We start from the raw sequence: 57,516 nt of genomic DNA on the forward strand, positions 1-57,516 counted from the left end.
CGTATTTTAGGACGAGACATAGGCTTTTATTTTAGTAAAGGCTTAACGACAGAAAGTAATACCAATCACAGTAAGTAAGTGATCAGAAATAGCGTAGGAAAAAGGCTTGAGAACAAGGCAGCATTTTTCGATAAGTAGTTACTCTACAATCAAAAATTCTAACGCAGTTATCGAGCATTTTAACAAGCTAGAGTGAGCAGTTATTTACTACGATTGGTATATGTTACACCCCTACAAAAATAACAATATAGAAGTAAGCGCACATGAAACCAACTCAAGCTATTTTGGCCGAGATCTTAGACGAAGTTCGTCCTTTAATTGGACAGGGAAAGGTCGCTGATTATATCCCTGCACTGGCTCGCGTATCGAACCAGAAACTGGCGATCGCGGTATACACCAATGAAGGTGAGGTGATTAAAGCAGGCGATGCTGAAGAAGCATTTTCTGTGCAATCTATTTCTAAAGCCTTGAGCCTGACGCTAGCTATGGTGCTATATAAGCCTGAAGAGATTTGGCAAAGAGTAGGCAAAGAGCCTTCTGGTCAAGCCTTTAACTCGATGATTCAGCTTGAGATGGAGTATGGTATTCCCCGCAACCCGTTCATCAATGCGGGGGCAATTGTCGTTGCAGACCTACTACAAAGCCGCTTGTCTGCGCCTAGGCACCGCTTGTTAGAGTTTGTGCGTCAGTTATCGGGTGATACTCATATTGTGTATGACAAGGTGGTAGCGGCTTCAGAAATGATGCACAGCGATCGTAATGCTGCCATTGCTTATTTGATGCGTTCATTTGGTAATTTTGAGAATGATGTTATCCCAGTTCTGAATAACTACTTCCACGCTTGTGCGCTTAAAATGACGTGTGTGGATTTGGCAAAAACCTTTAGCTATTTAGCAAACAAAGGCGTGTCGGTTCAAACCAAGAAAGAGATCATCACGCCAGTTCAAACCAAGCAGTTGAATGCTTTGCTTGCGACGTGTGGCTTGTACGATGGGGCTGGTGAGTTTGCCTACCGTGTTGGTATGCCAGGAAAATCGGGCGTTGGTGGCGGTATTATTGCTATCGTTCCTGGCGAAATGACGATTGCGGTGTGGTCTCCAGAGCTTGATCCTTCTGGCAACTCGCTCGCAGGTACTAAGGCTCTAGAGTTGCTTTCAGAGCGAATTGGTCGTTCTATTTTCTAAGAGAAAGATTCGAGCTCGGACGTTGTCCTATAGAACGCTTCGCTCCGAGAGAGGGCTATAAAACAAAAAGGGTTGACCCTAAAGCCAACCCTTACGCAATGCTTCTCGAATCTCGAATCTCGAACTACTCGTCTTCTTCTGCCATAAAGGCTTCTAACAGATCATTGAGAAACAGCTTTCCTTTTTCAGTGATCTGCCAGTGAGTGTCGGTTTCCTTCAAGTAGCCTAGCTCTTTTGCCCATTCAATCGTTTTTTGAATCGAGTCAAAACCAAGCCCTGTCGTATCAATGAAATCCTGCTTTGGACATGCTTCCATTAACCTAAAGCGGTTCATGAAAAATTCAAAAGGGCGGTCTTCATTCGGCACTTCAAATTCATCTGATAGATAAGGTTTTACCATGTTTTGGTACGCAGCTAGATAGCCTCTAGGGTGCTTAACCTTAGTGGTACGAACAATGCGTCCATCTGTAAAGCTCAGCTTGCCATGAGAGCCACAGCCAATACCTAGATAGTCACCAAAGCGCCAGTAGTTGAGGTTATGTTGGCACTGATATCCCGGCTTGCTGTAGCCTGAAATTTCGTACTGCACATACCCTGCGTCTGCGAGCTTCTTATGGCCTAGGTCGAAGATATCCCAAAGGTCATCATCATCAGGCAGCGTTGGTGTTTTGTAATAGAACATGGTGTTAGGTTCTATTGTTAGCTGATACCAAGATAAGTGCGGAGGGTCGAGTTCTATCGCTTTATCCAAATCAGCCAACGCTTGTTCAATACTCTGTTCGGGTAAGCCGTGCATTAAGTCTAAATTGAAACTATTCAATCCAATCTTATGCGCTAAATGAGCAGCATTTACCGCTTCATCTTGACCATGAATACGCCCAAGTCTTTCCAGTTTCTCTTGCTCAAAACTTTGCACACCCACCGAGATTCGAGTAATGCCTGCCTTTTGGTAACCTGCAAAACGCTCAGCTTCGATAGTTCCCGGGTTGGCTTCCATGGTGATTTCTATTTCAGGTTTGAACGGGATGCGCTGTTCAATGCCTTGTAACAATCGGCCAATTCCTTCAGGAGAAAACAGGCTTGGGGTACCGCCACCAATAAAGATCGAATGCAGTGGGCGAGGCATACCATTGAGCTGATATTTTTCGATATCAGTATCGAGATCTTCAAGCAGTGCATCGATGTACTCTTTTTCAGGGATCTCGGCTTTCAGAGCGTGAGAGTTAAAATCACAATACGGACACTTTTGTACACACCATGGGATGTGTACATAGAGGCTAAGTGCGGGTGGTATTAGCGCTGCATTGTGCATTACAGAGCTTGCTCCTTGAGAGTCTTGAATAGTGACGCAAGCGCTTTACCACGGTGTGATAGTTGTTTCTTACGCGAAGATTCAAGCTCTGCTGAGGCGCAGTTATCTTCTGGTACAAAGAACACAGGATCGTAGCCAAAGCCATTCTCACCGTGTTCTTCAGTAAGAATACGACCTTCCCATTTACCGTGACACACTAGAGGTGTTGGATCATTCTCGTGACGCATTAGCACCAACACACAGTGGAAACGCGCAGTACGCTTTTCAGTTTCGACACCTTGCATCGCATCTAATAGTTTTTTGATGTTCTGCTTATCGGTTGCCCCTTCACCTGAGTAACGCGCTGAATAGATACCTGGCGCACCATTTAAGTAATCAACCTCTAAACCTGAGTCGTCAGCAATGGCTGGCAGCCCTGTTTCTTTCGCTGCGTGGCGAGCTTTGATGATGGCATTTTCAATGAAAGTCGTTCCTGTTTCAGCGACTTCTGAAACGTTAAATTCACTTTGCGCGACAACGTCAAAACCAAACTCAGACAGAATATCTGCCATCTCGCGAACTTTACCTTGGTTGCCTGTTGCTAAAACAATCTTACTCATGGGAATGTAGCTCTAAATAAGTTAATAAATGAAAAGTAAGGTTTGAGCTTACTCTTCTATATAGAATTTCTGTGTGAAACGCAGTGGACCAGTGCCTTTTAGGCCTGCGTTCACATCGATGTCGAAGGTGATGTTTTCTTCGTGAGTTACGGGGAACTCAGCAAGGTAATAAATCGCATCGCCTTCTTTGATTTCTCGAAACTTCAAAGTACGGGTGTTTCCAACGAGGTTCTTCGCTGTTCCCGTAATTTTAGCCGTTGTCGCAGGCCTGCCTAGAGAAGCCTTGTCTAACACGCTGATGTTGAGGATTGCTGAGTATCCATTTCGCTTAAGTTTGTATTGCTTAGCGACTTGCGAAGTTAAGAACGTGGAATTAAAAGCCGAGTAATGAACCTCGACATCCTTAATGTTCTTAAATTGCCCTGCTGAGCTTGGTAAGGCAACAAGAGCGGTGAGTAGTGCTGTTATCCATAAACGCATAATGACTCCAATAAATAGCAAAAAGCCATCATAGGATGGCTTTGACTTCAGTTGGGATTTGGCTTGGCGAGCATATTCGAACTTGCTTGTGCCTACCGAGATCTCCCTTTTCTATCTTAATTTGCCCTTTTGCGACCTTAAACTGTTTCGCAAGGTATTTCGCTAAATGGGCATTGGCTTTGCCATCAACCGGTGGTGCAGTAATGGCAATTTTCAGTTCCTGACCGTGCAAGCCGACAATTTTGTCTCGGCTTGCTTTGGGTTGGATATAGAGCCTAAGAAGAATATCGTCTTCCTCGGCCCAAACCGCTTTTGGCATCGTCAAAGTACCTGATGTTTGTACTTGAATTATAGCTGATACCAAATAGGGCCAATCATGTCGCCCATTAGGAAGTTCGCAAATTGCAGAACAATGAACAGAACCAGTACGCTTAGGTCGAAACCACCCATGTCCGGAAGGATACGGCGGATAGGCACTAGCATTGGTTCAGTCAGTTGATGGAATACGTACTCGATTGGACTACGACCTTGGCTTACCCAGCTTAGGATTGCACGGATAAGTAGAACCCAGAAGATCAAACCACCAGCCGCTTTGAGCAGAGACAGTGCACCAAAGATAAGGAAGCTAATATCGAAAACGGCAGCGCCGCCAGAGATAATCAGGTTTAGAGCAACGAACTTAAGTACACACAGCACATAAGCGAAAACAACGGTCGCTAGATCAAGGCTGCCGATTGATGGAATAACTCGGCGTAGTGGGGCAACAACCGGTTGTGTCGCTTTTACGATGAATTGTGAGAATGGGTTGTAGAAATCTGCACGTGATGCTTGTAGCCAGATACGCAAGATCACAACCATGATGTAAAGATCAAAAACGGTCGAGATCAGAAAGCTCATCGAGTTCATATTGTTTCCTTTTTCGGATTTACTTGTCGCTTAGATATAACCAGAGCGGCAAAATGCTTGTTTACCTTGATTGGTACTAAAACAGTTTTTCCATCTCTTCAGCTCGAGCAACCGCCGCTTGCATGGCTTTTGCTACGATGTCTGATAGTTGATGTTCGTTAAACGTGCGTAGTGCTTCTGCGGTCGTGCCGCCTTTGGATGTCACTTGTTCACGCAGTGTTGATAATTCAGTATCTTGGTTTGCTACCACCATCTCTGCCGCGCCTAATGCAGACTGCTGCACTAGCTTACGAGCGGTTTCTTGGTCAAAACCTTGCTTGATTGCTTCAGCTTGCATCGCTTCCATAAACAGGAAGAAGTAAGCCGGAGCGCTACCCGCCGCCGCAATGATGTTGTTGATTCCAGACTCTTGTTCAACCCAACTTACTTCACCAACAGCTTGCATCAGCTGAGAAGCAAAGTCTTTATCATCTTGGCTGACAGTTGCATCGGCATAAAGACCACTCATCCCTTTACCAAGCAGTGATGGCGTGTTTGGCATCACACGAACAAGGTTCAGTTGGCAGTTTAACATCTCATTAAGTCGATTCGCATTAATACCCGCGGCAATTGAGATAACCAGTTTGTTGCTGAAGTCGATATCTTGTAAGGGTTTACATACATCAGCCATCATTTGTGGCTTCACGGATAACACAACAACGTCTGCTTGCTCTGCTGCTGCAATATTATCGCTGGTGGTATTGATGCCGTATTCTTGTTCTAACGGCAGCCTTCTTGTTTCTGAAGGTGCTGTCGCAGTAATCTTTTGCGCTGGGTAACCACTAGCAACTAAGCCAGCTACAATTGAGCGAACCATGTTTCCCGCCCCAATAAAGGCGATGTTCTTATGTACCATATATAAAATCCTGAGCGTGTCGCTGCGCGGATAAGGCGAAGCGGTATCAATACTTGTACTTGTCGTTACTTACTACGGCTATTTCGCGTAATCACGAGCGCCGAAAATAGCTGTTCCAATACGAACCATTGTGCTGCCAGCCTCAACTGCTGCATCCATATCACCACTCATCCCCATCGAAAGGGTATCAATGTCTGAATACTTCGCGGCTAGCTTGTCTTTAAGCTCTGCCAGTTGAGAAAATGCATTAAGCTGAGATTGATAGTCAGATACGTTTGCAGGAATCGACATCAATCCTCTTAAGGTGAGGTTGGGGAGCGATGAAATCAACTCCGCGAGTGCAAAAACTGTCTCTTCTGAGGTTCCAGATTTGGACTCTTCACCACTGGTGTTTACCTGAATCAACACTTGCAAAGGTGGAAGTTCGCTTGGTCGTTGATCATTAAGCCTTTGTGCGATCTTATCGCGATCGACGGAATGCACCCATTGAAAGCTTTCCGCGATTGGGCGGGTTTTATTGGATTGAATTGGACCAATAAAATGCCACTCTAAATTTAGGTTAGAATGTTGTTCTGAAAAGTGTTTTACTTTATCTACACCTTCTTGAACATAGTTTTCACCAAAGGCAACTTGGCCTCCGAGTGCGGCTTCTAGAATCGCATCAATAGGTTTAGTTTTGCTGACGGCTAAAAGTTGCACGGACTCTGGAGCTCGTCCGCACTTTTGCTCAGCACTACGAATCTGTGAGGTGATTTGTTCGATATTTTGTTGAATACTACTCATAGCTGACTTTACTTAAGGGAAAATAAATGGATATCACTGAGTTACTAGATTTTAGTGTAAAGCATAACGCGTCAGATCTACATCTTTCTGCGGGTGTATCTCCAATGGTACGTATAGATGGTGAAGTAAGGAAGCTTGGAATCCCAGCTTTGAGTCATGCTGATGTGCATCGTTTGGTTTTTGAGATCATGAGCGATTCACAACGCGGCGAGTTTGAAGAAAAACTGGAAGTAGACTTCTCTTTTGAATTACCCAATGTTGGTCGCTTTCGTGTTAATGCGTTTAACCAAGCCCGTGGCTGCTCAGCTGTCTTTCGAACTATCCCTGTCGAAATCCCGACTTTAGATCAGTTAGGTGCACCTGAGATCTTCGAAAGGATTGCTAACTACGAAAAAGGGTTAGTGCTCGTCACTGGTCCAACTGGCTCTGGTAAATCAACGACTCTTGCGGCGATGGTTGATTACGTAAATCGCAACCACAATAAGCATATTCTGACGATTGAAGACCCGATTGAATTCGTTCACACCAATAATAAATGCCTAGTCAACCAGCGTGAAGTTCACCGTGATACTCACAGTTTTAAAGCGGCACTGCGCAGTGCCTTACGTGAAGACCCAGACGTGATTCTGGTTGGTGAACTTCGTGACCAAGAGACGATTAGCTTAGCGTTAACCGCAGCAGAAACGGGTCACTTGGTCTTTGGTACTCTGCACACCAGTTCTGCGGCTAAAACGATCGACCGTATTATCGATGTGTTCCCAGGTAGCGATAAAGATATGGTTCGTTCGATGTTGTCTGAATCACTGCGCTCGGTGATAGCCCAGAAGCTGCTAAAGCGTGTTGGTGGTGGTCGTGTGGCGTGTCATGAAATCATGATGGCAACACCGGCGATCAGAAACTTGATTCGTGAAGATAAGGTCGCTCAGATGTACTCGATCATTCAAACGGGCGCAGCGCACGGCATGCAGACCATGGAACAAAATGCGAAGCAGCTGATGGCGCAGGGCTTGGTTGATTCGGAAGAGGTCGAGAAAAAGATCGAAATTGAAACCTCAATGTTTTAATCAAGGTGGACACAATGGAATTGAATCAAATCCTTGAGGGAATGCTTTCTCAAAAGGCATCGGATCTTTATATCACGGTTGATGCGCCAATCCTTTTTCGTGTGGATGGTGAATTACGCCCTCAAGGAGAGAAGCTGAATGCGGCTCAAGTTGCTCAATTACTTGATGCGATGATGGAACAAGACCGACGTGATGAATATCAGCAAACGCGTGAGGCTAATTTTGCGATTGTGCGTGACTTTGGTCGTTTTCGTGTCAGTGCATTCTTTCAGCGAGAGCTACCTGGAGCGGTCATTCGACGTATCGAGACTAACATCCCAACCTTTGAGCAACTAAAGCTTCCTGATGTACTACAGGACCTATCAATAGCTAAGCGCGGACTTGTGCTGGTGGTTGGTGCGACAGGCTCTGGTAAGTCGACCTCAATGGCTGCAATGACAGGCTATCGCAACACCAATCGCTCGGGACATATCTTGACGGTTGAAGACCCGATTGAATTTGTGCATGAACATAAAAAGTGCATCGTGACACAGCGTGAAGTTGGACTCGACACCGAGAGCTATGAAGTCGCGCTTAAGAACTCGCTACGCCAAGCACCAGACATGATCTTGATTGGCGAAATCCGTAGCCGTGAGACCATGGAATACGCGATGACCTTTGCTGAAACGGGTCACTTGTGTATGGCAACCTTGCACGCCAATAACGCTAACCAAGCGCTAGAGCGTATTCTTCATTTGGTGCCGAAAGAGCAGAAAGAACAGTTCTTGTTTGACCTATCGATGAACCTGCGTGGTGTCGTCGCTCAGCAACTCATTCGCGACAAGAATGGCAGCGGGCGTCATGGTGTATTCGAGATTCTGCTGAATAGCCCTCGTGTTTCTGACTTGATTCGTCGTGGTGAACTACACGAACTGAAAGCAACCATGGCTAAATCGAAAGAGATAGGTATGCAGACCTTTGACCAAGCTTTGTATGATTTAGTGATAGCAGGCAAGATCAGCGAAGAGGATGCGTTCCACAGTGCCGATTCTGCTAATGACTTGCGCTTAATGCTCAAAACTAGACGTGGTGATGACGACTACGGAACTGGGGCGTTGGCTGGTGTGAAGATAGATATGGGGTGATAAAAAATGCCTGATTTGATTCTAGGTTAAAATCAGGCGTTCATCATATTCATCGTTCGACTGCGTCTGTATTATCAACGCTTCTTGTTCTTAGGCTCGCTGATTACGTCTGCGTCAGTCGAAGTATGATTCATATAACCTGCATTATTGGAGCTTGTCGAACTGCATGCTGATATTGCTAGAGCTACGAAGATTGCTAGAAAAATTTTCATGTGAACTCCCACTTACCTAATAATGAATTGCTTCGACATTACGTCGTAATATCATTATAGGATCACAAAGGAGTTTAATCTTTGAGCTCTTAATTTTAGTTATGAATATTGTGCTTCAAACCAGCTCTCTAAAATGACGACTGCAGACTGGTTATCGACATTGCCTTTGCTTAGCGCTTTATAGCCGCCCATTTCAAAAAGGTCGGCCCTTGCTTCTGTCGTAGAAAGTCTTTCATCATGCAGTTCAACATCGACACCAAAGCGCCCTTTTAGGCGATTGGCAAACTTCTTCGCCCTTGGTGTAATCGCGGCTAGATCTTTACCATGAAGATCGGTAGGAAGACCAACCACGATAAGATTCGGCTGCCACTCCTTAATTTGCTTTTCGATATCGTCCCAATTTGGGATGCCATCTTTGGCTTTAAAAGCTTTTAGAGGGCTTGCGGTGCCCGTGATTTCTTGTCCTATCGCACTGCCGATACTTTTTGTACCGTAGTCAAATGCCATAATTGTTCGTGACATGGGGTTTCCAAATTTATCTGTGTTTGAGAGTGTCTGTTTATTTTATTTAGCTGATTTGAACTAGGCGTGGCCAGCGTCTGCTGAAAGCTGAGCCGCATTTATTCCTAACATCTGCACGGCGACTTTCCAGCGGTCAGAAATCGGTGTATCGAAGATGACCTTCGGATCGGCTTCAACGGTTAACCATGAGTTCTCGGTCAGTTCGGTTTCCAGTTGTCCCGGTTCCCATCCTGCATACCCAAGTGCGACTAAATAATTCATCGGCTCATCTTCTGTGCCCAACACCATCAAGATATCTTTTGAAGTCGTCACCGAGATTTGATCTGTCATGTTGATGCTGGATTGATAGCTGCCTTTAGGTTTGTGCAAAATAAATCCACGGTCTTCTGCGACCGGCCCACCGTTCAATACTGGCTTATCAAGACTTGCTTGGTTGGATTTCGGCTGCTCAGAATCAACCTTAACTTGTTTAAGCATGCTGCCGACAGTGACATCGATAGGGGCGTTGATCATCAAACCCATCGCGCCTTCGTCATTGTGCTCACAAAGGTAAATCACCGAATTTTGAAAGTATGGGTCTTTCATTCCGGGCATAGCAACCAGAAAGTGGTTCGTTAAATTCATAGAGCCTCCTGCCAGTGTGTTCCCAGTAAAGGAAAAAGAGCGGCGTAAAGCCGCTCATTGTTCTTTGCCTAGATATTTCTGTGTTTTCGAATAGCTAAGGCTTTCTTTAGTTTAGGCTATTTAGCGTTAACGCGACGCTCAATTGCATCCATTAATTTACCTGTAACTGAAATATCAAAAGCGGCTTCAATTTCACGGATACAAGTAGGGCTAGTCACGTTAATTTCAGTCAGCTTGTCGCCGATAACATCAAGCCCAACAAAGATTAAGCCTTTCTCTTTCAGTGCTGGAGCAACTGCTCTTGCGATAGCCCAGTCTGTTTCACTTAGAGGACGAGCTTCACCTGTACCGCCAGCAGCAAGGTTACCTCGAGTTTCCCCTTTTGCAGGAATACGCGCTAGACAGTAAGGCATTGGCTCACCGTCAACCACAAGAATACGCTTATCACCATTGCTGATGTCTGGAACAAAAGTTTGTGCCATTGCGTAGTTCTGACCGTGGTTGGTCAAGGTTTCAATAATAACTGATACGTTTGGATCGCCTTCTTTCACACGGAAGATAGACGCGCCGCCCATGCCATCAAGTGGTTTTAGAATCACGTCGCCGTGTTCTTCTCGGAACGCTTTAATTTTTTCAGCTTTACGAGTCACGATGGTGGTCGGTGTCAGTTCAGGGAACCATGCCGTGAACAACTTCTCGTTACAGTCACGTAGGCTTTGTGGTTTGTTGACGATCAGTGCGCCGTTCTCTTCAGCACGCTCAAGAATGTAAGTTGCGTAGATGTACTCAGTATCAAACGGAGGATCTTTACGCATTAGTACCGCATCTAAATCGGATAGCGCGATAGTCTGTTCTGATTTGAACTCGTACCAACCGTTTGGATCTTCTTTTAGTTCAACAACCTTAGTGTCAGCAATGGCTACGCCTTGATCTAAATGTAGATCATCCATTTCCATGTAATGGATTTCGTAACCACGACGCTGAGCTTCAAGCATCATGGCAAAGCTAGAGTCTTTTTTGATGTTAATGGATGAAATTGGATCCATTACGATGCCAAGTTTGATCATTTTTTTCTCCTAGCCTAGATCGCCAAAACGGACTTGTAAGGCAGTAATTGCGGTTAGAGCTGCTGTTTCGGTACGAAGTACACGTGGGCCGAGTAGCGTCTCTTCAAATTTGTATTGTTCTGTCATGCCGATTTCTTCAGCCGACAAGCCACCTTCAGGGCCGATCAATAGGCGTACCTTACTGATAGGTTCTGGAAGGGTATTAATTGAGTATTTTGCACGAGGATGTAAGTTCAGCTTTAATGCTTCACTCGGTTCGCTACACCACTCTTCAAGTTGCATGATAGGGCGAATGACTGGAACCGTATTGCGGCCACACTGTTCACACGCCGCGATAGCAATCTTTTGCCACTGTGCGAGTTTTTTCTCGAAGCGTTTTGTATCAAGCTTAACGCCACAGCGCTCTGAAATTAAAGGGGTAATGGTGTTCACACCAAGCTCAACCGATTTCTGAATCGTGAACTCCATTTTGTCGCCACGTGAAATCACTTGGCCTAAATGTAAGTCTAACGGAGATTCGCTGCTGCGTTCGATGCGTTCAGAAACATTAACGGTGACATTTTTCTTTGATACTTCGGCTATCGTCGCAGGGAATTCAGCGCCACTGCCATCAAATAGAAGGACTTCTTGGCCTTCTTTCATGCGAAGGACACGACCAACATGACCCGCGGCATCTTCGCCTAAAGCGAGTGAACCTAACTGATGAATGCGTTCTGGGTGATGAATACGAGGGATTCTCATGCTGGTAAACCTATAAATATGTTCATTTGGGTATTTTGTCTCTGCTTAACATGGATGCTTTTAGTTGAAAAAACAAGGGTAGAGCAAGAGTTTCAGGGGCAATTCTGAAACTCTTGTTTGAGATAGTTAGGAATGTTGATTGTACGAGCGACGTTATTTACAAGCAGGGTAAACAAATGGGTTGTGATTACCTTGGATGGCATAGATTCGCTCATCACGAGTACATTCCCACTTGTCGACAGGAAATTGCTTGTTCCACGCCATCATTAGGTTGGTTTGTTGCTTAGATAGTTTGAAACCATACTCTTGGCTCATGTAAAGGTAAGTACGCGCGATAGAGCCTTTTGCTCTGTCTGGCGGCATAACTTTACGCTGCTTGAAGTTGACCTGCATTTCACACTGACCATAGCTCACACCATCCATGCCATTCCACTGACTGAAGTTGTAGTTGGAGCGATCACCGTTAACCTCGCCAATGGCCGGAGTTAGGTTGTGAAGGTCGGCTTCCATGGATTTGAATATTTTGTCATTGCGAGTGCAGTTCTTGCGCCCACCATCTTGCCAACACTGACGCTGGTGGCCAAATTGCCAAGCTGGAACCACGTGTTCCCACTCAATTCGACTCGCCCGCTTTTGTTGTTTTCGGACTTGATAGCCACAGCCATCAAGGTCGGGAATGCCTTTCTTTTTGTCCTTCCATGTAATGTCACAGCCGCAATAAAATGAAGTCGGATGGTCGAGGTAAATCTTCACCGCTTCTCTTTTTGCTTTGGAAAATGAGCTCGGTGGTGCGGCGAGAACGCTTTGGGTTACTAGTAGGCCAAATACTATTGTTAAGTAAAAAGATACAGGTAGGCCAAATGCTTTGAAGGTGAGTTTTTGCATAGAGAAAGACTGATAAAAGTATGATAAACATCAGTCTAGCACTCAAATGTTAGATCTCTCTATTAGATTTGTTCTACCGAGTAAATCAACCTGTCACTAGCTTAGTTGAGTTCCCGTGAAAGCTAAGGTTTGCTGGCACAATTGGCAGCGGTAGGTCGATTGATTCCGAAGTACTTTGTTGTGTCGTCTGATTGATAATGGGTAAGTGGTGCACTCACATCGATATTCAAAGGTTTTCCCTTGAACTGACGCGATTTCAAAGCTGTGAGTTGTTCTGGCTGGCACGTTGAATACTTTTTCCATCACGTATTTCCACTCGTTTCCGTGAGGCCTAACACGTCCGAAAACCTGATGCGTGATCAGGTGTGCGAGTTCATGTGGCACAACCTCGTTGATGAAGGCATCTTCATTTTCAGAAAATAGTACGTGGTTGAGCTTAATTTCGTTGAGCTGAAGGTAGGCCTTTCCCGCCGCTTTGCCTCTTAACTTGAAGGTGATAGTTGGGTGTGGAAATTCACGAGAGAAATGTTGATTTGCGATAGCTAGGCATTCGGCCAATTTCTTATTTGCTCGGTGTTGTTGCGGGGTGTAAGACAAACGTTGTTAACTCCAAATAAAAGGCCTCAGCGTTTAAACCAAGGCCTAATCATAACATTGCTTGTTGATCTAGCGATGCTTTACACGTGATGTTTTTTCTTAATGATCTCGTGATAAGCGTGCCATGTAGCATAGCCAAGTAGCGGCATGGTGACGATCATTCCGATGCCGTAGGTGGCAAAACCCACCAAAATACCGGCACAAATAATACTCGCCCAAACCACTATTGCAGGGATGTTCGATTTCACGGCATTAAAGCTAGTGAAAATCGCACTCATCACATCAACGCGTCTCTCCATCATTAACGGAATTGAAAATGCTGAGATGCTAAATATGAGGCTTGCGATAACAAAACCAATCACAGAACCCGTAATTAAGAAGGGAGCGAACTCAGCCAGTGGTGCGCCTTGCACTGAAGGGTAGAGCGCGTGCAATAATGCAGCGATACGCATCCAGAATATCATCGCAACCATCAATACGATCGCAAAGGCCCATTGGTGGGTGGAGTTGCGAGTGATGGCTTTCATCGAGTGCAGTAGGCTTGCGTTGTGGCCTTTTTCTCTTTCCCAAGCTGCGTCATACAAGCCCAGAGCAAGAAACGGCCCTATTAGCATGTACACGATCAGGCTTGGCATTACGACCAAGTGTGTTCCTTGCCATTGGACAAGCTGAACAATGGCGATTGCCGCTCCCATAAAGCACAAACCGTAGAATGCGCTGATTAATGGCATTCTTACTAAGTCATGCAGAGCAAGCGACAACCAATGAAAGGGTGCGGAAATACTGATTTGGTTGCAAGGAATGGTGCGAGCGTAATCCTTATCGCTGACCTTGTGTTTTTTATCGTTCAGTTCGGATGGGTGCGCGGTACGAGGCATAGATCCCCCTAGTTAAATAACGTCCTAGTTATAATTCCATAAGGCTCATCGATGTGGCTTGTGTGAGAGTTATGGTGTTGAGCTAAATTGCTCTTTGTCATCCCAGTTATTGTTCTAGCGTGCATTTAACGAGCGTTATCAGACTGAATTAATTTAAGTTAAATGTGAGCTTGATCGTCTAGGAGTTACCTTAACTATTGTCAGTAGTGCTAGAAAACACAAATTATCAGCGGCTTTTTATACTAAGTGGTTGACGGTAAAGAAGGGCGTTAGGGAAGGGTATTGTGAGTGAAAGTTCGGTAAGTACATAAAAATAAAGCCCTTACTAAGCAGTAAGGGCTTTAAAGGAACACATCGCAGTGGCTAAATTATTTTAGGCCAGCGAAGTCCGCAAGGATTGCTGCTTTGTCAGTCGCTTCCCAAGGGAACTCTTCACGACCGAAGTGACCGTATGCAGCAGTTTGCTTGTAGATAGGCTGAAGAAGGTTCAGCATCTCTTGAAGGCCGTATGGACGTAGGTCGAAGTTTTGACGAACAGCTTCAATGATGATTTCGTGTGCTACTTTCTCAGTACCGAACGTTTCAACCATGATAGATGTTGGATCAGCAACACCGATAGCGTAAGACAGTTGAATCTCACAACGGTCAGCCATACCAGCAGCAACGATGTTTTTCGCAACGTAACGTGCTGCGTAAGCTGCAGAACGGTCAACTTTTGATGGATCTTTACCTGAGAATGCACCGCCACCGTGACGAGCTGCGCCGCCGTAGGTATCAACGATGATCTTACGACCAGTTAAACCACAGTCACCCATTGGGCCACCGATTACGAAACGGCCTGTTGGGTTGATGAAGAAGTTAGTATCTTTGTTGATCCACTCAGCAGGAAGTACTGGCTTGATGATTTCTTCCATTACTGCTTCGCGTAGGTCAGGCGTTGTTACTGAATCACAGTGTTGAGTAGAAAGAACAACAGCATCGATACCAACGATCTTACCTTGGTCGTATTGGAAAGTAACTTGAGATTTCGCATCTGGGCGAAGGAAGTCAAGCTTACCGCTCTTACGTACTTCAGCTTGCTTCTTAACAAGAAGGTGAGAGTAAGTAATTGGAGCTGGCATTAGGATAGGAGTTTCGTTAGTCGCGTAACCAAACATGATGCCTTGGTCGCCTGCGCCTTGCTCTTTAGGGTCTTCTTTATCAACACCTTGGTTGATGTCTGGAGACTGCTTACCAATTGTGTTTAAAACAGCACAAGAGTCAGCGTCAAAGCCCATGTCAGAATGAACGTAACCAATTTCACGTACTGTTTCACGAGTGATTTCTTCGATATCAACCCATGCAGACGTTGTTACTTCACCGCCAACCATAACCATGCCGGTTTTAACGTAAGTCTCACAAGCAACACGTGCTTTTGGATCTTGTTCCAAGATGGCATCAAGAACAGCATCAGAGATTTGGTCTGCAATTTTATCTGGATGGCCTTCTGAAACAGATTCAGAAGTGAATAGGTGCTTAGCCATGAGAGCTCCACTTTTAGTTTTTGGTGTAAATAGTTTATGGCGTCGCAAGCTAGGAAGCGCCGCCATTAAATACAGTATATTTTGTAGGTGTTTCTACATCTAGACGGCTATTCTAAATTCCAGCGGTCGAATTACAAGCTCTTTTTTATGATATGTCATAACTAATCGTTTGCGTATCGATCGAGATAAGCCACTGCCAAGTGATGTAAATGTTCGAAAATTGCGAAAAATGACCGTTAAAATGCCAGTAAAACGTTTGCAGTCGCAATAGTCGTTTGAGAGAATACCCGCGCTAATAAAAATGAAAACTTTAGCAATTATCTCTTTTTTAAATCGCTTATGTATCCAGGAGCAGACATGCCTTCTCGTAAAGATCTAGCCAATGCAATCCGCGCACTTAGCATGGACGGTGTTCAACAAGCAAATTCAGGCCACCCAGGCGCACCTATGGGCATGGCTGACATCGCTGAGGTTCTTTGGCGTGGCCACTTGAACCACAACCCAGCAAACCCAGAATGGGCTGACCGCGACCGTTTTATCCTGTCTAACGGCCATGGTTCAATGTTGATTTATTCTCTGCTTCACCTTGCAGGTTACGAGCTTTCAATTGAAGACCTGAAAAACTTCCGTCAACTGCACTCTAAGACTCCAGGTCACCCTGAGTACGGTTACGCTCCTGGTATCGAAACAACGACTGGTCCTCTAGGTCAAGGCATCACTAACGCTGTTGGTATGGCAATGGCTGAGAAAGCACTGGCGGCACAGTTCAACAAAGAAGGCCACGACATCGTAGACCACTACACTTATGCATTCATGGGTGATGGCTGTCTGATGGAAGGTATCTCTCACGAAGCATGTTCTCTAGCAGGTACGCTAGGTCTTGGTAAGCTGGTTGCTTTCTGGGATGACAACGGCATCTCTATCGATGGTGAAGTTGAAGGTTGGTTCTCTGACGATACACCTAAGCGTTTTGAAGCATACGGTTGGCACGTAATCCCAGCAGTAGATGGTCACGACTCTGATGCTATCAACGCAGCGATTGAAGCGGCTAAAGCGGATCCTCGTCCAACGCTTATCTGTACTAAAACTATCATCGGTTTTGGTTCTCCAAACAAAGCGGGTACGCATGACTGTCACGGTGCTCCACTAGGCGCTGATGAAATCACAGCAACTAAAGCAGCATTGGGTTGGGAACACGGTCCTTTCGAAATCCCAGCAGATATCGCAGCTGAGTGGAATGCGAAAGAAGCAGGCGCAGCGAAAGAAGCAGCGTGGAACGCGAAGTTTGACGCATACGCAGCGGCTTACCCAGAGCTAGCAGCTGAATTCAAACGTCGTACTAACGGCGAGCTACCCGCTGAGTGGGAAGAGAAAGCAAACGCAATCATTGCTGATCTTCAAGCTAACCCAGCAAACATCGCTTCACGTAAAGCATCTCAAAACGCACTAGAAGCGTTTGGTCAAATGCTTCCAGAATTCATGGGCGGCTCTGCTGACCTTGCGCCTTCTAACCTGACTATGTGGTCTGGTTCTAAGTCTCTTGAAGCAACTGACTTTTCTGGTAACTACATCCATTACGGTGTACGTGAATTCGGTATGACGGCTATCATGAACGGTATCGCTCTGCACGGTGGTTTCGTGCCATACGGCGCAACGTTCCTAATGTTCATGGAATACGCGCGTAACGCAATGCGTATGGCTGCTCTGATGAAAGTTCAGAACATCCAAGTTTACACGCACGATTCTATCGGCTTAGGCGAAGATGGCCCTACTCACCAACCGGTTGAGCAGATCGCTTCTCTACGTCTGACTCCAAACATGAGCACATGGCGTCCATGTGACCAAGTTGAATCTGCAGTGGCTTGGAAACTGGCTATTGAGCGTAAAGATGGTCCTTCATCTCTAATCTTCTCTCGTCAAAACCTTGCACAACAAGATCGTAATGCTGAGCAAGTTGCTAACATCGCTAAGGGTGGTTACATCCTGAAAGATTGTGAAGGCAAGCCAGAGCTAATCATCATTGCAACTGGTTCTGAAGTTGAGCTTGCAGTTGAAGCTGCTGCACAACTAACCGCTGAAGGTAAAGCTGTACGCGTAGTATCTATGCCTGCAACTGACGCATTCGACAAGCAAGACGCTGAATACCGTGAGTCTGTACTTCCATCTGATGTTACAGCGCGTATCGCAGTAGAAGCTGGCATCGCTGACTTCTGGTACAAATACGTTGGCTTCGGTGGCAAGATCATCGGTATGACAACGTTCGGCGAATCTGCACCAGCAGGTGAGCTATTCAAGATGTTCGGTTTCACTACTGAAAACGTAGTAAACACAGCGAAAGAGCTTCTTGCTTAATCATTGACTGATGGCCTGTGCTAACAGTTAAATGAAGGAAAAACCGAGCGCTGAGCTCGGTTTTTTGTATCTGGGATTTGTTTCTTCTAGGCTTATCTCTACAAGCAACAGATTAACCTGTCCTAACTAAACGGGGTTATTCAAGTAATGCCTTTTGGGTAGGATTCAGTTATCATCTGTTGCACGAAATTTTGGTTAGATGTACGGAAATATGCTAAAAGTCGCGATAAACGGATTTGGACGAATAGGGCGTAATGTATTACGCGCTGTCTATGAAAGTGGCAAAAGCCAACAAATCAAAGTAGTAGCTGTTAATGAGCTTGCTCAGCCTGACGCTATGGCTCACCTATTGCAGTACGACACCAGTCACGGCCGCTTCGGTAAGAAAATCTCTAACGATCAAGAGCACATTTATGTCCATCATGGCATTGGTGCTGAAGACAAGGGTGAGTTTGATACCATTCGTATCTTACATCTTGCTGATATTGAGCTGTTGCCTTGGCGTGACCTTGAGGTGGATATCGTTCTCGATTGTACCGGTGTTTATGGTTGCCGAGATGACGGCCTCGCGCACATTGCTGCAGGGGCGAAAAAGGTACTGTTTTCTCACCCCGGTGCCAATGACCTCGATAACACCATTATCTATGGTGTGAACCACGATACCATCGAAGCGGACCACCAAATCGTTTCCAATGGTTCGTGCACCACCAACTGTATTGTCCCTATCATTAAGGTTCTTGATGACGCCTTTGGTATCGAGTCCGGTACGATTACGACTATTCACTCTTCAATGAATGATCAACAAGTTATCGATGCGTACCACAGCGATTTGCGTCGTACTCGAGCAGCAAGCCAATCGATCATTCCTGTCGATACCAAGTTGCATAAAGGTATTGAAAGAATCTTCCCGAAATTTTCCAACAAATTTGAAGCTATATCTGTGCGTGTGCCGACGGTAAACGTAACAGCGATGGATTTAAGTGTCACAATTAATGCAAATGTGAAAGTTAATGACGTAAATCAAACCATTGTTAATGCATCCCAGTGTACATTACACAATATAGTTGACTATACTGAAGCGCCGCTCGTTTCCATCGACTTTAATCACGATCCCCATAGCGCAATCGTTGATGGTTCACAAACGCGAGTGAGCAACGGCCACTTAGTTAAAATGCTAGTGTGGTGTGATAATGAATGGGGCTTTGCGAACCGAATGCTGGATACGGTTCTTGCAATGCAAGCTTCTGAAGGCAAGAAGTAAGACCTAGAAGCAAATGTGCGGATTATTTATTTTTTAGCTTGAAATAAATACTAAGAGTCCACATATTATTAGTAGTGAAAGAATTACCAGTTGAATAATTTATAGGCTTAGCAGGGTTGCTGAGTTTCCAAAACTTTATATTTATTTAAATTTGAGAGGACAAATCATGTCTGTGATCAAGATGACTGACCTGGAACTTGCAGGTAAACGCGTATTTATCCGTGCTGACCTAAACGTACCAGTAAAAGACGGTAAAGTAACTTCAGATGCACGTATCCTTGCATCTCTACCAACTATCAAACTTTGCCTAGAAGCTGGCGCAAAGGTAATGGTTACTTCTCACCTTGGTCGTCCTACTGAAGGCGAATACAACGAAGAGTTCTCTCTAGCTCCTGTAGTTAACTACCTAAACGACGCACTAGACTGCGAAGTTAAACTAGCTAAAGATTACGTAAACGGCCTAGAGCTAAACGCTGGTGAACTTGTTGTTCTTGAAAACGTTCGTTTCAACAAAGGCGAGAAGAAGAACGAAGAAGCACTTTCTAAGCAATACGCTGCACTATGTGACATCTTTGTAATGGATGCATTCGGTACAGCTCACCGTGCTCAAGCTTCTACACACGGCGTTGGTACTTACGCTCCTGTAGCATGTGCTGGCCCTCTTCTAGCTGCTGAGCTTGAAGCGCTTGGTAAAGCAATGGACAACCCAGCTCGCCCACTAGTGGCTATCGTTGGTGGTTCTAAAGTTTCTACTAAACTAACCGTTCTAGAATCTCTTTCTAAAATTGCTGACCAGCTTGTTGTTGGTGGTGGTATCGCGAACACATTCATCGCTGCTGAAGGCCACAACGTAGGTAAGTCTCTATACGAAGCTGACCTAGTTGAAACGGCTCAAAAGCTAATGAAAGAGTGTGCTATCCCAGTAGCAACTGACGTTGCATGTGCTAAAGCATTCGACGAAAACGCAGAAGCTGAAATCAAGCACGTTTCTGAAGTTCAAGACGACGACATGATCTTCGACCTTGGTCCAGATTCAACTGCGGCACTAGCTGAAATCATCGGCAACGCGAAAACAATCCTTTGGAACGGCCCTGTAGGCGTATTCGAATTCAAGAACTTCGAAGCGGGTACAGCTGGTATCTCTAAAGCAATCGCTGAGTCTGCAGGTTTCTCTGTAGCAGGTGGTGGTGACACGCTAGCAGCTATCGATAAGTTCGGTATCAAAGCTGACGTTTCTTACATCTCTACTGGCGGTGGCGCTTTCCTTGAATTCGTTGAAGGTAAAGTACTTCCTGCAGTAGCAATGCTTGAAGAGCGTGCTAAAGCATAATTGATTTAGAAAGGCGAGATGTGAATCTCGCCTTTTAACGTTTGCTGCATATCACACTTTTTTGCTAGAATGGCATAAGTTGTGAGCAAACGATTGCAAGTTTTTAAACTTAAGTTTTTTAATCTTAAAACGATAGAATAAATAGGACTATTTCCATGTCTAAGATCTTCGATTTTGTAAAACCTGGTGTGATTTCTGGCGATGACGTACAGAAAGTATTTGAAGTAGCAAAAGAAAACAAATTTGCTCTTCCTGCTGTAAACGTTGTTGGTACTGACTCTGTAAACGCAGTACTAGAAGCAGCTGCTAAAGTTAAAGCTCCAGTAGTTGTTCAGTTCTCTAACGGCGGCGCTGCATTCTTCGCAGGTAAAGGCGTTAAACTTGAAGGTCAAGGCGCACAAGTTCTTGGCGCTGTAGCTGGTGCAAAATACGTACACGCTGTAGCTGAAGCTTACGGTGTTCCAGTTATCCTGCACACTGACCACGCTGCTAAGAAACTTCTTCCATGGATCGACGGTCTACTAGACGCTGGTGAAGAGTTCTTCGCACAAACTGGTAAGCCTCTATTCTCTTCTCACATGCTAGACCTTTCTGAAGAGTCTCTAGAAGAGAACATCGAAACATGTGCTAAGTACCTAGAGCGCATGGCTAAAATGAACATGACAATCGAGATCGAACTTGGTTGTACTGGTGGTGAAGAAGACGGCGTTGATAACTCTGATATGGACGCATCTGAGCTTTACACTTCTCCAGAAGACGTAGCATACGCTTACGAGAAACTAATGGCTGTTAGCCCACGTTTCACTATCGCTGCATCTTTCGGTAACGTACACGGTGTTTACCAAGCTGGTAACGTTGTACTTACTCCAACTATCCTACGTGACTCTCAAGCATACTGTGCAGAGAAGTTCGGTATCGCACCTAACGCTCTAAACTTCGTATTCCACGGTGGTTCTGGTTCTTCTGAAGCAGAAATCCAAGAGTCTATCGGCTACGGTGTTATCAAAATGAACATCGATACTGATACACAGTGGGCAACTTGGGACGGTATCCGTCAGTACTCTGCTGACAACTTCGATTTCCTACAAGGTCAAATCGGCAACCCAACTGGCGAAGCTGCTCCAAACAAGAAGTACTACGATCCACGCGTATGGCTACGTGCTGGTCAAGCTTCAATGGTTGCTCGTCTAGAGAAAGCATTTGCTGACCTTAACGCTGTAGACGTACTATAATTCTTTGAATTAAGTACTCTTTAAGTTTTAAAAACCCGCTCATTGAGCGGGTTTTTTTATATCTGATAAAAACTTGTACTAAATATGTGAAAAACCTAGCGTGCGGTGAATAAATTTCGTAGTCTTTTAGTTATCGGTATTTGTGTTTATCGGTAAGTTTTAATAATTCAAAAGCTTACATAAATATGACTTTGCAATCTGTCAAAGATAGGATATCGTGCCGAAAAACTGAACTTGGTTCAGTTTATAAAAAGGACTTGGCTTTAATTTACTTTTAACACAATGACTTAACGGTAATTACACTGTTTATTATATTGCAGAGTAAATGAGGCTTAAGGCAGTTTAGCCCATAGCATATTATATAGAGGATGCACATTATGGCTGATAGTTCGACAGCGATTGAGACTCCACTTGTGGATGGTTTGTCTCAAGCAGAGCAGTGGTTAACAAATAATTCAGATTTATTTATCCAATATGGCGTAAATATCATTTCAGCACTGATAATTCTATTTATTGGTAACCTTATTGTTAAAGCAGTAGCGAATAGCGTGTCTAAGGTTCTTCAGAAGAAGAAAATGGACCGAGCAGTTGTGGAGTTCGTCCATGGTTTAGTTCGTTACTTGTTGTTTGTGATTGTTTTAATTGCTGCACTTGGTCGTTTAGGTGTTCAAACGGCATCTGTAGTTGCTGTTATTGGTGCGGCTGGTTTAGCCGTTGGTCTTGCACTACAAGGCTCACTATCTAACTTTGCTGCTGGTGTACTTATCGTTGCATTCCGTCCATTTAAGTCTGGTGACTATGTGGAAATTGGTGGTGTGGCAGGTTCAGTTGATTCTATTCAAATCTTCCAAACGGTTCTAACAACGCCAGACAACAAAATGGTTGTAGTACCTAACGGTAGCGTTATCGGCAGCCCAATCACAAACTATTCTCGTCATGCGACGCGCCGTATTGATCTAATGATTGGTGTTTCTTACAACGCTGATCTTCAGAAGACAAAAGCGCTACTGACTAAGATCTGTGAATCTGATGAGCGTGTACTGAAAGAACCTGGCGTTCAAGTTGGTGTTCATACGCTTGCTGATTCTTCAGTTAACTTCGTTGTTCGTCCATGGGTTAGCACTGCTGACTACTGGAATGTTTATTTCGACCTGATGCAAGCAATCAAAGAAGGCTTGGATAACGAGGGTATCGAAATTCCATTCCCGCAAATGGATGTACACATGAATAAAGTAGAAGCTTAATTCCTAGTTAGTTTTTATAACTATAAGCTTTTATAAGGAAAGGCGGATAACTTAGGTTATCCGCCTTTTTTGTTGGTTTCATGAAGCTAAATAGATTTACCAGTATTGCTCAATAAGTCCATCGGTAAGCACCGTTGCTATGGCGAACATCATGGTTGCGACTGCGATATCAATGCCTTTCTTAACCTTAGGTTTAGATAGCGTCGGGCCTAGTTTTGCAGCGCCTAATGACAAAGAATAGAACCAGACGAACGAAGCCAATATAGTCCCCATAGCAAATGCAATTCTGTCGTTGCCTTCAAATTGCCCACCAATGGATCCAAGAACTACCACGGTATCCAAATAGAGATGTGGGTTTAATACTGTTACTGCCAATGCCCCTAAAATAACGGTGCGCTTGCCACGCGCTAATATCTCACCTTTCGACTCATCACTGGTGCGCACTTTGAATGCACTGCGTAGTGAGAGCAAACCATACACAGTCAGAAAAGCGATGCCACCTAGTGTCACTGAGGTAAGCAGTAATTCATTTTGCGACAAGATCGCTCCGCCGCCAAAAATGCCTAATGAGATAAACAGAGTATCGAGCAGGCTACAAATCGTTGCTGTCGTTAAATGATGATTGCGTTTTATCCCTTGATTTAGGACGTACGCATTCTGAGCGCCAATAGGGATAATCATACTTGCCCCTAGACCAAAACCTTGTAATAAAACCCAAAAACTCATTTTAACCTCCACTTATTTAACGATATTTACGTGCTATATGGCGAAGATACTCTGACCCTTTAAATAAGTATAATTAATGATTTTAATCCATTATTAGAGTTGCTAATGTGGTGATGAGTTAGCTTAAAAAGGAAGCAAATTGATGCGCGGATTGGATTATAAATGGATTGAAGCACTGGATGCTGTAGTAAAACAACGTAGTTTCGAAAGGGCTGCTGAGCAGTTATATATCTCCCAGTCGGCGGTATCTCAACGCATCAAACAGCTGGAAAAGTGGTTGGCTCAGCCAGCCTTGGTGAGAGAAAGCCCGCCTAGGCCAACGCCTGCGGGTAAAAAACTACTGGGCTTATATCGCCGTGTTCGTTTGTTAGAGCACGAGCTTGTGCCTGAGTTGATGAATGAAGAGGGTAATCAACCACTATCGATATCCATAGCCACCAACGCTGATAGTTTGGCGACATGGTTGCTACCAGCTTTGTCGGATGTGATTAAGTCTCGCCAAGTCGAGTTGAACCTCGCGATTCATGGTGAGTCGAGAACCATTGAAAAGATTAAAAGTGGCGAGGTGGCCGGTGCAATCAGTTTGGAGTCTCAAGCGATTCCTGGCTGCAGTGCTGACTATCTCGGTAGGATGGATTATGTGTGCGTGGCTAGCCCTGACTTTCATCAGCGTTACTTTGCAGAGGGCGTAAACTACGCCACCTTAAGCAAAGCACCTGCGGTTTCCTATGATCAATACGATGATCTGCATAAGAAGTTTCTGCATGATCATTTTAACGTCCCGAGAGACAGTGTGATCAATCATACAGTCGGCAGTTCAGAAGCATTTGTGCGCTTGGCATTATCGGGTGTAGCCTATTGCTTGATCCCCCGATTACAGATTATCGATGAGCTCGAGTCTGGTGCTCTGATTGATATTACCCCTGGCTTTCTGCTCTCTTATCGCATCTATTGGCACCATTGGCAGCTTGAGAGCGGAGTATTAAAAGAGGTATCCCAAGCAATATTGAGTTTTGCTCACAATCACTTACCTCAGTAAACTGTTGGTTTTTTCAGCGTCAAAGTTCTGTTAGAAGTGTGTGCTCTGGATTGGCTAAACGATAAATTGCTCTATGATGAAAGGACATTTGTTTAGCATAGGTCATACCTAATGAAGCTTGTACCAAAGATGTTAGCAACGTCTCTTACTCTTACTGCGGCGTTGAGTGCTGTGAGTTTTCCATCATTGGCTGACTCTCCATCCTTTCCTCATATTTCAACGACAGGCTATGGTGAAGTGATCGCTACACCTGATATGGCGACATTCTCTGTGAGAGTCGTGGAATCGACGATGACTGCTGAACAGGCTAAAAATACCGTTGATAAAGTCGTGACAGGCTTTCTAAACAAGTTGCATCAAGCTGGTGTTGATGAGGCGAGTGTACACAGCTCTAACCTGTATTTATCTCCTCAATATCATTACCCGAAAGATGGCAAACCGGAACTGGTTGGCTACCGCGCCTCACGTAATGTGACCGTTCAAGTGACTGAGCTAGCTAATCTTAATGAGTACATGGATATTGCGATTGGAGAAGGCATTAATCAGATCGACAACATCCAACTGCAAGTTCGCGACCAAGCTAAGTATCAAGAGCAAGCGCGCTTAGAAGCCATTAAAGATGCGACATCAAAAGCTAAATCATTGGCGAGTGGTTTTGAGCGCGAGTTAGGTGATGTATGGCGCGTGGATTACAACGCCCAATCTTCTCAGCCAGTACTCATGCGTTCAATGGCGATGGATGCAAGAACAGAATCGAACTCTTATGAAGACTCAACGATCACCATTCGTGATCGCGTGAATGTGATCTACCAGATCGAAGAGTAATGACAGTGCTATAGAAGGTTTTGGATCATGACGACCTAATTACCTACGATAGGCCAAATGCTAAAAAGGCTCTCATGATGAGAGCCTTTTTTATGCATTTTGAGTGCGATGATTAGTGAAGAAGACGAGCACGGATTGTGCCTTCGATCTCTTTCAGTTTAAGCAGTGCTTCTTCAGAGCGATCGGCTTCTACATCGATAACGACATAACCCATATCAGCCGCAGTCTGTAGGTATTGACCCGCGATGTTGATCCCTTCCTCAGCGAAGATGGTGTTGATCTGAGTTAGGATGCCTGGGCGGTTTTCGTGAATGTGTAATAAACGAGACGTTCCAGTATGCAGTGGTAGTGATACCTCAGGGAAGTTAACACTTGATAGCGTAGAGCCGTTATCAGAGTATTTCGCTAGCTTACCAGCAACTTCAACACCAATATTCTCTTGTGCTTCTTGAGTTGAACCACCCACGTGAGGCGTTAGGATCACGTTATCGAACTGCATTAATGGAGACTCAAACGGGTCTGCATTGGTTTTTGGTTCTGTTGGAAAAACATCAATAGCCGCACCTGCAAGGTGTCCAGACTCCAGAGCGCCACACAGAGCAGGAATATCGACTACCGTGCCACGAGCTGCGTTGATAAAGATAGAACCAGGCTTCATGCGCTCGAACTCTTCTTTACCCATCATGTCTTTTGTTTCGTTGGTTTCAGGTACATGCAAAGAGATTACGTCACACTTGTTCAGTAATTCCGTCATGGTATGAACTTGCGTTGCGTTACCCAGAGACAGTTTGTTTTCAATGTCGTAGAAGTAAACACGCATGCCAAGGTTTTCAGCAATAATACCCAGTTGAGTACCGATGTGACCGTAGCCAATAATACCTAAACGCTTACCACGGGCTTCGTAAGAGTTGTCGGCACTCTTTTTCCAGATGCCACGGTGTGCAAGCGCGTTCTTTTCTGGAATGCCACGTAGTAGCAATAGAACCTGACCAAGAACGAGCTCAGCAACGCTTCGAGTGTTTGAGAACGGTGCGTTGAACACAGGGATACCGCGTTTTGCTGCTGCTTGAAGGTTGACTTGGTTAGTACCAATACAGAAACAACCGACGGCAACTAGCTTTTCAGCTGCATCAATAACTTCTTGGGAGATATTAGTGCGAGAACGAATACCAATGAAATGAGCATCTTTTACTGCTTCAAGAAGTTCATCTTCCGGTAGCGAGCCTTTGTGGTACTCAATGTTTGTGTAACCAGCGGCTTGCAGTACTTCTACAGAAGAAGGGTGAAGACCTTCTAGAAGTAGAATTTTAATTTTTTCTTTTTCCAGTGAAACTTTGGCCATTGTTCTCGTCCTTAAAATGGAAAGGTTGGGCAAATGCGGCGCACGTGCTACAAAATGGCTGAAAGGGGAACAAATTCACCACTTTGTTAGGAGACAAACGTTTTCCCTGTGCGTCTTCTGAACAATAAAGTAACAAAAAAAAAATGTTTTGGGTAAGAAAATTACGGAATAAGACATAATTTTACAGCAATAAAGCAAAAAAAACGGCGCCCTAGGGCACCGTATGTAATGAAGTAACAGAAAAACTCAATCTTCTATTATTTATTCTTCGATTTTTGCACCTTCAGGCGTGCCGGTGATAACCACATCAGCACCACGGTGAGCGAACAGACCAACCGTCACCACACCAGCTATACCATTGATGATATCTTCTAGTTGTTTCGGGTTTTCGATCGCCATGCCGTACACATCTAGGATCACGTTGCCGTTATCGGTTGTGCAGCCTTCGCGGTAAACTGGGTCACCACCAAGCTTAACCAACTCACGTGCCACGTATGAACGTGCCATTGGGATTACTTCAACAGGCAGTGGGAATTTACCCAACACATCAACTGCTTTAGTGCCGTCAACAATACACACAAACTTATCAGAGATAGCCGCTACGATTTTTTCACGAGTCAAAGCAGCGCCGCCGCCTTTGATCATATCGCGTGAAGCGTTAATCTCGTCTGCGCCATCAACATAGATGTCTAGTTTGAATACGTCGTTGCACTCAAATACTTTGATTTCTAGTGCTTCTAGTTTTTCAGTAGAGGCTACAGAGCTTGAAACCGCACCTTTGATTTTGTCTTTCATTGTGCCAAGTGCGTCGATGAAGTGATTTACTGTAGAGCCAGTACCTACACCTACAATGCTGCCTTCTTCAACATATTGAAGTGCTGCCCAGCCAGCTGCTTTTTTCATTTCATCTTGAGTCATGCCATTCTCCTGAATAAGGTCTTGCGCTTTGAATTAATCGTTCGCGTATTGAAGTTAACGTTTAAATATCGAGGTTAACGTTTGCGGCGCGATTATAGCGCTTTAATGGTTGTTTTCCCATTGCCAAGTTTTACTCGGAGTCACGATTTTAGGTAACGGAATGTCCCATTCTTCAATCGGTAGCGTATCAACATGTTGGCAATCATGAGCCAAACCAATAGGAGCTGCACCTTCGCCCGTCTCGAACCACTTTGCCAAGGTGCGATCGTAATATCCGCCGCCCATACCTAAACGATGGCCATGGGAGTCAAAGCCGACAAGGGGCGTAAGAATAAGGTCGAGTTGCTGACAAGGTTTAACCAGCATTTGATTGAGCTGAGGTTCGACAATACCGTACTTATTCAAGACCGTCGGTGTGGTTGGCGAGTAGTGTAAAAACAGCAGGTGCCCGGCAGAGAAGGGGTGCAATACTGGTAAATAAGTTTGCTTACCTTGCGCCCATAACCATTCGATTAAAGGCTGAGTATCGAGTTCGCCATCGATAGAGATATAGAGGGCAATATGCTGAGCAGACTGAATTTCATCAAGCTGCATGCACTGCTTAACTAAGTCGATACCGGATTGAGTTTGTTGGTCGCCAGATAAGGCATTGCGTTTGATACGGATCTGTTTGCGAAATTCGCTGCGTGTGAGCGTCTTCATAAGAAGGGATACCCCAAAGTGCCGTTGAGAATAGATGGCCCTTGAACCAGCGAGTTCAAGGCGGATCAGCAATGATTACCGTAGGCTTCTCGGCGGACCGAGCATGCTCAATAGCACTCAAGTACTAACCCTTAGGGATTGCTTATCGGCTCGGGGACGTGAATCCTCTGACAAACACTCCAGGGTAAATTTTGTGTACGCTATTGCTGTCCGTGCTTAACTTTACTGAGGACATCTGAAAGTGATGTCGTGAGCTGTTCCATTCGCTCGGTCAGTGCGTTTTGTTCATCATTTGCTTCAAACTTCTTGGTTTGTAATTCGTAGCAAATATTCAGAGCTGCGATAGTCAGCAGCTTCACTTCATTGGTTACCTTAGTACGTTCAGCCATCTCTTTCAATCGATTATCAAGATCGGCCGCCGCTGCAATCAATGACTCTTCTTGCCCTGGTGGACAATTCACTCGAGTCAGTTTTCCTAATATTTCAACGTCTACCGCTTGATTACTCATGATGGATGAACTCTTTAACGCGCTATTTTAAGGCTGTTGCCCTTCGCCATTTTTTGAGAAAGAAAAAGTGCAAGTACCGATGAGGAAGCAATCTCCTCTGAGGGAGAAACTATAGGTAAACCGCTATTAAGATTCAAGCTTTTCAGAGTGACTGTTTGTAAATGAGAGCTTGAGCACACAGTAATTCAGCAAATTGAACAATTGGTAGTCAGTCATCCTTCAATTGCTGGGGATCGATGCTTACCAGAATTGGGGTGAAGTGGTACGATTATACTATCGATATAAAGAATAACTGAGCGAGCTATCTGATGAGCGAAACTACTTTACCTGACTACCTAACGGTTGCGACTGAACTTCAATCGGCAAGTCTAGCCGTAACCCCTGCTGAGATGCACGGTTTATTAACGGGTATGTTAAGCGGAGGCTTAAGCCTTGCAGATAAAAGCTGGCAACCACTGATCTTCGATTACACCAATGAAGGCATGGATTGGCCAGATCGCGCATTAACGCTAGCGGAAGCGACACTGAAAGTAACGACCAGTGAAATCACAGGTTCGGGTATGGAATTGTCTATGTTGCTGCCTGACGAAGACGCAAGCGCAAGCCTATTTGACTTGGCTGATGGTGTGTCTGATTGGATTAACCATTTCATTACTGGTCTAGGCTTGGTTGGCGCTCAATTGAACAAAGCGTCTGACAGTACAAAAGAAGCATTAGCTGATCTAGAAGAGATGGCTAAGCTAGGCATTGACGAAGAAGATGATCTGGAAGAGCAAGCGCAGCTTCTAGAGCACGTTATTGAGCACGTAAAAGCGTGTGCACTAACGATTCATGCTGAATTTGGTGCTCGCCCATCTGAAGATGCGGCGCCTACCATTCATTAATTCGTTGGCCGGTTTGAGGTTATGATGGCTCAGTATGATGTTGTAATTGCTGGTGGCGCAATGGCAGGGGCAACCTTAGCCCTTGCTTTGAATCACCTAAGCCAAGGTTCACTGTCGATTGCGGTAGTGGAGCCTTATCAGGTTGATCATCAAGCTCACCCTGGGTTTGATTCTCGTTCGATTGCTTTGTCCTATGGCACGGTGCAGATCCTGGATTCTTTGCGCTTATGGCAATCTATCGCTCCGGTCGCGACCCCGATTAAAGATATCCATGTTTCGGATCGCGGGCATGCCGGAATGACAGACATCTACAGTGAAGAGCTTGCTGTAGATGCGCTTGGCTACGTGGTCGAGTTAGCAGATGTGGGTCGAATCTATCAGCAGAAACTTGAATCAGAAGCGGCAATTACCATGCTTTGTCCTGAGTCTGTTAGTAAAGTTGAACGTGAAGAAGCGTTGACGACGATTGAACTGACAAGTGGGCAAACAGTAACCACTAAGTTACTGGTTGCTGCTGACGGTGCAATCTCAACCTGTTGCCAACAGCTCAATATCTCATTGAGTGAGCACGACTTTGAGCAAGTCGCTGTGATTGCCAATATTGTGGCGAGTGAACCTCACCAAGGTCGCGCATTTGAGCGTTTTACCCATCATGGGCCAGTTGCTCTATTACCGATGAGTGACAACCGTTTATCGTTGGTTTGGTGTTTAACACCAGAGCAAGCACAAAAAGTGATGACGCTAAACGACAATGAATTTCTTGAGCAATTGCAGAATGACTTTGGCTGGCGACTTGGCCGATTAGAGAAGGTCGGCAAGCGCGCGAGTTACCCTCTGATTCTTCGTCACCGACAGCAAAATATCTCTCATCGATTTGCCATTGTTGGTAATGCTGCTCAAACGCTTCACCCAATTGCGGGGCAAGGCTTTAACCTAGGCATCCGAGATGTGGCTTCCTTGGCAGAAGAGTTGTGTACCCAGTTAGATGATGTAGGTCGTTACCGTGGTCTTGTTAACTTTAGAAAGCGTAGAGAACAAGACCGAGACGCAACGATCACGTTGACTTCAAGCCTAGTTCACCTGTTCTCAAACGATTATATGACCGCTCGCATTGGGCGTAATCTTGGGTTAGCCGTAATAGATAACCTTCCACCACTTAAAGGTCCACTTTTGCGTCATACGCTTGGCCTAGTAGAAAGATAAGGTAATAAATAATGATGCAAAGTGTTGATATCGCGATTGTTGGTGGTGGCATGGTTGGCCTAGCGCTTGCTGCTGCCCTAAAAGACAGTGACCTAAGAATCGCTGTCATTGAAGGCAGAGCGCCTAGTGAAGGGCTGAGTGAGCTGCCTGATGTGCGTGTATCCGCGTTGAGTCGTTCTAGTGAAGTGATTCTTCGTAACCTAGGTGCATGGCAAGGTATCGAACAAAGACGCGCTGCACCGTATCAAGCGATGGAAGTGTGGGAACAAGACAGTTTCGCTCGTATTGAGTTTGACTCGACACGCTTGGCTCAGCCGAACTTGGGTCATATCGTTGAAAACCGTGTGATTCAATTAGCGCTGCTTGATCAGGTTAAGAAACAAGACAACGTCAGCCTGTATATGCCCGCAACGTGTAAAACGATGGCGATTGGTGAAAGTGAAGCTTGGTTAACATTGGACAATGGTCAAGCACTGACAGCTAAGTTAGTTGTTGGAGCAGACGGCGCAAACTCTTGGGTTCGTAAGCAGCAAGATATCCCATTAACACATTGGGATTACGGACACAGTGCGATTGTCGCGAACATCAAAACCACAGAGCCGCACCACAGCGTTGCTCGTCAAATCTTCACGCCTCAAGGCCCATTGGCATTCCTACCAATGCAACCAAGCAACATGAGCTCGATTGTTTGGTCTACGGAACCAAATCGTGCCGAGAACCTCGTATCAATGTCGGATGCTGAATTCAACAAGCAGTTAACAGCTGAGTTCGATGCAAAGCTGGGCTTATGTGAAGTGGTTGGTGACCGTTTTGCCTTCCCACTGCGCATGCGTTATGCGCGTGACTTTGCGGTAGAGCGTGTGGCTTTGGTTGGTGATGCTGCTCATACCATTCACCCATTAGCAGGGCAGGGCGTGAACCTTGGCCTATTAGACGCAGCAAGCCTAGCGCAAGAGCTGTTAAAGCTATGGTCTGCGGGTGAAGACATTGGCACCAAGCGTAATCTTCGCGGCTACGAGCGCTGGAGAAAAGCAGAGGCGGCGAAAATGATTGCTTCAATGCAGGGCTTTAAAGATCTGTTTGAAGGCGATAACCCAGCTAAGAAGCTGATTCGTGGCATTGGTATGAAGCTTGCGGGCCAATTACCGGGTGCGAAAGATGAGATCATGAAGCGCGCACTGGGTTTGTCTGGCAATCTTCCTGACTTAGCTAAGCGTCCAGTGACTCATCGATAATGACATAGTGTTCTGGTGGTATATCGAATCATCATTGATACGAAAATTGGTACGAAAAAAGGGTTGGCATAATGCCAACCCTTTTTGTTTTTAATTCTGTAGATAATCAGGTCATGCGTACGCGCAGCGCAGTTTCATGATTTCACTATTTATTTCTTTCACTGTTTGAAAGTGACGTTTTTCTGCTCGGTCTGGTAGCACTAGCTTACCGTTATCAAACTCAAATTTTCCTACGCCGTAAATGTAGATTCGTCCTTTGAAAAGTCGACTTACATGTTTAGCAATCATACACGGTGTATAGCGCTTAAACAGTCTCATTCTTAATTATCCTTATATTTACCTAGCCTGCATATTATAGAAAAATTCCGAGATAATAATTGTGATAAGCATGGAGTTATATGCAGTAGCGTTGACGTTAATTAGATATTTGTGCTGTTCTAAGCACTTTCTTCAGTAAATATCTATTTTTACGTGAGCTCCTCCCCAAAATAATACTGAGTAGTGAACTGCCGTGAACTTTTCTGTTCAGTATTAAGCAGTGATAATGTTACAAGTATAAGAATAGGCGGGATTTTTTTGTTTGTGTAATCAAATTGTAAATTTCGGACAAAAAAAAGCCCGTCTAAAACGGGCGAATAGTCACAGATGCATTACACAAAAGTGGATACTGATGTTACTCAGTGGATTCACTTGCACTGATTTGCTTAATAGCTAGTCAGTAAATTTACAATAACGCAAATTTAACTTTGTGACTACTTATGCTTTTATTTTGAGTAACTATTTATTAATGGTGTGTTCTTCTTATGACGAGGTTCACACTAAAAATGTACTCAATGAAATATTAAAATGAAGTTTGCGAAGCATGATCTAAACGATCATCGACTGATGTCCGCGACGGTCGGTGCACATAGCGCCATAAGATCATTGAGATCCAGCGCAACGCCAGCCATTCGGTCGCCGGAGCTAATGGTTACGGTCGAGTTGTTTTGAATGGAAGGATCAAAAATGATCGGCATGTGTCTCTTGAGAGCGAGCGGACCAACACAACCCACTTTAAAACCGGTGATCGCTTCAACATCAGCGAGCGACACACAGGTCATTCGACGGCAATTCAGTACCGAGCGTACTTTCTTGGGGTCGACAGAGCGATCGCCAGCAGTACAGGCTAACGCATACTGGTTGCCCATATCCTTGAGCAGGATGCACTTCACCATTTGAGAGGCGTCGATGCCTCGCTCTTGTGCGGTTTCTTCAATGCTGGTGGTTGGCTTGCTTTGCATCAGCAGGCGATAATTCACCTGCTGTTGATCCAGCCATTGTGTAATCAGCGTTTCCACGTGGTTACTCGTCGTCAAGGCTGTACGGCAGTGGCAGGATATTCCATGTTTGATCAGGCTGCGCGGTCAGTCGCAGCTGAACATCGTCATCAAGGTTGTTTGGCAGTACCATCAAACCAATCGCTCGGTTATCAGCAAATTGATAGACGTTTAATAGTCGGCCTGCGCCACGCCAGTTCTCACCCACACTACGTTCCAGTTCAATAGGGTTTTCTAACGACAGCACGTCCGCAGTTGTGCCCGACACAATGCGCATCTCACGCTTGTTCATGCCACGGTACTTAGCACGAGCAACCGTTTCTTGACCTGTGTAACAGCCTTTTGAAAAGCTGATACCGCCAATCGCTTGCAGGTTAAGCGCTTGAGGGATGTGCTCGTTTTGCTCTGCTTTCGATAGGTTAGGCTGAGCATCAAGAATTTCATGATATTGCCAAAGTGTTTCTGATACTTTCTCCGCAGCGCTGTTTGATACCAAGGCTTCAGCGGCTTCTTCTGTCACAAGTAGAGCCCAGCGGTTATCTGCAACTTGAACCGCTGTACCACCAGAGATAGCACGCACATTACCTTGGCTTTCTGAAATAGAATCAATGTATTGATTAGCTGACGAACCCATCACACCGATAACAACGTCAGACGTTTGCTCGATATCGACCTTAGAGAACACCGCGTACTTCTTGATTTCAACGAGCTCGACTTCAATCGCTGATTTAGGTTGCATGAGTGCGTAGCCACCGTTGTGGTGGAACAAACGAAAGATACTCCATACCTTTCCTTTTGCATCACAGTGCGCGCCTAATGTGGATTCATCATTAGGAAGAGTGACGACATCGCACGTTACTTGACCCTGTAGGTACGACTTTTTGTCATCGCCTATCATGGTAATTGCACTCCAGTCTGATACGTGTGTCATCATCAGTTCTGGAAGCGATTCATTTTGCGTATGAGCGAGTGGCTGAAATATGTTTTTCCAATCCATTTTATCTTTCCTAAGAATTTTATTTGGCTCTATGTTAATCCGGTTCTGTTTCTTTGTCAGCCTAGGTTTTTTTGTGAGCTTAGATAGGGACTGTGACTCACATAGTAGTTGCAGGGCGTATGACTTGTTACACTCCGAGAAAGAAAAATTATAGGTGAGGATAGCCAATGTACACTGCAGAGCAGAAAGCACGAATTAAATGGGGTTGCCGTCGCGGCATGTTAGAACTTGATGTAGTCATCATGCCATTTTTCGAAGAGTGTTTTGATTCATTGCAAGAGCAGGAACAGCGCGAGTTTGTTTCTCTATTAGAGTGTGATGATCCAGATTTGTTTACTTGGGTAATGGGCCACGGACGCAGTGAAAACCTAGGCCATGCATCAATGGTTGATAAAATTGTCGCACACAACCTCAGCAAGGTTCGTTAAGCTTCAGCTTAACCCTTCGTATTCCGCATTATTTGCAAAAGGCACTATTTTTGGGTGCCTTTTGTTTTTCATCGTCCTGTCTTCTATTCCACTTGCCGCCAGCCTTTATTGCTTAGCTTTAATGATCCGCTTGTTCAGAAACAATCATGTGATTCTAAATAGTGTCTATGGGCGTTTTGATTACAGAGAGGATGGTGATATTCGACTCAATGACCGAACTTACCGACTCAAGTCCGTTGATAAGATCTGGGCGCAGTTCTTCGTTAAATTGCAGTTTGAATGTGGGCACTCGGTACTGCTTTGGCGGGACAGCTGTTGCGAGCGCGAATATCGTCATTTTCTGGCGAACTTACAACGAACACGCTAGATAAAAGAAAGCGTTAGACAAAAGAAAAGGGAGCTCTCGGCTCCCTTTCGTTTAATCATTTTCCGCTGACGGCTAATTCGCTAAGCACGTTTAACCAATTATTATGATTGGCGTTTCTCTGGCGTCAGAATCGTTGGGCCACTGTCTTCTGCAAGTTCAGGGTAATCCAACGTGTAGTGGAGGCCGCGGCTCTCTTTACGTTGCATTGCACAACGAACCATTAGCTCTGCCACTTGTAGCAAGTTACGCAGTTCTAATAGGTTATTCGAAACCTTGAAGTAGCTGTAGTACTCATGAGTTTCTTGTTGCAGCATCTGAATGCGACGCAATGCTCGCTCTAGTCGTTTATCCGTTCGAACAATGCCCATGTAATCCCACATGAATAGGCGCAGTTCGTGCCAGTTGTGTTGAATGATAACTTCTTCATCACTGTTGGTGACCTGGCTTTCATCCCATGCTGGCAGTTCAGCGCACAGTTGAGATTGGTCGATGTTCTCAACGATATCTTTTGCTGCTGCCCATGCGTAAACCACACACTCAAGCAGTGAGTTAGAAGCCATTCGGTTTGCACCGTGTAAGCCGGTGTAGCTCACTTCGCCAATCGCATACAAGTTCGTTAGGTCGGTTTGACCCTGCTTATTCACCATGACACCACCACACGTGTAGTGAGCGGCTGGTACGATAGGGATCGGCTCTTTGGTCATGTCGATGCCCAAGTCCATCAAGCGAGTATGGATCATCGGGAAGTGCGCTGTGATGAATTCTTCAGGCTTGTGGCTGATATCAACATACATACAGTCGGCACCTAAGCGCTTCATTTCGAAGTCAATTGCACGAGCAACCACATCACGTGGCGCCAGTTCACCGCGCTCATCGAAGTCCTTCATAAAGCGAGAACCATCTGGACGACGCAAGTAAGCACCTTCACCACGCAGTGCTTCCGTTAGTAGGAAGTTACGCGCTTCTGGGTGGAATAAACAAGTTGGGTGGAACTGGTTGAACTCAAGGTTTGCCACACGACAACCCGCACGCCAAGCGATAGCAATACCATCACCTGAAGAAACATCTGGGTTAGAGGTGTATTGGTAAACCTTTGAAGCGCCGCCTGTTGCTAATACAACAAACTTAGCGCGCACGGTTTCAACATGTTCTTGGTTACGGTTCCAAATGTAGGCACCGATCACCTTGTCTTTTGAACCACCAATCTTATCTTCCGTGATCAAATCCAGCGCATTGTGGCGCTCGAAGATCTCGATATTTGGGTGGTTGTTGACGTTATCTTGTAGTGAGGTTTGCATCGCCATGCCAGTTGCATCGGCAGCGTGCAGAATTCTGCGGTGACTGTGGCCACCCTCACGAGTGAGGTGATATTTTGGTTGGCCTTCTGTGCTGTTCTCATCTTTATCAAATGGAACACCACCATCAATCAGCCATTGCACACACTCTTTCGCATTTTCAGCAATGAATTGAACTGTATCTTCTTCGCATAACCCAGCCCCAGCGATTTGAGTATCCTCTACATGAGACTCAATACTGTCCGACTCATCGAACACCGCGGCGATACCACCTTGTGCGTAATACGTCGATCCTTCGCTGCGTGGTCCTTTGCTTAATACAATTACTTTTGCATGTTCTGCTACGCGTAAGGCTAATGACAAGCCTGCCGCACCACTTCCTACCACTAATACATCACACTGATGTTCACGGTTTGCGTTCATAAAACTTATTAAATCCCGGGCTATAGTCGAGTTGTCCACTCTCAATTGACTTTGTCTTGTTTTAGGAGTTTGGCTAAGACTGTTATAATCTCTCCAGAGTCATCCTTAAACGCTATGCAAAATCAATATATAGACAGCTATCTAGAAATATTTAATTGCTCAATACCATTGCTTTTGCTCAAGTTTCCCCAAATTGATAGGGATAGCTATTTTTATTACATCACATTGTGAAACAATAATGGCAAATAATTTTAAGAAAGTTGGAACTTTCGGTATTTGGCTTAGTCACAATAGTGCTCTTGTAGACGGTGGTGTCAATACTACATTTCGCATAATTAGTACCCATATCTGTGAAGGTGAGGGTTATAACAATAGGAGTACCCGCTCGAATGAACGAGCAGCTAACCGATCAAGTGTTGATTGAGCGAGTTCAGAGTGGAGATAAGCAGGCATTTAACTTACTAGTGGTTAAGTATCAAAACAAAGTTTGTAATCTTATCTCTCGATACGTGAATAATTCCGGTGATGTACCTGATGTAGCACAAGAAGCTTTTATTAAAGCTTACCGCGCGATACCTAACTTTCGTGGCGAGAGTGCCTTCTATACATGGTTATACCGAATTGCCGTGAACACCGCTAAAAATCATATCGTTGCCCAAAGCCGTAGGCCGCCAGTAACCGATGTAGATGCAGAAGATGCAGAATATTACGAAACAGGCAGCGCGTTAAAAGAAATATCGAACCCTGAGAACTTAACGCTGTCTAAAGAATTGAAACAAGTTGTTTTTGGAGCGATTGAAGCGCTACCAGAAGACTTAAAAACTGCAATGACGTTGCGAGAGCTCGAAGGTTTGAGCTACGAAGAGATTGCAGAAGTAATGGATTGCCCTGTAGGAACCGTACGTTCGCGTATTTTCCGAGCTCGTGAAGCGGTGGAAAAGAAAATCAAACCTCTTTTGCAACGCTAGAACTTGTAATAATTATGGTGAAAATAATGGCTGATAAAGAAAAGCTTTCGGCACTCATGGATGGTGAAACGATCGATAAAGCTCTCATTGTAGATCTAGAATCTGATCAAGAAAGCATGGATACTTGGCAGAGTTACCATTTAATTGGTGATGTTATGCGTGGGGATTCGCCAGAAACTCCAGAGTGGAACATTGCTAATAGTGTAGCGGCAGCGCTTGAGAACGAGCCTGCACATGGTTCAATGTCGAACCTGCACCAAGTGAATGTTGAACCTACTGTTGCTCCAATTGAAGAGCAACCTAAACCTCAGCAAGCGAAGCGTCAGCTTCCGGCGTGGTTACAACAGTTTGGACAAGTTGCCGTGGCAGCGTGTGTTTCATTAGCCGTTGTATTAGGTGTTCAACAATATGGTGGTAGCGACCCTGCAGCACCAGAGCAGTTGCCTGTACTCCAGACGATTCCATTTGCCGGTTCTGCGGAACCAGTAAGTTTAACGCGTGACTCTGTTGAGAAACCAGCATCTGAAGCTAACTTGCAAGAGCAGCGCAAACGCGTTCATGCATTGTTAGAAGATTATGAGCTGCAGCTAAGATTAAACAGTGATGCATCGCCAATGCAAGATGCACATCTAGAATCGGACATTGAATGAAGAAAATCCTGGTCAGTGCACTGACACTGTTCAGCTTGATGTCTCCAACAGCCTTTGCAGAGGAAACCACTGCAAAGGCCTTGTTGCATCAAATGAACGAGGCCAGTCAGCATCTAAATTACGAACTCTCCTACATTTTGATAAAGAAGAGCAGTATTGAGCCTCTTGTTTATCGCCATGCGGTTAACGACGACCAACAACTTGCACACCTTGTTTATCTAAGCGGCCCTGTTCGTGAAGTCATTCGACGTGGCAACGAAGTTAGCTACATCGAGCCGGGTACAGAGCCATTTACGATTCAGTCAGGCAGCATGGTTGCGCCTGTTATTCCGATGATTAATCGAGATATCGAATCTCTGAATCAGTACTACGACTTTGTGAAAGTTGGTCGCTCTCGTGAAGCAGGTAGCACCACTCAAGTGCTGCGTGTCGTGCCGAAAGATGGCCTTCGCTACTCTTACGTGGTTTGGGTAGACGAAAAAACGAATCTTCCTTTGCGTGCCGACCTTTTGGATCGTGATGGCGAAGTGCTTGAACAGTACCGCACTATCTCTTACGTGGTGAACGATAAGATTGCTGAGGCTATGGGTGGCTTGAGCCAAGCTCAATTGCCGAAAGTTTTATCATTACCGGAAGGCTTAGTGAGTGAAACTAACTGGCAAGCGTCGTGGATTCCTGAAGGGTTTAAATCAAAAGAGCTTAGCCGCTATCAAATGGCTGCGACCGATAAAATGGTTGAAAGTCAGCTTTTCAGTGATGGACTGTTTAACTTTTCGGTTTATATCGCGGAAAAAGATGAGCATTCATTGAAAGGGCAGCTGGTGCGTCAAGGGCGTAGAACCTTGCACAGCTTAGTGATTGGCGATAAAGAGATCTCTGTGGTTGGTGACATTCCGCCGGCAACTGCAAAACGTATTGCTCAGTCAGTTACATTTAATAAATCGGTACAAGCGCAATGATGACCGCGCTGGCGACCGTTAGCTCGGTTGAACAAAAAGGTAAGCAATACTTTGTTCAATTGAGCTGCGAACAACAAACCAGTTGTAGCAGCTGTTCTTCTCAAAAAAACTGCGGTACGGGTATTGTGACCAAGGCTGTTGGCAATAAATCTTTGTTTTGGCAGCTTAAAACCAAAAGCTTAGTCAAAGCTGGACAAATCGTAGAAATTGGCTTTCCAGAAAAAAGCCTACTTCAGTCGGCGGCGATTGTTTATCTCATCCCACTTTTCATGTTGATGATTGGTGCTGGTTTTGGGCAACTCTTGTTACAACCCTTACTCCAGGGGGGCGAGGGCATTGTTATCTTAAGTGCAGCACTGTTTACTGCTGGTGGGATTGCCTTAGCGAAGCGGTTAGCCAAACCCATGGAAGACAAATCCAAGCAAGAAGTCGTCTTGATTCGAATCCTAGGTGAGTCTCTCGTCTAATTTATGATGCTTCTTGCCCTTAAATTGGGTAGAATCTGCCAACTTGATTGAAATGCCGCCACCAATGCTGACTGTAGATTGGACGCGTCGCGGCTTTCTTATTATCCCTATTCAAAGAGTTTAGTCACACCAAGCCTATGAAGCACATTCGTAATTTTTCGATTATCGCCCACATCGACCACGGTAAGTCGACCCTTTCTGACCGCTTAATCCAAGTTTGTGGAGGATTAAGTGAACGTGAGATGGCAGCTCAAGTCCTCGATTCTATGGATATAGAACGCGAGCGTGGTATTACAATTAAAGCGCAGAGTGTGACTTTAGACTACAAAGCTAAAGATGGTGAAACTTACCAACTTAACTTTATCGACACTCCTGGACACGTAGACTTCTCTTACGAAGTATCTCGTTCTCTAGCGGCTTGTGAAGGCGCACTACTTGTAGTGGATGCTGGCCAAGGTGTTGAAGCACAAACTCTAGCAAATTGTTACACAGCAATCGAAATGGAACTGGAAGTAGTGCCAATCTTGAACAAGATTGACCTACCAGCTGCTGAACCAGAACGTGTTGCTGAAGAAATCGAAGAGATCGTTGGCATCGATGCGATGGAAGCGACTCGCTGTTCTGCGAAAACAGGTTTGGGTGTTGATGATGTTCTAGAAAACATCGTGACGGCAATCCCGCCACCGGAAGGTGATCCTGAAGCGCCTCTACAAGCGTTGATCATTGACTCTTGGTTCGATAACTACCTTGGCGTAGTTTCTTTGGTTCGTATCAAAAACGGTAAGCTGAAGAAGAACGATAAGATCAAAGTAATGTCGACAGACCAAGTATGGGGTGTTGACCGTCTAGGTATCTTCACGCCTAAGCAAATCGATACTACAGAGCTAAATACTGGCGAAGTAGGTTGGGTTGTTTGTGGTATTAAAGACATCCTAGGTGCACCGGTTGGTGATACGTTGACGCTTGCAAAAGGCGGCAGCACTGAACGTCTACCTGGTTTCCAAAAAGTGAAGCCTCAGGTATACGCTGGTCTATTCCCTGTATCATCTGATGACTACGAAAACTTCCGTGACGCGTTAGGCAAATTAAGCCTGAACGATGCATCACTGTTCTTTGAACCAGAAAGTTCAGCAGCACTTGGTTTTGGTTTCCGTTGTGGCTTCTTAGGAATGCTTCACATGGAGATCATCCAAGAGCGTCTAGAGCGTGAATACGACCTAGACCTAATCACAACTGCTCCAACAGTAGTGTATGAAGTTGTAAAAACAGATAAAACGGTTCTTTACGTTGATAGCCCGGCTAAACTGCCAGCGGTTAATGACCTAGAAGAAATTCGTGAGCCAATTGCACGCTGTAATATTCTGGTACCTTCGGATTACCTAGGTAACGTAATCACACTGTGTGTTGAGAAGCGTGGCGTACAAGTAGACATGGTCTACCACGGTAACCAAGTTGCTGTGACGTACGATCTTCCTATGGCAGAAGTAGTTCTAGACTTCTTCGACCGTCTGAAGTCAACGTCTCGCGGCTATGCATCATTGGATTACAACTTCCAACGTTACGAGCCATCAAACATGGTACGTGTAGACGTACTGCTGAATGGCGAAACAGTTGATGCACTAGCTATCATTACGCACAAAGATATTGCTCAGTCTCGTGGTCGTCTACTGGTAGAGAAGATGAAAGAATTCATCCCTCGTCAGATGTTCGATATCGCGATTCAAGCAGCGATTGGTAACCACATCATTGCTCGTTCTACAGTGAAACAACTGCGTAAGAACGTAATCGCAAAATGTTACGGTGGTGATATCAGTCGTAAGAAGAAACTTCTTAAGAAACAAAAAGAAGGTAAGAAGCGTATGAAGCAGATCGGTAACGTTGAACTGCCTCAAGAAGCTTTCCTTGCAATCCTTCATGTTGGCAAAGACTAGGTATCAATCGCACTAACTATCTGCTGAATATTACTGGTTAAAATCGTTTATTTCTTTGTTGCAAAGATTGCAATTAGGCCCACTAGTCACTGCACTTTGCGCCTCGAACTAAACGATTTTTCCTGCGTAATCTTCCCAGCATTTAGTCAGCATGATTGATACAAATTAGAAATATTAAGCAGAGTGAAAGAGTTATGCTCTTTCACTTTCGTTATTTTTAAAGAAATGAAATTTAAGGGATATCAATGGCTAATACATTTTCGCTTATCTTAGTGATCGTAACTCTAGTGACCGGCATTGTATGGGCGTTGGAAAAGTTTGTGTGGGCGAAGAAGCGCCAGCAAAAGCTTGCTGACGTTGAAGCACAATCGAATGGCCTAGACGCTGAAACTAGCGCAAAAGTTACGGCTCAACCTTGGTGGGTTGAGAACAGTGTGTCCATTTTCCCGGTAATTGCATTTGTTTTGGTTCTGCGTTCATTTATTTATGAACCGTTTCAAATCCCTTCTGGCTCGATGATGCCAACGCTTTTGGTTGGTGACTTCATCTTGGTAGAGAAGTACGCGTACGGTCTAAAAGACCCAGTATGGCGCACTCAACTGGTAGAAACGGGCAAGCCAGAGCGTGGTGATTCAATCGTATTTAAGTACCCACCTCAGCCTAACATCGACTACATCAAGCGTGTTGTTGGTATGCCAGGTGACACCATTCGCTACAGCAGTCGTAAAGAGATCTGCATTCAGGCGAAGGGTACAAGTAGCTGTGAACCAGTGAAACTAAGTAATGTTGAAGAGAGCCAATTTATTCAAGATGGTGTGCCTCTGATTCAGCTGAACGAACAGCTTGGAGACGTAGAACACCAGATTTTAGTTAACCCATTGCGCCGCGATCGTGTGCAAGCATATCAGCCTCGCAATGGTGTTAACGAATGGGTCGTTCCAGAAGGCCAGTACTTTGTGATGGGTGATAACCGTGACAACAGTGCCGATAGCCGTTACTGGGGCTTTGTCCCTGAAGCAAACCTTGTTGGTAAGGCCGTTGCTATTTGGATCAGCTTCGAATTCGAACGCGGTTCAGACAGTGTACTTCCAACATGGATTCCTACTGGTGTGCGTTTTAATCGCATCGGTGGGATTCATTAATCGATCACATAACACATCGAGAGAGCATGAATTCTCCAATTGATAAACTAGAGAGAAAGATTGGCTATCAGTTTAATGATGCCGATCTTATCCACTTGGCGCTGACTCACCGCAGCGCCGCAGGTAAACATAACGAACGTCTTGAGTTTCTGGGCGATTCAATTTTAAGTTTTGTTATCGCTGATGATCTTTACCACCGTTTTCCTAAGGTAAACGAAGGTGATATGAGCCGCATGCGCGCAACATTAGTACGTGGTCATACATTGGCAGAACTAGGTCGTGAATTCGAACTAGGAGATTACTTAAAATTAGGTCCAGGTGAGTTGAAGAGTGGCGGTTTCCGTCGTGATTCTATTCTAGCGGATGCGGTTGAAGCGGTCATCGGCGCTGTCTATTTAGATAGTGATACCGAGACGGTTCGCGGCATTATTTTAAGCTGGTACCAATCTCGCCTAGATGCTATTCAGCCTGGAGTATCTCAAAAAGATCCGAAAACTCGCCTACAAGAGTTTTTGCAAGGTCGAAGAAATCCTCTACCTGTCTACACAGTGACTAATATTAAAGGTGAAGCACACAACCAAGAGTTTACGGTTGAGTGTGAAGTGGCAGGTGTGGATAAACCTGTTATCGGTAAAGGCACTAGCCGCCGCAAGGCAGAACAAGCGGCTGCTGAAACAGCATTAGAGCAACTAAGCAATGTCTGATAACAACCAAGATTTCGATATCGATGCATTCTTTTCATCTGATAGCAAAAAAACAGGCCTACCGGAAAACCAACACTGTGGCTTCATCGCTATTGTCGGTCGCCCAAATGTAGGTAAGTCGACGCTTCTGAACCATATTCTGGGTCAGAAGATTTCTATTACATCACGTAAACCACAGACGACACGTCACCGTATTATGGGCGTTGAAACTGAGGGTGATTACCAAGCGATCTTTGTTGATACTCCTGGACTTCATATTGAAGAAAAGCGTGCCATCAACCGCTTGATGAACCGTGCGGCGAACAGCTCATTGAGTGATGTAAACCTAGTATTCTTCCTTGTCGATGGTACTCACTGGACTGACGACGATGAGATGGTTCTGAACAAACTGAAGAAGACTGACTTCCCAGTTGTACTTTGCATCAACAAAGTAGATAACGTTCAAGACCGTACTAACGTCATGCAGCACATGATGGAAGTCTCTAAGAAGATGGACTTCATTGATGTAGTGCCAATCTCAGCGAAGCAAGGTAAAAATATTGATGTACTGCGTAAGCACGTACGTGAACATTTACCTAAAGCGACACACCACTTCCCTGAAGAATACGTGACTGATCGCTCGCAACGTTTTATGGCCTCTGAAATTATCCGTGAAAAGCTAATGCGCTTTACGGGTGACGAGCTACCTTACTCGGTAACGGTTGAAATTGAACGCTTCGATTACAACCCAGATAACGATGGCTTCCACATCAATGCTCTGATTCTTGTTGAACGAACAGGTCAGAAGAAGATGGTGATTGGTAAAGCGGGCGAGAAGATCAAAACAATTGGTCGTGAAGCGCGTATCGATATGGAAGAGCTATTCGGTCGTAAGGTTTACCTAGAGACTTGGGTTAAGGTTAAATCTGGCTGGGCTGATGATGAGCGTGCACTTCGCTCGTTAGGCTACATCGACGATCTATAATATATTGAACGTCACTTTCTGAGATTAAGAAAGTTGAACTGAAGATAAATCCAAGAGAGAGTGCGAACTCTCTCTTTTTGTATCTGTAATAAGGGTAAGTGATTGAGCGAAGGGTTACAGCGATGCTTTGTGTTGCACCGTCGACCATACAGTGAGTCGAGCCTGATCTTGGACGTCTTCAGCGAAGAGTTCGGTCGGGTGACGTTGATGTCTAAAGGCGCTCGCAGCAAGCGTTCCAATTTGAAAGGTGCATTACAACCTTTTACGCCGCTATTGCTTAAGTGGTCTGGTAATGGTTCGATGAAAACCTTACGCCAAGCTGAACCCATCAGCTTGGGGCTCCCTCTCGCCGGTATTAATCTGTATTCAGGCATGTACGTGAACGAGCTTATCGGTCGGGTATTGATGGCGGAAGTACCGATGCCTGCACTTTTTCACGACTATCTTCATGCTTTAACAGAGCTGGCGCATAATGATAATCCTGAGCCAGCACTGCGTCGCTTTGAGCTGGCTCTATTATCTGCTATGGGTTACGGCGTCGACTTTTTACACTGCGCGGGCACTGGCGAAGCGATTGATCCGAGCATGACTTATCGCTATCGAGAGCAGAAAGGTTTCATCGCTTCAGTACGTCGAGATAACCTGACTTTTATGGGCGATGAACTTATTGCAATCAGCGAACGTAGGTTTATCACTAAAGAGCAGTTAAAAGCGGCAAAACGCTTTACACGCATAGCCTTAAAGCCGTATCTTGGCGGCAAACCATTAAAAAGTAGAGAGCTATTTATGCCAACAATAGCCCTCTCCAGAGCACGGAGTATTGGAAAATGAGCTCAATCCTTTTAGGCGTTAATATCGACCATATTGCAACACTACGTAATGCACGTGGTACTAAATACCCAGATCCAGTACACGCAGCTGAAATCGCTGAACGTGCTGGTGCAGATGGCATTACTATTCACCTGCGTGAAGACCGTCGTCACATCGTTGATCGCGATGTGCGTATTCTGGCTGAAACACTTCAAACTCGCATGAACTTGGAGATGGCCGTAACGGACGAGATGGTTCAAATTGCACTCGATACTAATCCTGAGTTTGTTTGTCTGGTTCCTGAAAAACGTGAAGAGCTAACCACTGAAGGTGGCTTGGACGTAGTTGGTCAACTAGAGAAGATCAAAGCGGCGACACAAAAACTGTCTGCAGCAGGTATCAAGGTATCTCTGTTTATCGATGCTGACCGTGAGCAAATCGATGCTGCAAAAGCGTGTGGCGCACCGTTCATTGAACTGCACACGGGTCACTATGCTGATGCTAAGACAGAAGAAGATCAACAAGACGAGCTTAAGAAGATCGCAGCAGGCGCAAGCTATGCAGATGACTTAGGTATCACAGTCAATGCGGGTCATGGTCTGACTTACCACAACGTAGCACCGATTGCGGCACTTCCAGAGATCTACGAGCTGAACATCGGTCACTCGATCATGGGACGTGCAGTGTTTGATGGCTTAAACAAAGCCGTTGCAGACATGAAAGCAATCATGGAAACAGCACGTAACAACGCTTAGTTCGGCAAGTCGTCGGCACTAAGCGATGTACAGTTAATCATTAGACAGAAGTTAAGTAGTAGAGGAAACATGGCAGTTGTTGGATTAGGTACAGATATCGCAGAAATCGAACGTGTCGAGAAGGCGCTGTCGCGAAGTGGCGACGCTTTTGCTCAGCGTATTTTGACGGATTCTGAGTTTGAAGTATTCCAACAGTTGAAGCAAAAAGGCCGTTACCTTGCAAAACGTTTTGCTGCTAAAGAAGCTGCATCTAAGGCGTTAGGTACGGGGATTGCGCTGGGTGTTACCTTCCACGACTTTGAGATTTCAAACGATGAGCATGGTAAGCCAGTATTGAGCTTACACAAGAAAGCGCGTGAAATCGCAGAGGCGAATGGCACAACATCGATTCATCTGACTATCTCGGATGAGCGTCACTACGCTGTGGCAACGGTGTTACTCGAATCGTAAACAGATTATCGCGACTTTATATCTAGTGCTCTTGGCTCTAGACAGAAAAAAGCAGAGCTCATGAGCTCTGCTTTTTTATTGGCGGGTAAACCCTCTAAAGAATACTAGTGAGTAACAAGTACCCGCTAGGCCTTCGCCTGTTTCAAGTAGTGAATCGCGGTTGCTTGAACCTTATCTAATTCATCCTGAAGCTCGAAAAGCTCAGGTTCAATGTCTTCAACAGAAGTACCTGAACGCAGCTCTTTCTCTATTGTCGCACATACCGATTTTAGCCTTGGTACGCCGCTGTACGAGCTGCTGCCATGCATCTTGTGAATGATGTGTATCAGCTCTTCAACTGGATAGTCACTGTCTTCTATCGCTTTGTCTGCTGCCTCATACACCTCTGGAATAAAGTCGACGAGCATTTGCAGCATATCGCGTGCGAGGTCTTCTTTATTGGCGGCTTGTTTCATCGCAGCTTGCCAATCAATGATGATGTTTGTGTGCACGCTGGCTTCAGTTTCTGACACCGGACCGTTGTCGACTTCAGCAGAGACCGCTGGGTGGTCTGGATCTATTTTTTCGATGAGCTCAACCTCAGAGGTCGAGCTCCAATGAATCAGAACCTGCTGTAAAACATGCTCTTCAATAGGTTTGGTTAGGTAGTCATCCATGCCCGCTTCAAGCAGTCGATCTCGTTCGCCAATCATTGCATGTGCGGTCACGGCAATTACAGGTGTATTCGCATTGTTCGCCAGTTTTTTGATGTTCTGACAAGCGGTTACACCGTCCATCTGTGGCATTTGAATATCCATGAAGATGATATCAAATGGCGTCTCTGTCGCTTTGTCTATCGCCTGCTGACCACTGGTACAACTGATGACGGTTTCTACACGCTCTTTAAGCAGCGCGGTAATCAACTTAAGGTTGGCTGGGTTGTCGTCTACTGCCATCACAGTAAGCGGTAACTTCTCTTCAGAATGCGTTTCAATCGCTGGTGCAATCAAGGTAGGTGCCTGATTCGATACCAGAGTTTGCAGCAACTTCTTACGAGAAAGAGGCTTGGTGATGCACTGAACATCGACCTCTTTCATTAGTTGCTCACCCAACGCTAGCTCGGTACTTGGTGTACCAATAATCACGTTTTGAGCAATCTTCTTCGCACCGATCGCCCAACCACTCACAGTATCAAATTGATACTCTTGGTTGGCGGCTAGGTTAAGCAGAACGTAGTCATACGAGGTCGTCTCATCTGGCATCACCGAACGATACGTTACCACTAAGCCTTCTTGGGTTAGGATTTGCTGAGTAATCGATGCCGCTTGCATGTTTGGCTCGATAAGCAGCAGTTGTTTGTCTTGCAGACACTGCGTCTCAATCAGCTCTGTCATCGGCATATCAGTCGTTGATAGTCTCAAGGTGAACCAGAAGGTAGAGCCTTGGTGAAGACGACTGGTTAGGCTGATCTCTCCGCCCATTTGGCTGACCAGTTTTTGGGTGATAACCAGACCTAAGCCTGTACCACCATAGCGACGAGAGATACTTGCATCGGCTTGGCTGAAGGCTTGGAACAGCTGAGCTTGTTGACGCTCCGAGATACCAATACCCGTATCGCGAACCATGAACTGCAGCTCGATGTTGTCTTCGCTTTGTGAACGCAGCTCAACGCTGATATCAATATTGCCGCGCTCGGTAAACTTGATTGAGTTACCCACTAGGTTGGTTAGGATCTGCTGAATACGCAGTGGATCGCCCACCACACCTGGCGGTACTTTAGGGTCGATCTTCAGTGTCAGTTCTAGGCCTTTCTCATGAGCGTTGGTTGCTTGAAGGTTTACTACCTCTTCAAGGCTGGCTTGGAATTCAAATGGGATGTTCTCTAGGGCTAATTTACCGGCTTCAAGTTTCGAGAAGTCCAAGATATCGTTGATGATGCTAAGCAGGTTGTTTGCCGAGCGTTCAATGGTTTGCAGGTAATCGGTTTGACTGTTCGATAGGTGAGTCTTGAGCATTTGACGAGTAAAGCCAATCACACCGTTCAGCGGCGTTCTCAATTCGTGAGACATATTCGCTAAGAACTCAGACTTAACACGAGCCGCTTCTTGAGCGCGTTTCTTCGCGATGTCTAACTCAACGTTTTGAATCTCTAGCTGTTCAAGAGTTTCACGCAAATCTGATGTGGCCTGGTCGATACTGTGCTGCATCTCGACGTGATACTCTGATAGCGATACCGCCATCGCATTGATACCGTTTTTCAGCGAGTCTAGCTCACCATGCATCTTACCTTCGATACGCACATCTAGGTGACCTCGACGAATTCGGTCGACCATGTTTTTCATGTGTGTGATCGGTTGAGTTACATCGTGCATTAAGCGGAACGCAAACACGCCCGATAAACCAAGCCCGAGAATCAACACTAAGAATGCAGAGAACACTTCTTGATATTGCTGCAATCGAAGTGATGAAAGATCTAATTCAATCGCAATGTAGCCGATCGCTTGATTAGCTTGAGACTGACCGTTGGCTGAATTGATGTACTGGCCTTCGGCGATGATAGGTGTCCGCAGAATCAGCGTATTATCGAGAAGGTTCGATGAGCTTAAATGCGGGATCGGTTTATCTTTGGGGTAGGTCAGGCTTTCAAAATCGGGGTGGAAGTTTGAGGTTACAAACAACTCATGACGCTCATCAAACACCGCGATACTGCGCACTAGCTTAGAATTCTTTCGATGCGCATAGCTAATAAGCTGACGAACAGACTCTCGACTTTCGAGCTTCATGCCTGATTCACTCGTAATCGCAAGTGGCTCAATGATGCTAGTACCAGTGTTAACCACTTGACCTTCAAGGTCTTGATAGCGGTTAAATGAGAAAAATGCACTCAATAGCAACCCAATAATCAGGGTTGGAGCTAGAGTTAAGGTAATTACACGGGCTCTTAAGCCATATCTGGTCATGTTCTTTAATTACATCGAGGTCTGGATATGGGAAAATAACGCACACAATGGCGGTTAAGTGAACGGTAAGCTTAATCAAAGCCGTGACGTTCGACAATGATTCCAAGACATAATAGTGAGTCCTGGATACCAATTACTTATTAAAAGATACATTAGGCACAAGCAATGGCACGTTTTTTCCAACCAAAAAAGAAAACTCAACTCGAGACCAAGCATCAATCGGTTTTGGTTGAACGAATGGATCACAATGGCGCTGGCATCGCTTATCAAAAGAATAAACCGGTTTTCATTGATGGCGCATTGCCCGGTGAGCAGGTGGTTATTCAACTTACTGAGAGCAAAAGTAAGTTTTCGCGAGCTAAACTCATCAAGTTATTGAAGCCGAGCGAGCAGCGTTTAAAGCCGTTTTGTAAGCACTTTAATCAGTGTGGTGGCTGTCACCTTCAACACCTAGGTTACTCTTCTCAGGTTGAGCATAAATCGCAATCTCTGACGCACCTGATGAGCCAATACCAAACGGCGAACACTGAAGTTGCACAACCTATTGTCGGTGATGAAACCGGTTATCGACGTCGCGCACGTATCAGCCTATTTGTTGATAAGAAGACACAACAGCTTCAATTCGGTTTCCGTAAGAAGCAGAGTAAGCAGATTGAAAACATCACCGACTGTGCCGTGCTTGATCCTCGCCTTAATGTGTTGCTGCCAAAACTGAAAAATTTACTGAACACTTTCAACAGCCTTACGTCTTTAGGACACGTTGAATTGGTGTTGGGCGATACTGGCCCTGTTATGGTTCTACGTCACCTTAAGCCTTTAGTTGAAAAAGATGAGCAAGCGCTGATTGCGTTAGCAAAAGAAGAAGGCGCTACGCTGTACTCGATGCCTGAAACCGATAAGTTGGCCCGTCTGGTTGGTGATGCGCCTAGCTACAGCGAAACTGGCGTGACGTTACCGTTTGAGCCAAACCACTTTATCCAAGTAAACCAGAAAGTGAATCAGCAGATGGTGGCTCAAGCGATTGAGTGGCTAGAACCTCAAGCGGATGAGCGAGTGCTAGACCTGTTTTGTGGTCTCGGTAACTTTAGTCTGCCTATCGCGCAACAATCGGCGTTTGTGGTTGGTGTAGAAGGCGTTGATGAAATGGTTCAGCAAGCCGCATCTAATGCAGCGTTAAACCAGTTAAGCAATACGGAATTTTACCAAGCTAACCTTGAAGAAGACTTATCTTCACAGCCTTGGGCAAAAGAGAAATTCGATAAAGTATTGCTTGACCCGGCACGTGCGGGAGCGAGTGGGATCGTTGATCAAATTTCAGCGTTAGGAGCGAAGCGTGTGGTTTATGTTTCGTGTAATCCTGCTACTCTAGCTAGAGATTCTGAGAGCTTAGAAAAACAAGGCTATCAATTAGCCAAACTGGGTATGTTGGACATGTTCCCACACACCAGTCATCTAGAATCGATGGCTCTCTTTATCAAGGCTTAGAGGCCCTTAAACAAGGCTTCAAATGAATCACAAAGGCGCAGGGAAGCCTGCGCTGATATCAATATGGTCGAACTAACTTGGAACCAGTTAGTCATATTGAATTGGGTATAAAACATAATAACTAGGAAGGCATGATGGTTGCGGTACGAAGCGCACATTTAAACCCAAGCGAACAGTTTGAGCTAGAAAGTTGGATTGCGTCATTGAATCAAGACGCAAAAACCTCGAATAAACTGATTAAAGTTTATCGTCACTGTGAAGAACTTTTAAAAGATCACGAGCAAGCATCGCTCTTGCTTTGGCGTGGCCGTGAGATGATCGAAATCTTGGTCACCTTGTCCATGGACCGTGCCACTTTAATTGCTGCACAACTTTTCCCCGTCGTCTCAAGCGGCGTTTTTGAGCGCGAAGCGTTTGAAGAAAGCTACGGTAAAGAAACCGTAAAGTTGATCGATGGCGTTGAAGAAATGGCGGCCTTAGGCCAGTTAAACGTGACCCTTGAAGGCAGTGCTGCCTCGGGTCAAGTTGATAACGTTCGACGCATGCTACTGGCTATGGTCGATGATTTCCGCTGCGTAGTCATCAAACTCGCTGAACGAATCTGTAACCTTATCGAGGTAAAAAAAGCGCCTGATGCTGTGCGTCGCGCGGCCGCAAAAGAGTGTTCTAACATCTATGCCCCACTGGCAAACCGTTTAGGTATCGGCCAACTTAAGTGGGAAATCGAAGATTACGCATTCCGCTACCAACAACCAGATACCTACAAGCAGATTGCAAAACAGCTGTCTGAGCGTCGTATCGTTCGTGAACAATACATCACAGATTTCGTTGATGATTTAACCGCAGAAATGCAGCGTTCAAACATCAATGCTGAAGTGAGTGGCCGACCAAAACACATCTACAGTATCTGGCGCAAAATGCAGAAGAAAGGCTTAGCCTTCGATGAGCTTTTTGACGTACGAGCAGTACGTATTATCGCTGACCAGCTGCAAGACTGTTACGCCGGCCTTGGGGTGGTACACACTAAATACAAGCACCTCCCGAGCGAATTTGATGACTATGTGGCGAACCCTAAGCCAAATGGTTACCAGTCGATTCATACCGTAGTACTTGGCCCTGAAGGCAAGACCATTGAGATTCAGATCCGTACTAAGCAAATGCACGAAGACTCTGAGCTTGGTGTGGCGGCGCACTGGAAGTACAAAGAAGGAGCTTCAAGCGGCCGTAGTGGCTACGATGAGAAAATCACTTGGTTGCGTAAACTTATCGACTGGCAAGAAGAGATGTCGGACTCTGGCGAGATGCTGGATGAGGTACGTAGCCAAGTCTTCGATGACCGTGTATACGCATTTACTCCACGTGGTGACGTGGTCGACTTACCAATGGGCGCAACCCCGTTGGATTTCGCCTACCACATCCACTCGATGGTCGGACACCGCTGTATCGGTGCCAAAGTAGCGGGGCGTATCGTACCGTTCACTCATAAACTATCGATGGGCGATCAAGTTGAGATCATCACGCAGAAAGAGCCGAACCCATCTCGTGACTGGTTAAATCCAACCACAGGTTTTGTTCATTCTGGTCGAGCTCGAGCGAAAATCAACGCTTGGTTCCGCGCACAAAGCCGTGAGAAAAACCTAGAAGCGGGTCGTGATATCCTGGAAGTTGAGCTAGCGAAAGTAGGCGCAACCCTAAAAGATGCTGATCAATACGCACTAAAACGCTTTAACGTGAATACGCCAGACGAACTCTATGCAGGTATTGGTAGTGGCGACTTGCGTATTAACCAAGTGGTTAATCACATCAATGCGCTAGTGAATAAGCCAACGGCGGAAGAAGAAGACAAGAAAGCGCTAGAGAAACTGCTTGAGTCGGAAAACAAGCCGGCACAACAGAGTCGTCCGAAGAAAGATGCGGTAGTGGTTGAGGGCGTTGATAACCTAATGACGCACCTAGCGCGTTGCTGTCAGCCAATCCCAGGTGATGTGATTAAAGGTTACATCACTCAAGGTCGTGGTATCTCAGTGCACCGCGCTGACTGTGAACAGCTAGGCGAGCTAAGCGTGCATGCGCCAGAACGTATCATTGATACCGTTTGGGGTAATGGCTTTGTCGGTTCATACATCCTAACGCTGCGTGTTGAAGCGCTAGAACGTAATGGCTTGTTGAAAGACATCACCTCACTGTTCTCGAATGAAAAGATCAGCGTGACCACAATGAAGAGCCGCATCGACTACAAGCGTCAGCTATCGGTAATGGATTTCGATTTGGAAGTGACCAATATTGAAATTCTGAGTCGCGTTACCAGCCGAGTAGAACAAATCAAAGATGTAATGAGCGTTAAGAGACTTGGATGATCCTTTTGTGTCATTTATGTCATTCCCTACAGTGAGGGACGAACGTGATAGGGAATCTCGCCAAGCGGTTTGAGATCCCCAACTCGCTCATACTTCACTCTTGGAGATGACGAAAAATAGAAAGGTGAGTGGTTTTGGCTGCTCACCTTTTTTAGTTTTAAGAAAAGAATTAGATTAAAACAATCAAACAGAATAATAGGAAAGCACCATGAGCCACCCGATTGAACAACTAGAACAAATTATGACTAAGCTGCGCGATCCAGAAGGTGGCTGTCCTTGGGATTTAAAACAAAATTTTGAAACAATTGTCCCGCATACTATCGAAGAGACGTACGAAGTGGTGGATGCGATTCACAACAAAGATTGGCCGAACCTACAAGAAGAGTTGGGTGACTTGTTGTTTCAGGTGATCTTCTATAGCCAGTTAGCGAAAGAACAGGGGTTGTTTGAGTTCTCTGATGTGGTTGATGGCATTAACGAAAAGCTAACACGCCGTCACCCGCATGTGTTCTCTGATACTGAGTTTGCCAGTGATGAAGAAATCAATGCCAATTGGGAAGCGGAAAAAGCCAAAGAAAAAGCACAAGCAGGCAAAACTCAAGAAAGTATTCTAGACTCAATACCAAACTCTCTACCTGCACTTTCGCGTGCTACAAAAATTCAAAAGCAGGTCGCGAAATATGGCTTTGATTGGGACTCTATTGGCCCAGTGGCTAATAAGGTTTTAGAGGAAGTCGATGAGGTGCTCGAAGAGGCACTTCAAGTGACGCCAAATGAAGATTTGGTTGAAGAAGAGTTGGGAGACTTGCTGTTTGCGACGGTCAATTTGGTACGACATTTAGGTAAAAACCCAGAATCGGCACTCAATAAAGCCAATCTCAAGTTTTCGCGTCGCTTTAAAGGGGTGGAACAAAAAGTTCGTCAGCAAGGTAAAAATTTGACCGATTTTTCACTACAACAGCTTGATTCCATGTGGGGTGAAGTCAAAGTGGCGGAGAAAAGATAACCAAAGCTTTTATCATGAATTGATTTGAAGCAAAAAATAAAAAATAGCAGTGTGATAGATTTCACGTTGTGGCGATAAGGGGCTTCTGGTATATTTTCATCCCGTCCAGAAGTAGTCCATTTCCCTCATTCAACCAATTTCAGGTTAAACATGACGACAAATTACATTTTTGTTACTGGCGGGGTTGTATCCTCTCTAGGTAAAGGTATTGCTGCAGCATCTCTTGCGGCTATTTTAGAAGCTCGTGGTCTTAAAGTGACCATGATGAAGCTTGACCCTTACATCAACGTTGATCCAGGCACTATGAGCCCGACTCAGCACGGTGAAGTGTTCGTTACGGAAGATGGCGCTGAAACAGACCTTGACCTTGGTCACTATGAGCGATTCATTCGCACCAAGATGACTAAGCGTAACAACTTCACTGCAGGTCGTGTTTACTCAGACGTACTAGCAAAAGAGCGTCGCGGTGATTACCTAGGTGCAACTATTCAGGTTATCCCACACATCACTAACTCTATCAAAGAGCGTGTAATTTCTGGCGCAGCTGGCCACGATATCGCGATCGTTGAAGTTGGTGGTACGGTTGGTGATATCGAATCTCTACCATTCATGGAAGCGATTCGTCAGCTAGCAGTAGAACTAGGCCGTGAACGCGCAATGTTCATGCACCTTACTCTAGTGCCATACCTAGCAGCTGCGGGCGAAGTGAAAACTAAGCCAACGCAACACTCTGTAAAAGAGCTACTGTCTATTGGTATTCAGCCAGACATCCTAGTTTGTCGTTCAGACCGCAACATTCCTTCGAACGAGCGTAAGAAAATTGCTCTGTTCTGTAATGTGCAAGAAAATGCAGTTATTTCTATGCGCGATGTTGACTCTATCTACAAGATCCCTCAGCTTATTAAAGCTCAAGGTACTGATGAACTTGTATGTAAGCGTTTCGGCATCACAGCTCCAGAAGCAGACCTGTCTGAATGGGAACAAGTAATTTACGAAGAAGCTAACCCAACGGGTGAAGTGACGATTGGTATGGTTGGTAAGTACATTGAACTACCAGACGCATACAAATCAGTAAATGAAGCGCTAAAACACGCGGGCTTGAAAAATCGCCTAAGCGTTCATATTAAATACGTAGATTCACAAGACGTTGAGTCTCGTGGCGTAGAAGTTTTAGAAGGCCTAGATGCAATCCTAGTTCCTGGTGGCTTTGGTGACCGTGGTGTTGAAGGTAAGATTCTTGCTGCTCAATACGCTCGTGAAAACAAAGTACCGTACTTAGGTATCTGTCTAGGTATGCAAGTAGCACTTATCGAGTACGCTCGTAACGTTGCGAAAATGGAAGGGGCACACTCTTCTGAATTCTGTACTGAAACTAAGTACCCAGTTGTTGGTCTTATCACTGAGTGGACTGATGGCGAAGGTAAAGTTGAAGAGCGTACAGAAACATCTGACCTTGGCGGCACAATGCGTCTTGGTTCACAGCTTTGTCACCTAGCGAAAGGGACGAAAGCTTACGAATTATACGGTAGCGCGACGATCCATGAACGTCACCGTCACCGTTACGAAGTGAACAACAATCTTCGTCCACAAATCGAAAAAGCGGGCCTAAAAGTATCGGGTCTATCTGCGGACAAGAAACTGGTTGAAGTTATTGAGAACCCGAACCACCCATGGTTCGTTGCTGCTCAATTCCACCCAGAGTTCACTTCAACACCTCGCGATGGTCACCCATTGTTTGCAGGTTTCGTTAAAGCGGCTGGTGAGTTCCAGCGCGGCGAGTTAGAGAAGTAAAAAGGAATACAGGTAGCTGCGTAAGTTGTGCTGCTACCTTTAAATTTGACATTTATATATTCAACGAGAAGGAAACATTCAATGTCTAAGATCGTTAAAGTTCTAGGTCGTGAAATCATCGATTCACGTGGTAACCCAACTGTAGAAGCTGAAGTACACCTAGAAGGCGGTTTCGTAGGTATGGCTGCTGCTCCATCTGGCGCATCTACTGGTTCTCGCGAAGCTCTTGAGCTACGTGACGGCGACAAATCACGTTTCCTAGGTAAAGGTGTTCTTAAAGCTATTGAAGCTGTAAACGGCCCAATCGCTGAAGCTCTAGTTGGTACTGACGCTAAAGCACAAGCTGACGTTGACCAAATCATGCTTGACCTAGACGGTACTGATAACAAGTCTAAGTTCGGCGCGAACGCTATCCTAGCTGTATCTCTAGCTAACGCAAAAGCTGCTGCTGCTGCGAAAGGCATGCCTCTGTACGAGCACATCGCTGAGCTAAACGGTACTGCTGGTCAGTTCTCTATGCCTCTACCAATGATGAACATCATCAACGGTGGTGAGCACGCAGATAACAACGTTGACATCCAAGAGTTCATGATCCAACCAGTTGGCGCTAAAACTCTTAAAGAAGGTCTACGTATCGGCGCTGAAGTATTCCACAACCTAGCTAAAGTTCTTAAGTCCAAAGGCTACAGCACTGCAGTTGGTGATGAAGGTGGTTTCGCTCCTAACCTTAAGTCTAACGCTGAAGCTCTAGAAGTTATCGCAGAAGCTGTTGCAGCTGCTGGTTACGAACTAGGTAAAGACGTTACTCTTGCTATGGACTGTGCAGCATCTGAGTTCTTCGACAAAGAAGCTGGCATCTACAACATGAAGGGCGAAGGTAAAACTTTCACTTCTGAAGAGTTCAACCACTACCTAGCTGAGCTAGCGAACAACTTCCCAATCGTTTCTATCGAAGACGGTCTTGACGAGTCAGATTGGGATGGCTTCAAGCACCAAACTGAACTTCTAGGCGACAAGCTTCAAATCGTTGGTGACGATCTGTTCGTTACAAACACTAAGATTCTTGCTGAAGGTATCGAGAAAGGCGTAGCTAACTCTATCCTTATCAAGTTCA

The 57,516-nt window shown here is 45.3% G+C and carries 57 protein-coding genes and 1 other RNA gene (1 of these 58 only partly in view); 31 read left to right on the forward strand and 27 right to left on the reverse strand.

The annotated features are described in order from the left end of the window. The first annotated feature begins 263 nt into the window (after window positions 1-263). On the forward strand, window positions 264-1,184 hold the full coding sequence (gene glsB / locus AB4274_RS09705; RefSeq protein WP_017062249.1) for a glutaminase B: 921 nt from the start codon (window positions 264-266) through the stop codon (window positions 1,182-1,184). A 124-nt stretch (window positions 1,185-1,308) separates the two neighbouring features. Here glsB and hemW read toward each other — a convergent pair whose 3' ends face one another. The 7 genes from hemW to AB4274_RS09740 form a co-directional block, all read right to left on the reverse strand. After that, complete coding sequence (gene hemW, locus AB4274_RS09710; protein ID WP_017067796.1) at window positions 1,309-2,496, reverse strand: radical SAM family heme chaperone HemW; 1,188 nt, start codon at window positions 2,494-2,496, stop codon at window positions 1,309-1,311. Further along, window positions 2,496-3,095, reverse strand: a complete 600-nt coding sequence (locus AB4274_RS09715; protein ID WP_017062247.1) for an XTP/dITP diphosphatase — start codon at window positions 3,093-3,095, stop codon at window positions 2,496-2,498. The genes hemW and AB4274_RS09715 overlap by 1 nt, the downstream gene beginning before the upstream one ends. 48 nt (window positions 3,096-3,143) lie before the next feature. Beyond that, window positions 3,144-3,575: a DUF4426 domain-containing protein gene (locus AB4274_RS09720; RefSeq protein ID WP_372054660.1), complete on the reverse strand. Its 432-nt coding sequence runs from the start codon at window positions 3,573-3,575 to the stop codon at window positions 3,144-3,146. Between the two features lie 28 nt (window positions 3,576-3,603). Continuing rightward, window positions 3,604-3,894, reverse strand: a complete 291-nt coding sequence (gene yggU, locus AB4274_RS09725; protein ID WP_017067797.1) for a DUF167 family protein YggU — start codon at window positions 3,892-3,894, stop codon at window positions 3,604-3,606. A gap of 29 nt (window positions 3,895-3,923) precedes the next feature. Beyond that, window positions 3,924-4,481 (reverse strand): YggT family protein, encoded by a 558-nt coding sequence (locus tag AB4274_RS09730; protein WP_017067798.1) that lies wholly within the window; start codon window positions 4,479-4,481, stop codon window positions 3,924-3,926. 76 nt (window positions 4,482-4,557) lie between these two features. Continuing rightward, window positions 4,558-5,376: a pyrroline-5-carboxylate reductase gene (gene proC / locus AB4274_RS09735; protein ID WP_017069591.1), complete on the reverse strand. Its 819-nt coding sequence runs from the start codon at window positions 5,374-5,376 to the stop codon at window positions 4,558-4,560. Window positions 5,377-5,454: 78 nt separating this feature from the next. Then, window positions 5,455-6,159 (reverse strand): YggS family pyridoxal phosphate-dependent enzyme, encoded by a 705-nt coding sequence (locus AB4274_RS09740; protein ID WP_017062243.1) that lies wholly within the window; start codon window positions 6,157-6,159, stop codon window positions 5,455-5,457. Window positions 6,160-6,185: 26 nt separating this feature from the next. Here AB4274_RS09740 and AB4274_RS09745 point away from each other — a divergent pair, with 26 nt between their 5' ends. Further along, a complete protein-coding gene (locus AB4274_RS09745) occupies window positions 6,186-7,223 on the forward strand; it encodes a type IV pilus twitching motility protein PilT (RefSeq protein ID WP_017062242.1) in 1,038 nt (345 codons plus the stop codon). 14 nt (window positions 7,224-7,237) lie between these two features. Beyond that, window positions 7,238-8,347, forward strand: coding sequence for a PilT/PilU family type 4a pilus ATPase (locus AB4274_RS09750; RefSeq protein WP_017062241.1), 1,110 nt, complete (start codon window positions 7,238-7,240; stop codon window positions 8,345-8,347). Window positions 8,348-8,421: 74 nt separating this feature from the next. Here the strand turns inward: AB4274_RS09750 and AB4274_RS09755 are convergent, their stop codons facing one another. From AB4274_RS09755 to metK, 9 genes are all read right to left on the reverse strand, one after another. Beyond that, complete coding sequence (locus tag AB4274_RS09755; protein WP_170791814.1) at window positions 8,422-8,559, reverse strand: hypothetical protein; 138 nt, start codon at window positions 8,557-8,559, stop codon at window positions 8,422-8,424. A gap of 99 nt (window positions 8,560-8,658) precedes the next feature. Continuing rightward, window positions 8,659-9,081, reverse strand: coding sequence for a Holliday junction resolvase RuvX (ruvX, locus tag AB4274_RS09760; protein WP_004735480.1), 423 nt, complete (start codon window positions 9,079-9,081; stop codon window positions 8,659-8,661). Between the two features lie 60 nt (window positions 9,082-9,141). Next, the gene (locus AB4274_RS09765; protein ID WP_102394125.1) at window positions 9,142-9,705 is read right to left on the reverse strand and encodes a YqgE/AlgH family protein; all 564 of its coding nucleotides are present in this window, start codon (window positions 9,703-9,705) and stop codon (window positions 9,142-9,144) included. A 116-nt stretch (window positions 9,706-9,821) separates the two neighbouring features. Next, window positions 9,822-10,772, reverse strand: coding sequence for a glutathione synthase (gene gshB / locus AB4274_RS09770; protein ID WP_004735482.1), 951 nt, complete (start codon window positions 10,770-10,772; stop codon window positions 9,822-9,824). Window positions 10,773-10,781: 9 nt separating this feature from the next. Continuing rightward, on the reverse strand, window positions 10,782-11,513 hold the full coding sequence (gene rsmE / locus AB4274_RS09775) for a 16S rRNA (uracil(1498)-N(3))-methyltransferase (RefSeq protein WP_017062238.1): 732 nt from the start codon (window positions 11,511-11,513) through the stop codon (window positions 10,782-10,784). Window positions 11,514-11,666: 153 nt separating this feature from the next. Continuing rightward, entirely contained in the window at window positions 11,667-12,398 is a 732-nt protein-coding gene (locus AB4274_RS09780) for an endonuclease (protein ID WP_017063198.1), read from the reverse strand. A 96-nt stretch (window positions 12,399-12,494) separates the two neighbouring features. Continuing rightward, window positions 12,495-12,995: a SprT family zinc-dependent metalloprotease gene (locus AB4274_RS09785; RefSeq protein WP_017062236.1), complete on the reverse strand. Its 501-nt coding sequence runs from the start codon at window positions 12,993-12,995 to the stop codon at window positions 12,495-12,497. 80 nt (window positions 12,996-13,075) lie between these two features. Further along, window positions 13,076-13,873, reverse strand: a complete 798-nt coding sequence (locus tag AB4274_RS09790) for a DUF2189 domain-containing protein (RefSeq protein WP_372111914.1) — start codon at window positions 13,871-13,873, stop codon at window positions 13,076-13,078. A gap of 368 nt (window positions 13,874-14,241) precedes the next feature. Further along, a complete protein-coding gene (gene metK, locus AB4274_RS09795) occupies window positions 14,242-15,396 on the reverse strand; it encodes a methionine adenosyltransferase (RefSeq protein WP_017062234.1) in 1,155 nt (384 codons plus the stop codon). 357 nt (window positions 15,397-15,753) lie between these two features. Between metK and tkt the strand changes: the two genes are divergently transcribed. From tkt to mscS, 5 genes are all read left to right on the forward strand, one after another. Further along, window positions 15,754-17,748 carry a transketolase gene (gene tkt, locus AB4274_RS09800; RefSeq protein WP_048605833.1) on the forward strand — a complete coding sequence of 665 codons (1,995 nt, stop codon included), beginning with the start codon at window positions 15,754-15,756 and terminating at the stop codon, window positions 17,746-17,748. A gap of 211 nt (window positions 17,749-17,959) precedes the next feature. Next, window positions 17,960-19,009 carry an erythrose-4-phosphate dehydrogenase gene (epd, locus tag AB4274_RS09805; RefSeq protein ID WP_032545627.1) on the forward strand — a complete coding sequence of 350 codons (1,050 nt, stop codon included), beginning with the start codon at window positions 17,960-17,962 and terminating at the stop codon, window positions 19,007-19,009. Between the two features lie 166 nt (window positions 19,010-19,175). After that, on the forward strand, window positions 19,176-20,339 hold the full coding sequence (locus AB4274_RS09810; RefSeq protein WP_017059064.1) for a phosphoglycerate kinase: 1,164 nt from the start codon (window positions 19,176-19,178) through the stop codon (window positions 20,337-20,339). Between the two features lie 155 nt (window positions 20,340-20,494). Next, complete coding sequence (fbaA, locus tag AB4274_RS09815; protein WP_010435694.1) at window positions 20,495-21,571, forward strand: class II fructose-bisphosphate aldolase; 1,077 nt, start codon at window positions 20,495-20,497, stop codon at window positions 21,569-21,571. 377 nt (window positions 21,572-21,948) lie between these two features. Then, window positions 21,949-22,815 carry a small-conductance mechanosensitive channel MscS gene (mscS, locus tag AB4274_RS09820; protein WP_017063201.1) on the forward strand — a complete coding sequence of 289 codons (867 nt, stop codon included), beginning with the start codon at window positions 21,949-21,951 and terminating at the stop codon, window positions 22,813-22,815. Window positions 22,816-22,911: 96 nt separating this feature from the next. Here the strand turns inward: mscS and AB4274_RS09825 are convergent, their stop codons facing one another. After that, entirely contained in the window at window positions 22,912-23,541 is a 630-nt protein-coding gene (locus AB4274_RS09825) for a LysE/ArgO family amino acid transporter (protein WP_372111917.1), read from the reverse strand. A 142-nt stretch (window positions 23,542-23,683) separates the two neighbouring features. On the opposite strand from AB4274_RS09825, the gene AB4274_RS09830 reads away from it, so the two are divergent. Both AB4274_RS09830 and AB4274_RS09835 read left to right on the forward strand, forming a co-directional pair. After that, the gene (locus tag AB4274_RS09830) at window positions 23,684-24,580 is read left to right on the forward strand and encodes a LysR family transcriptional regulator ArgP (protein WP_017068706.1); all 897 of its coding nucleotides are present in this window, start codon (window positions 23,684-23,686) and stop codon (window positions 24,578-24,580) included. A gap of 111 nt (window positions 24,581-24,691) precedes the next feature. Further along, on the forward strand, window positions 24,692-25,405 hold the full coding sequence (locus AB4274_RS09835; RefSeq protein WP_017059059.1) for an oxidative stress defense protein: 714 nt from the start codon (window positions 24,692-24,694) through the stop codon (window positions 25,403-25,405). A gap of 112 nt (window positions 25,406-25,517) precedes the next feature. Here the strand turns inward: AB4274_RS09835 and serA are convergent, their stop codons facing one another. From serA to zapA, 5 genes are all read right to left on the reverse strand, one after another. Further along, window positions 25,518-26,747: a phosphoglycerate dehydrogenase gene (serA, locus tag AB4274_RS09840; protein ID WP_017059058.1), complete on the reverse strand. Its 1,230-nt coding sequence runs from the start codon at window positions 26,745-26,747 to the stop codon at window positions 25,518-25,520. Window positions 26,748-27,008: 261 nt separating this feature from the next. After that, the gene (gene rpiA, locus AB4274_RS09845) at window positions 27,009-27,665 is read right to left on the reverse strand and encodes a ribose-5-phosphate isomerase RpiA (protein ID WP_048605825.1); all 657 of its coding nucleotides are present in this window, start codon (window positions 27,663-27,665) and stop codon (window positions 27,009-27,011) included. A 102-nt stretch (window positions 27,666-27,767) separates the two neighbouring features. Then, window positions 27,768-28,367, reverse strand: a complete 600-nt coding sequence (locus AB4274_RS09850; protein ID WP_017059056.1) for a 5-formyltetrahydrofolate cyclo-ligase — start codon at window positions 28,365-28,367, stop codon at window positions 27,768-27,770. Window positions 28,368-28,373: 6 nt separating this feature from the next. Then, window positions 28,374-28,556: non-coding RNA, 6S RNA (ssrS, locus tag AB4274_RS09855), on the reverse strand. Window positions 28,557-28,567: 11 nt separating this feature from the next. Continuing rightward, window positions 28,568-28,876, reverse strand: a complete 309-nt coding sequence (gene zapA, locus AB4274_RS09860) for a cell division protein ZapA (RefSeq protein ID WP_004735366.1) — start codon at window positions 28,874-28,876, stop codon at window positions 28,568-28,570. A gap of 308 nt (window positions 28,877-29,184) precedes the next feature. On the opposite strand from zapA, the gene AB4274_RS09865 reads away from it, so the two are divergent. From AB4274_RS09865 to AB4274_RS09875, 3 genes are read left to right on the forward strand one after another with little or no spacing between them, the layout of a single operon-like run. Then, a complete protein-coding gene (locus AB4274_RS09865) occupies window positions 29,185-29,760 on the forward strand; it encodes a YecA family protein (protein WP_372111919.1) in 576 nt (191 codons plus the stop codon). Between the two features lie 24 nt (window positions 29,761-29,784). Next, the gene (gene ubiH / locus AB4274_RS09870) at window positions 29,785-30,963 is read left to right on the forward strand and encodes a 2-octaprenyl-6-methoxyphenyl hydroxylase (protein WP_017059054.1); all 1,179 of its coding nucleotides are present in this window, start codon (window positions 29,785-29,787) and stop codon (window positions 30,961-30,963) included. 11 nt (window positions 30,964-30,974) lie between these two features. Next, window positions 30,975-32,198, forward strand: a complete 1,224-nt coding sequence (locus AB4274_RS09875; RefSeq protein WP_017063203.1) for an FAD-dependent 2-octaprenylphenol hydroxylase — start codon at window positions 30,975-30,977, stop codon at window positions 32,196-32,198. A 111-nt stretch (window positions 32,199-32,309) separates the two neighbouring features. Here the strand turns inward: AB4274_RS09875 and AB4274_RS09880 are convergent, their stop codons facing one another. From AB4274_RS09880 to ygfZ, 3 genes are all read right to left on the reverse strand, one after another. Then, a complete protein-coding gene (locus AB4274_RS09880; protein WP_372111922.1) occupies window positions 32,310-32,516 on the reverse strand; it encodes a DUF1107 domain-containing protein in 207 nt (68 codons plus the stop codon). 557 nt (window positions 32,517-33,073) lie between these two features. After that, the gene (locus AB4274_RS09885) at window positions 33,074-33,535 is read right to left on the reverse strand and encodes an aminoacyl-tRNA deacylase (RefSeq protein WP_048605859.1); all 462 of its coding nucleotides are present in this window, start codon (window positions 33,533-33,535) and stop codon (window positions 33,074-33,076) included. A 4-nt stretch (window positions 33,536-33,539) separates the two neighbouring features. Next, window positions 33,540-34,511 (reverse strand): tRNA-modifying protein YgfZ, encoded by a 972-nt coding sequence (gene ygfZ, locus AB4274_RS09890; RefSeq protein WP_102398276.1) that lies wholly within the window; start codon window positions 34,509-34,511, stop codon window positions 33,540-33,542. A gap of 167 nt (window positions 34,512-34,678) precedes the next feature. On the opposite strand from ygfZ, the gene AB4274_RS09895 reads away from it, so the two are divergent. Together AB4274_RS09895 and AB4274_RS09900 are read left to right on the forward strand one after the other, a co-directional pair. Beyond that, window positions 34,679-34,939, forward strand: a complete 261-nt coding sequence (locus AB4274_RS09895; RefSeq protein WP_004735374.1) for a succinate dehydrogenase assembly factor 2 — start codon at window positions 34,679-34,681, stop codon at window positions 34,937-34,939. After that, window positions 34,887-35,306, forward strand: coding sequence for a protein YgfX (locus AB4274_RS09900; protein ID WP_372051302.1), 420 nt, complete (start codon window positions 34,887-34,889; stop codon window positions 35,304-35,306). Before AB4274_RS09895 ends, AB4274_RS09900 begins: the two co-directional genes overlap by 53 nt. A gap of 101 nt (window positions 35,307-35,407) precedes the next feature. On the opposite strand, the gene nadB is transcribed toward AB4274_RS09900, so the two are convergent. Beyond that, a complete protein-coding gene (nadB, locus tag AB4274_RS09905; RefSeq protein ID WP_017059049.1) occupies window positions 35,408-37,024 on the reverse strand; it encodes an L-aspartate oxidase in 1,617 nt (538 codons plus the stop codon). A 389-nt stretch (window positions 37,025-37,413) separates the two neighbouring features. Here nadB and rpoE point away from each other — a divergent pair, with 389 nt between their 5' ends. The 11 genes from rpoE to acpS all read left to right on the forward strand — a co-directional run bounded on the left by rpoE (window position 37,414) and on the right by acpS (window position 46,824). Beyond that, window positions 37,414-37,992, forward strand: a complete 579-nt coding sequence (rpoE, locus tag AB4274_RS09910) for an RNA polymerase sigma factor RpoE (protein ID WP_017068700.1) — start codon at window positions 37,414-37,416, stop codon at window positions 37,990-37,992. A gap of 26 nt (window positions 37,993-38,018) precedes the next feature. Further along, complete coding sequence (locus AB4274_RS09915; RefSeq protein WP_017063205.1) at window positions 38,019-38,642, forward strand: sigma-E factor negative regulatory protein; 624 nt, start codon at window positions 38,019-38,021, stop codon at window positions 38,640-38,642. Then, on the forward strand, window positions 38,639-39,601 hold the full coding sequence (rseB, locus tag AB4274_RS09920; protein ID WP_017059047.1) for a sigma-E factor regulatory protein RseB: 963 nt from the start codon (window positions 38,639-38,641) through the stop codon (window positions 39,599-39,601). The genes AB4274_RS09915 and rseB overlap by 4 nt, the downstream gene beginning before the upstream one ends. Continuing rightward, the gene (locus tag AB4274_RS09925) at window positions 39,598-40,068 is read left to right on the forward strand and encodes a SoxR reducing system RseC family protein (protein ID WP_017059046.1); all 471 of its coding nucleotides are present in this window, start codon (window positions 39,598-39,600) and stop codon (window positions 40,066-40,068) included. Before rseB ends, AB4274_RS09925 begins: the two co-directional genes overlap by 4 nt. Window positions 40,069-40,205: 137 nt before the next feature. Further along, window positions 40,206-41,999 (forward strand): translation elongation factor 4, encoded by a 1,794-nt coding sequence (gene lepA, locus AB4274_RS09930; protein ID WP_017059045.1) that lies wholly within the window; start codon window positions 40,206-40,208, stop codon window positions 41,997-41,999. A 245-nt stretch (window positions 42,000-42,244) separates the two neighbouring features. After that, complete coding sequence (gene lepB / locus AB4274_RS09935) at window positions 42,245-43,141, forward strand: signal peptidase I (RefSeq protein ID WP_017068697.1); 897 nt, start codon at window positions 42,245-42,247, stop codon at window positions 43,139-43,141. A 26-nt stretch (window positions 43,142-43,167) separates the two neighbouring features. Next, window positions 43,168-43,845 (forward strand): ribonuclease III, encoded by a 678-nt coding sequence (gene rnc / locus AB4274_RS09940; RefSeq protein WP_017066012.1) that lies wholly within the window; start codon window positions 43,168-43,170, stop codon window positions 43,843-43,845. Beyond that, a complete protein-coding gene (gene era / locus AB4274_RS09945; RefSeq protein ID WP_017059042.1) occupies window positions 43,838-44,809 on the forward strand; it encodes a GTPase Era in 972 nt (323 codons plus the stop codon). Before rnc ends, era begins: the two co-directional genes overlap by 8 nt. A gap of 102 nt (window positions 44,810-44,911) precedes the next feature. Beyond that, window positions 44,912-45,640 carry a DNA repair protein RecO gene (recO, locus tag AB4274_RS09950; protein ID WP_019826299.1) on the forward strand — a complete coding sequence of 243 codons (729 nt, stop codon included), beginning with the start codon at window positions 44,912-44,914 and terminating at the stop codon, window positions 45,638-45,640. Then, window positions 45,637-46,374 (forward strand): pyridoxine 5'-phosphate synthase, encoded by a 738-nt coding sequence (pdxJ, locus tag AB4274_RS09955; protein WP_017059040.1) that lies wholly within the window; start codon window positions 45,637-45,639, stop codon window positions 46,372-46,374. The genes recO and pdxJ overlap by 4 nt, the downstream gene beginning before the upstream one ends. A gap of 69 nt (window positions 46,375-46,443) precedes the next feature. Then, window positions 46,444-46,824, forward strand: coding sequence for a holo-ACP synthase (acpS, locus tag AB4274_RS09960; protein WP_017059039.1), 381 nt, complete (start codon window positions 46,444-46,446; stop codon window positions 46,822-46,824). A 125-nt stretch (window positions 46,825-46,949) separates the two neighbouring features. Here acpS and barA read toward each other — a convergent pair whose 3' ends face one another. Beyond that, complete coding sequence (gene barA, locus AB4274_RS09965) at window positions 46,950-49,763, reverse strand: two-component sensor histidine kinase BarA (RefSeq protein ID WP_017059038.1); 2,814 nt, start codon at window positions 49,761-49,763, stop codon at window positions 46,950-46,952. A gap of 165 nt (window positions 49,764-49,928) precedes the next feature. Between barA and rlmD the strand changes: the two genes are divergently transcribed. The 5 genes from rlmD to eno form a co-directional block, all read left to right on the forward strand. After that, window positions 49,929-51,248: a 23S rRNA (uracil(1939)-C(5))-methyltransferase RlmD gene (gene rlmD / locus AB4274_RS09970; protein WP_136978438.1), complete on the forward strand. Its 1,320-nt coding sequence runs from the start codon at window positions 49,929-49,931 to the stop codon at window positions 51,246-51,248. Between the two features lie 134 nt (window positions 51,249-51,382). Next, a complete protein-coding gene (relA, locus tag AB4274_RS09975; RefSeq protein WP_017059036.1) occupies window positions 51,383-53,605 on the forward strand; it encodes a GTP diphosphokinase in 2,223 nt (740 codons plus the stop codon). A 208-nt stretch (window positions 53,606-53,813) separates the two neighbouring features. After that, a complete protein-coding gene (gene mazG / locus AB4274_RS09980) occupies window positions 53,814-54,611 on the forward strand; it encodes a nucleoside triphosphate pyrophosphohydrolase (protein WP_102428520.1) in 798 nt (265 codons plus the stop codon). 150 nt (window positions 54,612-54,761) lie between these two features. Then, window positions 54,762-56,402 (forward strand): CTP synthase, encoded by a 1,641-nt coding sequence (locus AB4274_RS09985; protein WP_017059034.1) that lies wholly within the window; start codon window positions 54,762-54,764, stop codon window positions 56,400-56,402. Window positions 56,403-56,483: 81 nt separating this feature from the next. Beyond that, a protein-coding gene (gene eno / locus AB4274_RS09990) for a phosphopyruvate hydratase (RefSeq protein ID WP_017059033.1) crosses the window boundary here: on the forward strand, window positions 56,484-57,516 show its 5' portion. It continues 266 nt past the right edge of the window; only the first 1,033 of its 1,299 coding nucleotides appear in the window; the start codon lies at window positions 56,484-56,486; the stop codon falls past the right edge of the window.

It is taken from the genome of Vibrio sp. 10N.261.55.A10 (assembly GCF_041470825.1).
Classification (GTDB): Bacteria; Pseudomonadota; Gammaproteobacteria; order Enterobacterales; family Vibrionaceae; genus Vibrio; species Vibrio crassostreae_C.

Bases quoted from the DNA above. Each gene is read 5' to 3' on its own strand.
- glsB (WP_017062249.1), top strand. From the start codon at position 264: ATGAAACCAACTCAAGCTATTTTGGCCGAGATCTTAGACGAAGTTCGT.
- hemW (WP_017067796.1), bottom strand. From the start codon at position 2,496: ATGCACAATGCAGCGCTAATACCACCCGCACTTAGCCTCTATGTACAC.
- AB4274_RS09715 (WP_017062247.1), bottom strand. From the start codon at position 3,095: ATGAGTAAGATTGTTTTAGCAACAGGCAACCAAGGTAAAGTTCGCGAG.
- AB4274_RS09720 (WP_372054660.1), bottom strand. From the start codon at position 3,575: ATGCGTTTATGGATAACAGCACTACTCACCGCTCTTGTTGCCTTACCA.
- yggU (WP_017067797.1), bottom strand. From the start codon at position 3,894: ATGCCAAAAGCGGTTTGGGCCGAGGAAGACGATATTCTTCTTAGGCTC.
- AB4274_RS09730 (WP_017067798.1), bottom strand. From the start codon at position 4,481: ATGAACTCGATGAGCTTTCTGATCTCGACCGTTTTTGATCTTTACATC.
- proC (WP_017069591.1), bottom strand. From the start codon at position 5,376: ATGGTACATAAGAACATCGCCTTTATTGGGGCGGGAAACATGGTTCGC.
- AB4274_RS09740 (WP_017062243.1), bottom strand. From the start codon at position 6,159: ATGAGTAGTATTCAACAAAATATCGAACAAATCACCTCACAGATTCGT.
- AB4274_RS09745 (WP_017062242.1), top strand. From the start codon at position 6,186: ATGGATATCACTGAGTTACTAGATTTTAGTGTAAAGCATAACGCGTCA.
- AB4274_RS09750 (WP_017062241.1), top strand. From the start codon at position 7,238: ATGGAATTGAATCAAATCCTTGAGGGAATGCTTTCTCAAAAGGCATCG.
- AB4274_RS09755 (WP_170791814.1), bottom strand. From the start codon at position 8,559: ATGAAAATTTTTCTAGCAATCTTCGTAGCTCTAGCAATATCAGCATGC.
- ruvX (WP_004735480.1), bottom strand. From the start codon at position 9,081: ATGTCACGAACAATTATGGCATTTGACTACGGTACAAAAAGTATCGGC.
- AB4274_RS09765 (WP_102394125.1), bottom strand. From the start codon at position 9,705: ATGAATTTAACGAACCACTTTCTGGTTGCTATGCCCGGAATGAAAGAC.
- gshB (WP_004735482.1), bottom strand. From the start codon at position 10,772: ATGATCAAACTTGGCATCGTAATGGATCCAATTTCATCCATTAACATC.
- rsmE (WP_017062238.1), bottom strand. From the start codon at position 11,513: ATGAGAATCCCTCGTATTCATCACCCAGAACGCATTCATCAGTTAGGT.
- AB4274_RS09780 (WP_017063198.1), bottom strand. From the start codon at position 12,398: ATGCAAAAACTCACCTTCAAAGCATTTGGCCTACCTGTATCTTTTTAC.
- AB4274_RS09790 (WP_372111914.1), bottom strand. From the start codon at position 13,873: ATGCCTCGTACCGCGCACCCATCCGAACTGAACGATAAAAAACACAAG.
- metK (WP_017062234.1), bottom strand. From the start codon at position 15,396: ATGGCTAAGCACCTATTCACTTCTGAATCTGTTTCAGAAGGCCATCCA.
- tkt (WP_048605833.1), top strand. From the start codon at position 15,754: ATGCCTTCTCGTAAAGATCTAGCCAATGCAATCCGCGCACTTAGCATG.
- epd (WP_032545627.1), top strand. From the start codon at position 17,960: ATGCTAAAAGTCGCGATAAACGGATTTGGACGAATAGGGCGTAATGTA.
- AB4274_RS09810 (WP_017059064.1), top strand. From the start codon at position 19,176: ATGTCTGTGATCAAGATGACTGACCTGGAACTTGCAGGTAAACGCGTA.
- fbaA (WP_010435694.1), top strand. From the start codon at position 20,495: ATGTCTAAGATCTTCGATTTTGTAAAACCTGGTGTGATTTCTGGCGAT.
- mscS (WP_017063201.1), top strand. From the start codon at position 21,949: ATGGCTGATAGTTCGACAGCGATTGAGACTCCACTTGTGGATGGTTTG.
- AB4274_RS09825 (WP_372111917.1), bottom strand. From the start codon at position 23,541: ATGAGTTTTTGGGTTTTATTACAAGGTTTTGGTCTAGGGGCAAGTATG.
- AB4274_RS09830 (WP_017068706.1), top strand. From the start codon at position 23,684: ATGCGCGGATTGGATTATAAATGGATTGAAGCACTGGATGCTGTAGTA.
- AB4274_RS09835 (WP_017059059.1), top strand. From the start codon at position 24,692: ATGAAGCTTGTACCAAAGATGTTAGCAACGTCTCTTACTCTTACTGCG.
- serA (WP_017059058.1), bottom strand. From the start codon at position 26,747: ATGGCCAAAGTTTCACTGGAAAAAGAAAAAATTAAAATTCTACTTCTA.
- rpiA (WP_048605825.1), bottom strand. From the start codon at position 27,665: ATGACTCAAGATGAAATGAAAAAAGCAGCTGGCTGGGCAGCACTTCAA.
- AB4274_RS09850 (WP_017059056.1), bottom strand. From the start codon at position 28,367: ATGAAGACGCTCACACGCAGCGAATTTCGCAAACAGATCCGTATCAAA.
- zapA (WP_004735366.1), bottom strand. From the start codon at position 28,876: ATGAGTAATCAAGCGGTAGACGTTGAAATATTAGGAAAACTGACTCGA.
- AB4274_RS09865 (WP_372111919.1), top strand. From the start codon at position 29,185: ATGAGCGAAACTACTTTACCTGACTACCTAACGGTTGCGACTGAACTT.
- ubiH (WP_017059054.1), top strand. From the start codon at position 29,785: ATGGCTCAGTATGATGTTGTAATTGCTGGTGGCGCAATGGCAGGGGCA.
- AB4274_RS09875 (WP_017063203.1), top strand. From the start codon at position 30,975: ATGATGCAAAGTGTTGATATCGCGATTGTTGGTGGTGGCATGGTTGGC.
- AB4274_RS09880 (WP_372111922.1), bottom strand. From the start codon at position 32,516: ATGAGACTGTTTAAGCGCTATACACCGTGTATGATTGCTAAACATGTA.
- ygfZ (WP_102398276.1), bottom strand. From the start codon at position 34,511: ATGGATTGGAAAAACATATTTCAGCCACTCGCTCATACGCAAAATGAA.
- AB4274_RS09895 (WP_004735374.1), top strand. From the start codon at position 34,679: ATGTACACTGCAGAGCAGAAAGCACGAATTAAATGGGGTTGCCGTCGC.
- AB4274_RS09900 (WP_372051302.1), top strand. From the start codon at position 34,887: ATGCATCAATGGTTGATAAAATTGTCGCACACAACCTCAGCAAGGTTC.
- nadB (WP_017059049.1), bottom strand. From the start codon at position 37,024: ATGAACGCAAACCGTGAACATCAGTGTGATGTATTAGTGGTAGGAAGT.
- rpoE (WP_017068700.1), top strand. From the start codon at position 37,414: ATGAACGAGCAGCTAACCGATCAAGTGTTGATTGAGCGAGTTCAGAGT.
- AB4274_RS09915 (WP_017063205.1), top strand. From the start codon at position 38,019: ATGGCTGATAAAGAAAAGCTTTCGGCACTCATGGATGGTGAAACGATC.
- rseB (WP_017059047.1), top strand. From the start codon at position 38,639: ATGAAGAAAATCCTGGTCAGTGCACTGACACTGTTCAGCTTGATGTCT.
- AB4274_RS09925 (WP_017059046.1), top strand. From the start codon at position 39,598: ATGATGACCGCGCTGGCGACCGTTAGCTCGGTTGAACAAAAAGGTAAG.
- lepA (WP_017059045.1), top strand. From the start codon at position 40,206: ATGAAGCACATTCGTAATTTTTCGATTATCGCCCACATCGACCACGGT.
- lepB (WP_017068697.1), top strand. From the start codon at position 42,245: ATGGCTAATACATTTTCGCTTATCTTAGTGATCGTAACTCTAGTGACC.
- rnc (WP_017066012.1), top strand. From the start codon at position 43,168: ATGAATTCTCCAATTGATAAACTAGAGAGAAAGATTGGCTATCAGTTT.
- era (WP_017059042.1), top strand. From the start codon at position 43,838: ATGTCTGATAACAACCAAGATTTCGATATCGATGCATTCTTTTCATCT.
- pdxJ (WP_017059040.1), top strand. From the start codon at position 45,637: ATGAGCTCAATCCTTTTAGGCGTTAATATCGACCATATTGCAACACTA.
- acpS (WP_017059039.1), top strand. From the start codon at position 46,444: ATGGCAGTTGTTGGATTAGGTACAGATATCGCAGAAATCGAACGTGTC.
- barA (WP_017059038.1), bottom strand. From the start codon at position 49,763: ATGACCAGATATGGCTTAAGAGCCCGTGTAATTACCTTAACTCTAGCT.
- rlmD (WP_136978438.1), top strand. From the start codon at position 49,929: ATGGCACGTTTTTTCCAACCAAAAAAGAAAACTCAACTCGAGACCAAG.
- relA (WP_017059036.1), top strand. From the start codon at position 51,383: ATGGTTGCGGTACGAAGCGCACATTTAAACCCAAGCGAACAGTTTGAG.
- mazG (WP_102428520.1), top strand. From the start codon at position 53,814: ATGAGCCACCCGATTGAACAACTAGAACAAATTATGACTAAGCTGCGC.
- AB4274_RS09985 (WP_017059034.1), top strand. From the start codon at position 54,762: ATGACGACAAATTACATTTTTGTTACTGGCGGGGTTGTATCCTCTCTA.